The following is a 54,702-nucleotide window of genomic DNA, read 5'->3' as shown; positions in this document are numbered from 1 at the left end:
AGGGAGTCGCCGAACATCTTGACGCCGGCTTTCGCGGCGTTGTAGTGCGAGCTGTTCGCCTGGAGGAAGCGCCCGACGACGGAGGAGAGGTTGACGATGTGGCCGCTCTCCTGTTCGAGCATCGTCGGGACGACGGCGTGCGTGAGCGTGATGAGCCCGCGGAGGTTCACGTCGATGGTCGTCTGGAGGGTCTCGCGGTCCGCCTCCCCGATGTGCGCGAGCGGCATGAGACCGGCGTTGTTCACGAGGACGTCGATGCGACCGTACTCGTCCAGCGCCGCCTCGACGAGCGCGTCGATGTCGTCGTCTTCGGTGACGTCCGTCGGGACGACGAGCGCCTCACCGTCGGTGTCCTCGATGCGCGCCGCGACGTCTTCGAGTTCGCTCTCGCGTCGGGCGGCGAGGACGACGCTCGCCCCCCGCGACGCGAGCGACGCCGCCGTCGCGCTCCCGATCCCCGAGGACGCGCCGGTAACGATTGCGACCTGTCCGTCGAGCTCGGAGCCGAAGTCTGCTGTCATCGCTCGAACGGAGGGCGCTCGCGGGCTTCGCGGTTGTGCTATACGGAAAGGGTGTTTAACTACTCGGGCGGCCCGCACACCGGGCGCGGCTCACTCCGAGGCCGACTCGGGTCGCGGCCGGGAGCCGAGCGTCGCCGTGAGGAGTTGGCGTTCGGCGCGCCGGAGGAGGCTCGACATCGAGGGCTGGGAGATGCCCATCTCCTCGGCGAGTTCCGCCGTCGAGGTCCGGCGCGGGCTCTCGAAGTACCCGCGGGAGACGGCGAGCGTCAGCGCCTCGTACTGCCGGTCCGTCAGGCCGTACGTCGAGGAGTCGCCGGGGGCGGACGAGTCCTGCGAGATGGAGATGAGCTCGATGTCGATGCCGTACTCCTCACAGCGGTTCGTGAGCCCGTTGAAGGCGTGGTAGTCCTCGAAGAGCTTCTTCTCGTACCACCCCTCGGGCGTGACGATGGTCGGCTCCATCTGCGCGGCCGTGAATCGCTCCGGGGCGAACGCCTCCGAGACGACGTCCGCCAGTTCGACCGTGACCTGATAGACGTCCTTCCCGCTGGAGCGCCCGAGCGACGTCGCCTCGACGATCTCGTCGTACGCGCACAACGCCGTCTCGGTGAGGTCGTCGGCCGGATCGAGGTAGACGACGAAGACGCGGGAGTCGTGTTCGAGACAGAGGCCGTGAACGCACTCGATGCGGTCCGACGACAGCGACTCCGCGAGGCTGACGAGGGGGAGTGACGGGGAGCTGATGAGGAACTCGGTCGTGACCGTCATGGGGGGATATCGGCCGCGGACGCGGTTAACGGCCTAGGGTCCCGCCTCACTCGTCACCCGGACGACGCGCGAGCGCCCGCACGCCCACGACACTCCACCACGCGAGGCGCAGGAGGTCGCCGGGGCGAGAGAGCACCCCCGAGTCGAGATACCGGAGCGCGTCTCGAAAGCGCCCCTCGTGAAGGTAGTGGCCGACGAGGCCCATCCGGTGGACGCGCGCGACGTCGACGCCGCGATCGCGGAGGTCGGCGACGAGGTCGGCGTTGCGTTCGAGGTAGCGCCGGTCGTTGCGCGCGTAGGCGTCCGCGGGCGCGTCGCCGGTGTCGTGGACGACCGCGAGCGGTTCGGCGACGTGCGCGAGCTTCCCGCGCGCGAGGAGTCGCAACACGAGGTCCCAGTCCTCGTAGATGGAGAGCCCTTCGTCGAAGGCGAGGCCGTCGAGGGCGTCGCGCGCGACGAGGAGCGTCGAGCCGGGGCCCATGAACACCCGCATCGTGAGGAGCGATTCGGCGAGTTCGCGTCCGCCCTCGCGGGGCGCGCCGGCGTGGAAGACGCGCTCGGAGACGAGCGCGGCGAGGCGCGCGCCGAGGCCGCCCCCGACGGTCGCGTAGTCGCAGTAGACGCCGACCCAACCCGCGCCCTTCGCGTCGAGCGCGGCGAGCTGGCGTTCGAGCTTCCGGGGGAGCCACTCGTCGTCGGAGTCGAGGAAGGCGACGTACGCCCCGCGGGCGTGCTCGATGCCGGTGTTGCGCGCGGCGCTCACGCCGCGATTCGTCCCGTGGGCGACGTATCGGACGCGCGGGTCGTCGTACGCGCGGACGACCGCTTCGGTGTCGTCGGGCGAGCCGTCGTCGACGACGACCACTTCGAGGTCGCCCACCGTCTGCGCGAGCGCGCTGTCGATGGCGCGCGGGAGGACGTCCGCGCGCCGGTACGCGGGGACGACGACGCTGACGCGCGGCGCGCTCGGTGCGTCCTCCCGCGCGCCGTCGTTCGCTCCTCCACTCTCCGCGTCGTCACTCATTCCTCGATCACCGCGCGGTGAACCTCGCGGAGGCGCTCGGCGTGGCGCTCCCACGTCCAGTCGTTGGCGAGGAGGCGCTCGTGGCCGCGTTCGCCCATCGCGCGCAGGCCCTCGGGGGAGTCGAGGAGCGCGTCGATGGCGTCGGCGAGCGCGTCCGCGTCGCGCGGCGGGACGAGGACCCCCGTCTCGCCGTCGTCGACCATCTCGGGGACGCCGCCCACGGTCGTCCCGAGTATCGGGGTCTTCGCCGCCATCGCCTCGTACATCACCGTCGGGCGGGCCTCGGTGTGGCTCGGGTGGACGAGGAGGTCCGCGGCGACGTGCCAGCGCCGCACCGCGACGGGGTCCAGCCGCCAGAAGGCGTGCGTCCCGTGGCGGAGCTCGCCGAGTTCGTTCACGAACCACCAGCGGAGGTCGCCGTCGTGCCCGATTGCCGCGAGGTAGACGTCGTCGCGTTCCACCTGCTGGAGCGCCGCGACGAGTTCGCGCACGCCCTTCGCCGCCTCGAAGCGCCCGACGTAGAGGAGGACCTTCGTCTCGGGGGCGAGGCCGAGCTCGCGCCGAATCGCCGCGCGGCGGTCGGTCGGGAACTTCGACGGGTCCTCGCCGATGGGGACCGTCTCGACCTTCGCGGCGGGTGCGAAGCGCCGCGCGACGCCCGCGAGCTCGTCCGAGACGGTGAGCACCCGACTCGCGTAATCGATGGTCTCGCGTATCTTCGCCCGCACGTCGTCGGTGAACGAGTCGTAGTTGCGGAGGTCGCCGGCGTGCGTCATCGCCACGAGGGGGACGTCGTGCTCGCGGCAGTAGTCGAGCGCGCCGTAGCCGTCGAGGTAGACGCCGCAGGTGTGGACGACGTCGTGGGGCGTCTCGAAGGTCTCGGGGACGAACGAGGCGAGCCGTCGGCGCATCGAGTTCCCGGAGACGTGGTAGAAGCGCGACTTCGGGAGCGCGTAGAGATAGCGGGGGTAGTGCACTCTGTACCGACCCCAGCGTTCGGTCCGGGGGACGTGTCGGTACTCGGAGTAGGGGCCGACGGGGGGCGCGATGGGGGACGGGGAGACGACGTCGAGGTCGACGCCGGCCTCGCGGAGCGCGTCGAGCGAGCGGTGGTTGAACGGCGTCCGGACCGGGTGGACGTGGCTCGGGTGCTCGGCGGCGACCGCGAGCGCGCGGTAGTCGGGTGCGGCGTCCGCGGACATACGTCTACGTCGCTCACGCGGCGGTTAACCCTTCCGGGGGGGGAGAAAACGATTAATCGCACTGGTTCCTCTCTGGGGGTATGCTCGGGGACCTACTGGGGGCGGCGAAGCGCGCGGGGTGGCGCGCCTGCGCGGAGGCGGACGCGCGGGCGAAGGTCGGGACGCCGGCGACGCAAAACGCGGTGTTGATGTACCACTCCGTCGGGGGGCGAGAGGGGAACGCGGGCGGGCGGCGCCTCGACGAGGCGGCGTTCCGCGCGCAGCTCGCGTGGCTCGACACGCACTACGAGTTCGTCGACCTCCCCGCCGCCCTCGACGCCGGCTCGACGCCGCGCGTCGCGCTCACCTTCGACGACGGCTACCGGGATTTCCGCTCGCGCGCGCTCCCGATACTCCGGGAGTTCGACGCGCCCGCGACGGTGTTCGTCATCGCGGACCGGATCGGCGGCCGGAGCGACAACGGCGTCCCGTACCTCGACGCCGAGGACGTCGCGGCGCTCGCCGCGGACGACCTCGTCACCGTCGGCAACCACACGCGCACGCATCCCCACCTCGACCGTCTCGACCCGGACGCGGTCCGCGCGGAGGTCGTCGACGCGAGAGCCGAGCTGGAGGCCCGCGTCGGCCGTGACGTGACGCGCTTTTGCTACCCGTACGGCGACTGTTCACCCGCCGTCGTCGACGTCGTCCGCGAGTCGCACGACTACGCGACGGCGGGCGACGGCATCCTCGCGGGGCCGACGGACCCACACCTGATACCGCGAGTCGACGGCTCGCACCCACAGGCGGTCGTCCGCTGGGAGCTCACGGGAGCGGCCGAACGCCTCCGGCGCGCCGTCCGGGGCGAAGCGTTATCGGGACAGCCCGAGACGTAGACGGTAGTGTGTCCCGACCGAACCGATGCCGACGGGCCGCGACGCCGCTCGGTCCTCCGCGCCTCGCTCGCCGCCGCGATGGCCGGGTCGACCGCCGGCTGCGTGTCGCTGTTCGACGCCGGCGAGACGGAGAGCGACGCGGACGTCGACGGGGGCGAGGCGGTGGCTGAGGGCGTGCCGATAGACAGCGGGGCGTTCGCGTCGCTGCGCGACGGCGACGTCGTCGCGCTCGCCGTCGGCACCGGGAGCGGGGCGTTCGACCCCGAGACGACGGACACGCCGGTGCAGGACGCCCTCGACGCGGTCGGCTCGGTCGGCGGCGGGCGCGTCTACCTCCCGCCGACGACGGTCACGGAGGCCGGCCCGATACGCCCCCACTCGAACACGGCCCTCTACGGCTTCGGGATGAACGTCTCCGTCGTTCACGTCCGCTCGCCCGGCACGGACGGCGTGCGCTTCGACCGCGACGAGTCCGTCCAGCGCGTCGCGCTCGACGGCTTCGAGCTCCGCGGGCCGGGCGTCCGGAAGGACACGGGCGTCGCCGTCCACTACGTCGACGCGACGGCCGACCCCGCGAACGACCCCGCGGACGTCCACGTCGGCCGGCTCTACTGCCGACAGTGGGGGAACAGCGTCCTCCGGGTCGACGAGGGCGTCGGACCCTTCCAGTGTCGCTACGACTTCCTCCGCGCGGACGACTGCGACGCGGGCGCGGCCGGCGCGCTGCTCGACTGGCGCTCGGACTACGGGCCCGCGAACCACTTCGGGACGGTCGTCGCGTACCCGAACGCCCGCGCGAGCGGCGCGGCGACGACGATACTCCGACAGGCCGGCGGCGAACTCGCGTTCGAGGACGTGACGGTCGGCGGGACGGCGGGCGCGCTCGTCGAGAGCACGGCGGGCCGCCTCCGCCTCGGGCGCGCCCACTGGGAGCCCGAGGGCCAGCCGACGACCCCGGACGCGCTCGTCCGCCTCGCCGGGTCGGGCGTCACGCACGTCGGGGACGTCGTCGTCGACGCCGGGACGGTCCCCCACGTCTACGAGCTGGCGCGGGGCTTCGGAAACAAACACCTCGTGCCGCCGGGCCCCACCCGCGGCACCGTCACGGGGGACGTCGTCCGCGTCACGGGCGCGGGCGCGAGCGGGTCGCGCTCGTGGTACTATGGGACGCGCGACGACGTGACGGTCTCGCTCGGCGTCCCGAACGAGGGGCGACTCCGCGTGCTCGGGTCGGCGGGCGACGGCGTCGCCTAAGCCGGGGCCCGGAACATCCCGATGGCCCAGTGGTGGTCGCCGGTTGCTCGCCAGCCGAACCCCGGGTTGCCGTCCACCGCGCACCACCAGCCCTCGCCGTCGTACCACGGGTCGAACTGGTGGGTGAACCCGGAGAACCAGCCGAAGCGACCGCCGTCCGCCGCGAGCACGGGCGACCCGCTCGCCTCGCGGTCGCGGTACGTCTCCGGGGTGAGCTCGGTGATCTCGTAGGCGCGCACCCGGCCGCCGTAGTGGTCGGTGCCGTCCTGGTAGAAGGCGAGGATTCGGTCGTCGCGGACGACGGGGCGGCCGCCGGGGCGCGCGCCCGCGGGCCGCCCCTCGACAACGGGGTTCGCGGCGTGGGGCGTCCACCCCTCGGCGTCGAGCGACGGGGCGTGGTAGGCGTGGAGGTCGCGGCCGTCGCCGCAGAGCGCCCACCACCGGTCCCCCCAGCGAAAGAGCGTGCAGTCGTGGAGGTCGCCGGGCGGGGTGAACAGCTCCGCGACGGGCGCCCACCCGCGCGGGAAGTCGCGCGCCCGGTAGAGCGTGACGGGCGCGGGGTTCGCGGGGTCCTTCGACCACGCGTCGGGCACCACGTAGTGCTCGCCGCCCCACCGGAAGACGTAGGGGTAGGAGAGGTGGTGTTCGGTTTCGAGGACGACGCCGTCGTACGTCCAGTCGGCCCCGTCGGCGCTCGTCGCGTGCGCGATGACGGCCGTCGGCCGCCGGTAGTGGGCGTACACCTCGAAGAAGAGGTGCCACGTGTCGCCGTCGGGGAGGAGGAAGGGGTCGGCGACGCAGTGCGCGCCCGGGACGTCCGTCACGTCCGCGACCGTCAACACGGGGTTCGCCACGCCGGGCGCGGGCGCGGGATCGAGCGGGTCCACCGGGGGCGCGCCCCGCGGATACGTCGGGGCGTCGGGGCCGTCGTACAGGCCCGCGAACCGGTCGGGGTCGACGCTCCCGGGCCGTCGCTCGACGCCGCGGTGGTGGAGGACCTCGCCGAGTCGCCACGCGGCGTTCCCGACGGCCGGGGACGCGCCCAGGCGCGTGCGGAGAGCGCGCAGGGCGTCGCCGGCGACGCGACGACCACGCGGGTGCGGTGCGGGCGCGCCGGTCGCGGCGTCCGCGTCGCGTCGCTCTCGCCCCGCGTCTCGTCCCGCCCGTCCTGCCCGCTTTCCTCGTCCTCCGCGTCCTCCGCGTCCTGCCCGCTCTCCGCCCCTCTGTTCGTCGCTCATCGCCGGTCGTCGCTGCCGTCGCTCCCCGCCCCCTCACGTCCCTCGCCGCCCCCGTTGCGTTCCCGGCGCGCTCGCTCGCTGTCCGGGTCGAACATGACGACCTCGCCGGGTCGGGTCGCGCCCTCCGTCGGGAGTTTCACGCCGGCGTTCAGGCTCGTGTTGATACCGGTCTTCGCGTCGTCGCCGAGTATCACGCCGAACTTCCGCCGGCCCGTCGAGACGACCTCGCCCTTCACGAGCGTCTTCACGGGCGCGCCGTCGTGCCGGAGGTTCGCCACCTTCGTTCCCGCGCCGAGGTTCGTCCCGCGCCCGAGGACGCTGTCGCCGACGTACGCGAGGTGGCCGGCGTGCGCGTCCGCCATCATGACGCTGTTCTTGACCTCGACGGCGTGGCCGACCTTCGCGTCGGGGCCGACGTAGCTCGCCCCGCGGACGTACGCGTTCGGCCCGACCGTCGCGCCCGCCTTAATGTACGCGGGCCCCTCGACGACGACGCCCGAGCGCACCGTCGCGCCCGCCTCGACGACGACGTCGCCCGTCAGTTCGGCGTCCGGGTGTACCTCGCCGTCCACGCGGCCCGCCATCTCGCCGAGCTTCCACTCGTTCGCTTCGAGGAGCTCCCACGGCCGGCCGACGTCGAGCCAGCGCTCGAAGGCGACGGGGCGCACCTCGTGGGTCTCGCAGGCCCGCGCGAGGACGTCCGTGAACTCCAGTTCGCCGCGCTCGGACTCGCCGACGTCGAGCCACGCCTTCGCCTCGGCGGGCAGGGCGTACGCGCCCGTGTTCACGAGGTCGGAGGGCGGGTCCGCGGGCTTCTCGACGACGCCCGTGACGCGCTCGCCCGCCTCGTCGGTGAGGAGGACGCCGTACTGCGTCGGGTCGTCGACCCGGAACGCGCCGACGGCGGGTGCGCGCTCGTAGAGTGCCGCCAGCGAGTCGTGGTCGTAGAGCGCGTCGCCGTTCAGCACGACGAACGGCGCGTCGTCGAGGTGGGGCGCGGCCGCGCGCACGGCGTCCGCGGTGCCGCGCTGTTCGGTCTGGACGGCGTAGTCGAGGTCGACGCCCGCGTGTTCGTCCCCGAAATGCTCACTCACGGTGTCGTCGTCCGGCTGGATGACGAGGACGACGCGCGACGCGCCCGCGTCGGCCGCCGCCTCGACGGTGTGCGCGACGAGCGGGCGGCCGGCGACGGGGAGCATCGGCTTCAGTCGGCGGTCGGTCAGCGGCCGCATCCGGGTGCCGCGACCCGCGGCGAGGACGACTGTCTGCATGCCTCACCCCTCGGGCGACGGCCCCATTAGTCTACCCGACGACGCCGACGCCGCTCACCCCACGGCGGTGCCGGCCTCGCCGAGCGCGCGCAGGCCGCCCGTCGCGCCGTCGCCGTGCGTGACGTCGACGTCCGCCACCGTCCCCCAGTAGAACGACGGGCGCGCGGCGTCGGGCGCGGACGCGAGGTTCACGACGGACGCACCGAGGCTCCCGCCGAGCCCGAAGTACGGCCCGAGGACCTTCGCCGCGGGCGCGTTGGCGTTGTACGGGTCGTAGCCGAGTTCGTAGACGTACCGCGTCGCGCCCGTAATGTGCTTCACGTTCCCGACCTGGGCGACGCCGTGGCCGAGCAGGCGGACGATGGCGTCCGGCGTCGAGCGGAGTTCGGTGGGCTCCCAGTGGACGCTCTCGACGCGGAGCTGGGCGTCCCACGTCTGGTGGAGCGCCGTCCCCGCCGAGCCGCCCATCGTGAGGTAGTCGATGGTCTGCGTGCCCCCGCGCGTGAAGAACACCGTCGTGTTCTGCCCGCTCGTGTCCGCGACCGGGTAGGCCGCGATGGTGCCGAACCAGTTCGCCGGCCCGTACCACGAGCGGAACTCGAAGAGGCCGTCCTCGGCCCCCGCGTCGCAGTCGTATATCGTCAGCTCCTCGTGGCGACATTGGAACGGCCCCACGCCCTGGTCGACGCGGTAGACGCTGTTCGTCCACCCCCAGAGGACGAGGCGGCCGACGCGGAGGTTCTGCGTGTCGCCGTTCACGTGGTGGATGGCGACGCCGGAGTCGACGCCGGGCCCCGGGCCGTTCAGCGCGAAGCCGTCGAGTTGCGCGTGGTCGACGCCGCCCGCCTCGTCGAAGACGATGCCGTCGACGCCCGCGGGCGTGATGGCGACCTTCGAGACGTCCGGGCCGAACCCGACGATTTCGGCGTTGCTCGGGACGCTGATGGTCCCGGCCTCCGTGATCGTCGTCGGCGGGAGCCTGACGGTGCCGCCGCCGCTCGCCGCGAGGCGGTCGAGCGCGTCCTGCACCGGCGTGTCGGTCGACGCGGGGTCGATGGTCTCGGGTGCGGCGAGTTGGCGCGCGAGCACCACGAGGTTCCCCTTCACGAGGGCCTCGGTGACGCCACCGCCGCCCGCCGCGTCGCCGGAGAGCGACCCGAGGGGGCTCCACGCGGAGCCGTCGCCGAGGTAGACCCGGCCGGTGTCCGTCGCGAGGAACTTCGCGCCGGCCTTCGGCGCGTAGTTCGTCCGGTTCGCGTCCGTATCGCGGACCTCGACGTCGGTGTCGAAGGCCTCGAAGTTCTCGTTCAGCGGTACGTGCCAGTCCGTCGCGCCCGCCGCGGGCGTGTTGTAGCCGTGGTTCTCGGTCATGATTGGGTGGGGACGCCGCCGTAGCCGCCGGCGCCGTACCCCTGGTTACCGTACTCGTCGTCGGCCGTCGACGTCGTCGTGGTCGGCTCCGCAGCCGTCGTAGTCGTGGTCGTCGGCGTCGTAGTCGTGGTCGTCGGCGTCGTAGTCGGCGTAGTCGTGGTCGACGTCGTGGTAGTGGTGGGCGTCGTGGTGGTGGGCGTCGTGGTGGTGGGCGTCGACGTCGTGGTCGTAGTCGTTGTCGTAGTCGTCGTCGACTCACCGCCGTCGTCGACCGTCGACGTCCCCTCGTAGAGCGCCCGGACGGCCTCGGCGTCGAGGGCGACGTCGTAGAGCCGCACGTCGTCGACGGAGCCCGCGATGTCGTAGACCGTCGTCCACGCGTTGTGGCCGTGGCCGATGTGGAGCGGGCTGTCGTCGCCGACGACCGAACCAGACTGGCTCTCGTCGCGCCCGACCTCCGCGCCGTCGTAGTAGAGGACGAGCGCGTCCCCGTCCCAGGTGACGAGAAGGTGGTGCCACGCGCCGTCGTGCGCGTCGAAGTCCCGCCAGGGGTTGACGAACGCCCGCCCGGACTCGACGCCGAGTTTCGCGCGGAACGCCCGGTTCGCCTGGACGTCGAGGACGTACCCCGAGCCCCGCACGTGGTCCGTGGCCTTCTGGACGAGCGTCTGCTCGGTGTCGTCCGCGCTCGTGCGGAACCACGCCGAGAGCGTCAGCGCCTCGCGCGGCACGAGCGCCGGGTCGTGGGGCACCGTCGCGTAGTGCCCGTCGCGCCGCCGGCAGTTCAGCGCGCCCGCACCCCGCGGGCCGGCGACGCCGAGCACGGGGTTGCCGACGAGCGTCCCGTCGGTGTCGCCCGCGGCGTCGCGGACGACGCGCCCGCGCTCCTCGTCGAGCGTCCAGTGCGCGACCGGCGCGGGGAGCGAGACGGCCGCCGTCGCGTCCCCGAGACCGGCGAGGAGCGCGGGCGAAATCCGGACCGCACCGCCGCCGTAGCCGTACGCGACCGCCTCGGCGTCGAGCGGCGCGGCGCTCGCGCTCCCCGTCGCGGGGCCCGCGAGCGGCGTCACGGCCGCGACGCCGGCGAGTTTCAGCCAGTCGCGTCTGGTGAGTCCGTCGACCGGTTCACGATCTCCGTTCATCACCACTCTATTCGACGTCCGTCGATATATAGGTGCGCTAGAGGGACGTGAGCGCTCTCCGCACGGTCGTGTCTATTCCGCTCGGAACGCCATTTTCGATGGGGAGAAGAGAGAAAACGCTCGTTTTGGGGTCGTTCTGCCGGTCCGAACGACTCCCGTACCGCCGTACGGCACGCCGTCGTCGCCGAAATGTGTTCGACACCTGTCGTTCTCACGACGTCCCGCACAGTTATTCCGGCGAGCGACGTAGCGCGGTGCGATGACGGAACGCGACCCGGGGGCGGCCGCACCGACCGTGAGCGCCATCGTCGTGACGTACGACTCGGCCGACACCGTCGCGGAGACGCTGGCGTCGCTCGCCCGGCAGACCTACCCCGACGAGCGCTACGAGGTCGTCGTCGTCGACGGCGGGTCGACGGACGGCACGCGCGACGTCGTCGAGGAGTTCGACGCCCGCCTCGTGACCGCGGACGGCGCGGGAATCGGCGCGTGTCGCAACCGCGGCGTCGAGGCGACCGAGAGCGACTACGTCGCGTTCACCGACTCGGACTGCCGGGTGCCCCCGACGTGGCTCGCCGACCACGTCGCGCGCCTCGACGCGTACGCGGACGACCCCGACGTCGTCGGCGTCGGCGGGCCGAACGTCGCCTTCGAGGACGACCCGGCGTTCGCGCGCGTCGTCGGGAGCCTCCAGCGCACTGCCTTCGGCTCCGGCGGCAGCCCCCAATCGCGCGCCATCGACGACGTCCGCCTCGTGCGCTCCGTCGCCGCCTGCAACGTCTGCTACCGGCGCGACGTCTTCGACGACTACCGCTACGACGACGCCGTCAACGTCGGCGAGGACGCCGAGTTCCACTACCGCCTCGCCCGCGACGGCCATCGGTTCTGCTACGACCCCGCCATCGTCGTTCGTCACCACCTCACGCCGACGCTCCGCGAGTTCGCGCGCAAGAGCCGGTCGTACGGGAACGCGATGGCGCGCATCCAGTGTCGCCACCGCCGGCTCGTCCGGTGGTACTCGCCGCTCCCGACGCTCGCGCTCCTCGGCGGTAGCGCGGCCGCGCTCCGCGATCTCGCTCGCGGGCCGCGTTACGTCCCCGCGCTCTGCCTCGCCTTCCTCCCCGTCGCCGCGCTCGTGACACGGGCCGTCTCAGGTGAGGAGCGCTCGCCGCTCGCGCTGCTCGCGCCGCTGCTCCTCGTCGTCCAGTACGTCGCGTACGGCGTTGGGTTCGCGGAGGGTCTCGCGGCGTCGATACGGCCGTGAGAACGCGCGTGTGGCGGGAGGTGACCCGCCGCCGGTTCAGCCGTCGGCGGAGCCAGGCGTACCCGCGCCGGGTTCCGCGCCGCCGTCGAGTTCGCGGAAGAGCGCGTCGAGTTGGTCGGGGTCCATCCGGCCCATCAGTTCGTTCATCCGCTCCTCCTGCTCGTCGAGTTGGTCGAGGAGCGACGCGTACTCGTCGCTCGCGTCGAGTTCGGAGCGGGTCTTCTCGGACTCCAGGGTCGCGCGTTTCTCCGAGAGCGCGAAGTACGTCCGGATGGCCTCGTCGTAGTCGCTCACCGAGAGCAGCCGGTCCACCGTCTCTCGGAGTTGTTCGCGCCCGACGGGCTTCTTGAGGTAGTCGTCGAACGGCATGTCGACGATGTCGAAGTCGGGGTCGACGCCGGTCACCATCGCCACGCGACAGCCGTACTCTTCCTCGCGGATGCGTTCGAGCACCTCGTCGCCGGAGAGCCCCGGCATCTGGCGGTCGAGGAGGACGACGTCGACGGATTCGTCGAGGCGCTCGAAGGCCTCCTCGCCGCTGTTGGCGGTGCGGACCGCGTAGTCGTCGCCGAGCCAGAGCGCGAACGCCTGCGGGATGCGCTCCTCGTCGTCGACGACGAGGACGACCGGCTTTTCGGTATCGTCCTCGTCCGCTGCGTCGGGACCTCCGTCGGTGCGGAGGCGAGCGGTACCGAACGGGAGCGAAGGGTCTGCGGTGTTCATGGGCGTATCAGGACATCACCACGTCGTGGAACTCGAAGCGAGCGCCGCGCTCGCCGTTCGTCGCCGTGACCGACCAGCCGTGGGCGTCGGCTATCTGTTCGACGATGGAGAGCCCGAACCCGGTCCCCGAGTCACTCGTCGTGAAGCCGTACTCGAAGAGGTCGTCTATCGTGTCCTCGGGGAACCCCGGGCCGTCGTCCTCGACGTAGAAGCCGTCTTCGAGCAGGCCGACGCGGACCGTCACGTCGTCTCCCCCGTGCTCGATGGCGTTCCGGAAGAGGTTCTGGAGCAGCGTCTCGAAACGCTCGCGGTCGGCCTTCACCGCGAGCAGGTCGCCGTCGACGTCGAGCGTCGCCGCGTCCGTCCCGGCGTTCCCCCACGCGTCCTCGACGACGCGTTCGAGCGGGACGCGCGCCGTGTCGCCGATGCTCTTGCCCTGCTTGGCGAGCGTCAGGACGTCCTCGATGAGGTCGTCCATGCGGTCGAGCGTGTCGTCGAGGTCCGCGAGCAACTCGTCGCCCTCGTCGTACTGGGCCTCGAGGATGGCGACGTCCGCCTTCGCCGCCTGCAGCGGGTCGCGCAGGTCGTGGCTGACGATGGAGGCGAAGCGCTCCAGCTGCTCGTTCTGCCGCTGGAGTTCGTTCTCGCGTTCGACGCGCTCCGTGATGTCGCGCATGATGCCCGAGAAGACCCGATCCCCCTCGTAGCGGTGCTCCTCGAACGTTATCGAGAGTTGGACCTCGTGGCCGTCCTTGTGCTCGGCGGGCAGTTCGATGTTCTGCCAGTCGAGCGTCCGCTCGCCCGTCTGGATGTACTCCTCGATGGCCGCGTGGTGGGCGTCGCGGAAGCGCTCGGGCATGATCTTCGTCAGCGGCTCGCCGACGAGCTCGTCGGGTTCGTAGCCGAAGACCCGCTCGACCGACCGGTTGGCGAAGAGGATTCGGCTCTGCTCGTCGATGGAGACTATCGCGTCCGAGCCGTTCTCGACCAACACTTCGAAGAAATCCTTGTCGAGGACACCGGGCTCGACGTTCCCGCTCTCGTCGAACACGGGTGACTCGACGCTTTCGTCGGCGTCGGACGACGGTCCTGATGATGACATGGGGGGCTAGTTACCGACAGGTTTCACCCGCCACGCGGATAGCTATTGTGGTCCCCCAACGAGGCCGCTCACACCTTCACGAGGACCTTCACGGCGTCGCGCTCGTCCATCGCCCGGTACCCCTCCGGGACGCCGTCGAGGTCGACGGTCTTCGTGAATATCGGCGACGGGTCGAGCGTCCCCTGCAGGACGTCCGCGAGCAGGTCGTCGACGTACTGCCGCACGGGCGCGACGCCGCCGCGGAGCGCGACGTTCTTCCCGAACGCGTCGCCGAGGAACGCCGCCTCCTCGACGCCCGCGGGGACGCCGACGAACCCGACCGTCCCGCCCGGGCGCGCGACGTCGAACGCCGTGTCCATCGAGGACTCCGCGCCGACGCATTCGAGGACGTGGTTCGCGCCGCCGTACGTCAGCTCCTTCGCCCGCTCGACGGCCTCCTCGCCCCGCGCCGCGACCGTCTCCGTCGCGCCGAACTGCTCCGCGATCTCCAGTCTGTTCTCGTGGTGCCCCATGGCTATCACGCGCTCCGCGCCGAGGCGTTTGGCCGCGAGCACGCCACAGAGGCCGACCGCGCCGTCGCCGACCACGACCGCCGTATCGCCCGCCTCCACACCCGCGCTCACCGCCGCGTGGTGGCCCGTGCACATGACGTCCGTGAGCGGGAGAACCGCCTCCAGGACGTCCTCGTCGTCCGCGTAGCGCTCCGGAATCCGAACGAGCGTCCCGTCCGCGTAGGGCGCGCGGACCTTCTCGCCCTGCGCGCCGTCGTGCTCGCCGCCCCAGCCCTCGTCCTCGACGCAGGACGTGTAGAGCCCCTTCCGGCAGAACTCGCACTCGCCACAGGAGATGGCGAACGGCGCGAGCACCCGGTCGCCCGGTCGGAGATGCGTCACGTCGTCACCCACCGCCTCGACGACGCCCATCGGCTCGTGGCCGACGCGCCCCGGCGTCGGGTAGTCGCGTTGGCCCCGGTAGAACCAGAGGTCCGACCCGCAGACCGCCGTGTGCGTGATACGCACGACCGCGTCCGTCGGCTCCTCTATCTCCGGGTCCGGCACTTCCTCCACGCGGATGTCGCCCTCGCCGTGGTAGACGGCTGCGTCCATGGTCGTGAGTCACCCGGCCGGGGGAAAAAGCCACCCACCGCGGCGGACGACGCCGCGACGCCGCTCGCGTGTCGCTATCGCTCGCCGTTTTGCGGTGACTCGCTAGCGCCGCTCACGGGTCGCTCCCGCTCCCCGTTCGCTCGTCCCGTGACGGCTCGCTATTGCTCGCCGCCACGTGCGCCTCCGCGCCGCTCGCGTGTCGTTCGCGCCCGCTCACTCCCGCTCGCCATTCCGCGGAGACTCGCTAGCGCTACTCACGGGTCGCTCCCGCTCCCCGTTCGCTCGTTTCGGGGGCCCTCACTACCGTTCGGCCCCCCGCTCGTCTCCGCGTCCGCCTCCCGAACCCGCGCGCCCTTCTCCGCGAGGTGGCGCGTCTGGTTCCGCGCGAAGTCCTCCTCCTCGGTGCCGCGCGTGGCGAGCACGTAGACGAGCGCGCGCCCCGCCGGCCGCATCGTCCGCCCCGCGCGCTGTGCGCCCTGCCGGCGCGACCCTCCGAGCCCCGAGGCGACGATGGCGAGCTCGGCGTCCGGAAGGTCGATGCCCTCGTCGGCGACGCGTGAGACGAGCAGCGTGTCGCGTTCGCCCGCGCGGAACTCGTGGAAGAGCCGTTCGCGGTGCGAGTGGGGCGTATCGCCGCTGACGAACGGAATCGAGAGCGCGTCGCTCAGCGCCTCGCCCTGGTCGAGGTAGTCGACGAAGAGCAGCGTCTTCGCGTCCGGGTGCGCGTCGAGGATCGCGCGCACCTCGTCTACCTTCGCGGGGTTCGACGCCGCGAGCATCCGGCGCTCGTGGCCGTCCGCGCTCGCGTACTCGTAGCGGTGCTCGTCGTCCGCCCACGGGACGAACCGTATCTCGACTTCGGGCTCCTGAACGAACCCCGCCTCGAAGAGCGCCTCCCAGTCCGTCCCGATGGGCGGCCCGATGAGCGTGTAGATATCCGCCTCGCGGTCGTCCCCCCGGACTGGTGTAGCGGAGTTGTGACAGAAGAGGTGGTTCCCGAGGAAGTTCTCGTGTTCCGTCGAGACGTCGTAGACGTACTCCTCGCCGTCGACTTCCGTCACGGACTCGACGTCGAGCATCGCAACGTCAGTCTCGGCGAGCCAGTCGGCGTCGATACCGCTACGCGCGGAGATCGTTCGAAGCTCGTCGTCGTTCAACCGCACCCGGTCCGAGAGCCCGGAAGTGAGCTGTCCGCCGTCAGCCGCCCGAGACGGGTCGCGCGGGAGTCCCTCGTACGCATCCGAGAGCGTCTCCGTGAACGGCGTGAGTGAGAGCCGTCCACCGTTTTGCACGTTCTTGGGGTTGAACCGGACGAGGTTGTTCGTCACCGTGTCGTGCTCTCCCTCTCGGACGCCGACGTCGCAGTCACGGCGGTAGACGCCGCCCACGTACCCGAGCTCCGCGAGGATCAGGTTCAATCCCTGCGCGAGGCGGTCACTCGACGTCGAAATCGTGACCATCTCACGGCCCCGTTCGCGCGTCGCGCGGTGTCCGTCACCGAGCACGACGCCCTCGAGGAACGGCTCGTACGCGTCCGGGTTCGAGAGAACCATCGGTGGCACGTGCTTCTCGCGCGCGCCGTTCGAGAGCCCGATCCTCTCGAGGATTCGTAGGAGGACGCCGGAGACGCGTAGCGTCGTACAGTTCTCACCGTTCGCCACCGAGTTGATGTCGGCTTCGGGGCAGACCGCGCGGATGACGTCGCGGAACGCGTCTACCTCCGAGGTCTGCGCAGAGTCCTCCGCATAGAATTCGACGCGATGGTCGTCGATGGCGCCGTCCGCGACGAAGAGCCCGACGAGACGGGCGAACGCCTCGGTCGAGACCACCGGCGGAACGTACGTCCGACGGCCGTGCACGTAGACGCCCTTCACGAACTCGCGCTCGAAGTCGATCTCCCGTGCGACGTCGAGCGGGAGGTAGCGTCGTGACTTCCAGCGATAGCGTGCCTTGTTGTCGCCGACGTTGCGCTCGTACAGCGCGTCGAACGCCGACGTCGGCGCGTCCTCGTTCACGAGCACGTACCCCTCATCGAGCAGTCCCATGATGTCCACGGTACTGGTGTCGGTATCGTCGGTCGACTCCGCGGACGCGACCGCGTCGGGGAGAGTAGACGGTTGGAGGAGAAAGTCGTCGTCGCCAAGGTCGCCCGGGAGCTTACTCGTGATCGCCATCTCGTCGCCGTCGAAGACGATGAGCGAGTGATCCTCGGTGACGGTGACCTCCCGCCCGTTCCGCGCGCGGACGCGATAGAGCGGTCCATCGTGCGCGTGGCGCATTACCGACGTCAGCGGCGTCCACTCGACTGCGCCGTCCTCGGTGACGGCCAGCGTTTCGAGGTCCGAGACGGACGCGACGCCGACGTCGTCACCGAGATATTCGGACGCGAGGGACTCGATACGCCGCATCTCGACGCCCGTCTCGGAGCGTATCGGAACGACAGTGTCCCCATCGACCGATAATCCGAGTCGAGCCGACGCCTGCAAGTCCGCCGTACGGCGGAAGACGTCGCCCGGGATGTGGTGGGCCTCGTCGTAGACGACGAGCCCCCAGCGCTTCTCGTCGAAGAGCCGACGGTGACGCTCCATCCCCGCCGAGGAGTAGGTGGCGACGGTGACGGGGCCGATCTCCTTCACGCCGCCGTGGTACTCGGCGACGTCGCCCTGCCCGAGCGTGGTGTATTCGAGGAGGCTGTCGCGCCACTGGCCGACGAGTTCGCGCCCGGGGACGAGTATCAGCGTCTCGCGGCCGATCTCGTCCATCACGCCGAGGGCGGCGACGGTCTTGCCGCTCCCCGGCGGACCGACGAGCACGCCGGAGCCCGACTCGACGAAGCGTTTGACCCAGCCGCGCTGGTAGTCGCGCAGGGAGAGCCGGAGGTCGATGTCGATTTCGGCCCCCTCGTCGAGCGTCCGGTCGTCCTGCACGGGGTAGCCCGCCTCGTAGAGGTCGCGCTTGACGGTGGCGACGGCCTCCGCGGCCACCCACGCCTCCGTGTCGGTGATCGGCGCGCGAATCGTCCCCTCCGAGAGGTGTTGCTCCGCGACGTTCCCCATCATCTCCGGCGATGAGGCCTCCAGGACGACGTACCCCTCCTCGTGCGTGTAGAGGCGGAACTGGCGGGCGCGACGCCACTGGTCGGTGACGAACTCCTCCAAGGTGGGATAGCGGTCGCCGAGCGCCTGCCGGAGCGTGCGCCGGAGGGACTCGACGTCGTCGTGGGGCGCGCCCCAGACGTCTTCCTCGCGCACGCGGTAGCGGTAGGCGTTCTCGCCCGTCGTGTCGGTGAGCGTGGCGAACTGCGCGAGCTGCGCGCGCGTGAACTGCGTGGGCTGGTCGACGACGACCTCGCGGTGCTCCGGGAAGACGACGACGCGCTCGCGCTCCGTCGTCCGCGCCCAGTCCGTCGGGAACCACACGACGGGGTCGTTCGAGACGTCGACGCGCTGGACGGCCGCGTCGTCGTCCGCGAGACGGTCGAGCGCGTCGCTCGCCTCCGCCTGCGTCCAGTCGAGGACGCCCGCGAGGCGACCGGCGGTCACGACCGGGCGGCCGACGGACTCCAGGGCGTCGTAGAAGGCGTCGAGGGAGAGCGTCGGGTCGGCTTCGTCGTCTGTCACTGGGGGACGGTAGGCGACTCGGCTTGAAACGGTTTGCGTCGTCGACCAATCGACGCTCAGTCCCGGCGGCGCACCCGGACGTACCAGAGCGCGAGGGCGACGCAGAGGACGCAGAGGCCGCCGAGGAAGAACGCGACGCCGGGTTCGGCGAGGAGCGCGAGCGGGCCGTGGCCGCCGTCGGCGCCGGCCGCGGTCGTCGTCGTGCGTTCGGCGCTCATCGTGCTGAAGCCGCCGCCGCCGTCGCTCGGCGTCGCGGCCCCGCCGGATTCGCCGGCCGAGCCGAACGTCGGGAGGAGCGAGCCGGGCGCGAGGAGGGCTTGGACGACGAGCGCGCCGAGGCCGACGGCGACGACGCCGCCCAAGAACCGCTTGAGGGCGGCGAACGCGCCGGTCTTCTGGTCGTCGTTGCCGGCGAAGACGACGACGGCGTCGTTCGCGGGCGCGTACACCTTCATCTCGGTGCCACGCTCCGAGTACCAGGTGTCGGCCACGGTGACGAGGCCGGCGTCGCCGAGGTTGTCGAGGTGATACCGCGCGTTCTGGAGGGACGTGTCGACGTCGTCCGCGAGGTCGGAGGCGGGGCGGGGGTCGTCGTAGACCGCGGCGAGGATGCGCCGAGCGGTGCGCGAACCGAGGGCGTCGAAGACCTCGTCCGCGGCGTCCTCGTCGATCCCGACGAGTCGGGGGCTCCCCGCGTCCGCCTCGACGTCGGTGCGGAACGGGAACAGGCTACCCATCGTCAGGAAGGAGGGGGTGCGGGGGACAAATACGTTCGCGTCGGCGCGCGACGGCACGCGACGGCGCGGCGGCCGCGACGCGCCGGCACGCCCGGTGGACGAGGCTATATAGGCCTACGGTCCGGTCATAGCAACCCGTTTCTACCCGTAGCCGACCCGCTCACGTATGGTGGGAGATCACGTCGAGGGCGACGCCGGCACCGACACCGACGCCGACCTCGCCGACGCCGTGTCGGCGTTCTGTGAGGGGGTCCGCGACTGCACCGCACACCTGCCGGTCGCCGTCGCGGCCTACGGCGACGGGGAAACCGGGACGTTCCACGAGAGCGCCGCGGCGGCGGCCGCGACCGAATCCGCGTGCGACGACCGGGCGCGCGACGTCCGCGACGGCCTCGTGGCGCTCGACCCGGCGCTCACCGGCGTCTACCTCCGGGCGCGCGACCTGCTCGAACTCCTCAGCCGAATCGACGCCGTGGCGAACGCCGTCGAGGACGCCCTCGCCGCGCTGGCCGCGATGGAGCCGGACGTCGAGGGCGTCGCCGAGACCCTCGTCTCGCTCGCGGACCGCGCGGCCGAGTGCGCCGCGCGGCTCTGCGACGCCGTCGAGGGGTACGTCGCGGCGCTCTGCGACGACCGCCGCCCGAGCGTCGAACACGGCGACCTCGACGCGGTCCGCGACCTCGAGGACCGCTGCGACGACCTGAAGCGGCCGGCGCTCGCCGCGGCGTTCGCCCCCGGGCTCTCCGTCAACGGGCTCGCGCTCCGCGAGGTCGTGCTCGCGCTCGACGCGGTGCCGAACGCCGTCGAGGACGCCGCCGACCACTTCTCGTTCGTCGTCGCCGCGACGGTCTGAGTGGACGAGAGCGCGGCGCTCGCGCTCGACGCGGCGGGTGACGAGACGGCGAGAAGCGACGAGAGGACCGGGGTTCCGTCGCGTCGGTGGAGGGCCGAAGCGGACCGGCGGTCGGCGTCGCGGGGTCGGGGGCGTCCGTGGATGCGACGTGGAGCCAGTTAGCGTTACGGCGTGCACGACCGTGCACGGCGTGCACACCCCGCCGTCCGCTTGCGACTTCGCGTCGCCGCGGATGGCGAGGATTGATAGCGGCCACTCGCCTTACGGTCGCCCATGGACGCGACCGAGGCCGCGCGGTTCGTCTTCGGGTCGCCGAACCGCCTCGCCGTTCTGCGCGCGCTCCGCGAGACGCCGGGGCGACCGGGGGACGTCGCCGAGCGCGTGGACGTCTCGCGGGCGACGGCACAGCGCTGTCTCCGCGACTGCGCCGAGCGGGGGTGGGTCGAGCGCGCCGACGGCGACTACCGGCCCACGGCGACCGGCGCGCGCGTCGTCCGGGTCTGCGACGCCCTGCTCACGGACCTCGACGCCATCGACGCGGCGGCGGCGCTGCTCGACGACCTCCCGTGCTTCGACTCGCCGCTCCCGCTCGGGCCGCTCGCCGACGCCGAGCTGGTGGTCTCGACGCCCGAGCAACCGCATCGGGCCGCTCGCGCGTTCGCCGAGCGCATCGACGAGAGCGACGCGGACCACTACGACTGCCTCTCGCCGATGATGACGCGCCTCCACATCGACGCCTTCGACGCGCGACTCGACGACGGCGCGAGCGTCGAGCTCGTCTGTCCGGCGTCGGTCGTCGACGCCGAGCGCGAGGTGCGACCGGAGAACGTCGCGCGCTCGCTCGCCCTCCCCTCGTTCGACCTCTACGTCCATCCGGAGCGCTTCGAGTACGCGCTCACCGTGACGGACGAGGAGGTGTTCGTCGCCACCGTCGGGCGCTCGCGGGCGATGCGGGCGGTCGCGTGGACGGCCGACGACGACCTCCGCGAGTGGGCGCGCGAGCGCTACGCGGCCGAGAAGCGCGCGGCCGAGCGCGTCGAGGCGGAGTGAGGACGCTCCGGTTGCGCCGGGCTCGTCCCCGGCCGCGAACGCGCCGGCGAGACGCCCCCACCAGCGTGCGCTCGGGGACGTCCGGCGGGTCGAAGCGGGACGGAACCCTCAAGGGCCGCCTCCGTGAGTGGGCGAGTATGGATCGGGTAGCCGTCATCGGCGCGTCGATGACCCAGTTCGGGCAGCGCGACGCCTGGGTCCGCGAGCTGCTCGCGGAGGCCGGCGAGGACTGCCTCGCCGACGCGGGCGTCGCCGCGGACGAGTTGGACCACCTCTACGTCTCGAACATGGCGAGCGGCGAGTTCGAGGGCCAGACCGGCGTCCCGAACGCCCTCGCGCACGACCTCGGGGCGCTCGGCGCGTACACGCAGCGCGTCGACCAGACGAGCGCCTCGGGCGGCGCGGGCGTCTACGCCGCCTGGCAGTCCGTGGCGTCGGGCGCGAGCAACCTCACGATGCTCGTCGGCGGCGAGAAGATGACCCACCGCTCGACGGCCGAGGCGACGGACGTCATCGCCTCGCTGACGCACCCCGCCGAGTACAAACACGGCGTCACGCTCCCGAGTTTCGCGGGGATGACCGCGCGACACTACTTGGAGACGTACGACGCGCCCCGCGAGTCGCTCGCGGACGTGGCGGTGAAGAACCACCGCAACGGCGTCGACAACCCCCACGCGCAGTTCCGCACGGAGGTCGACCGGGAGACCGTCCTCGAATCGCCGGTCGTCGCCGACCCGCTTCGCCTCTACGACTTCTGTCCCATCACCGACGGGAGCGCCGCGCTCCTCCTCTGCCCGGAGTCCGTCGCGAGCGAGTACACGGACGACTACTCCGTCGTCTCCGGTATCGGCGGCGCGACGGACACCCACGTCGTCCACGAGCGCGACGACCCGACCGTGATGGGCGGCGTCGTCGACTCCTCGGAGACCGCGTACGAGATGAGCGGCCGCGGCCCCGACGACGTGGACGTCGCCGAACTCCACGACATGTTCACCATCCTCGAAGTCCTCCAGCTGGAGGACCTCGGCTTCTTCGAGAAGGGCGAGGGGTGGCACGCGGCCCGCGAGGGCGTCACGGCGCGCGACGGCGACCTCCCCATCAACACCTCGGGGGGGCTCAAGTCGAAGGGCCACCCGCTCGGCGCGAGCGGCGTCGCGCAGGTGTACGAGGTCCACCGGCAGGTCACCGACGACGCCGGGGACCGGCAGGTCGATGCGGACGTCGGCCTCGCCTGCAACGTCGGCGGCTTCGGGAACTGCGTCACGACCACCATCGTGGAGGGCGCAAAATGAGCTTCGACGCCTATCGCTGCGAGAACGGCCACGTCACGTACCCCGGCCACACCGTCTGCCCGGAGTGCGGCGCGGCGCAGACGGAGACCGTCGACCTCACGGACGCGACGGGGACGCTCGTCACGTGGACGACGAGCACGGCGACGCCGCCGGGCGTCCGCGAACCCAACCACCTCGGCATCGTCGAGTTCGACGTCGCGGGCGGGACGGTGCGCGCGCTCGGCCAACTCACCACGGGCGACGTCGAGAGCGGCGACCCGATGACGCCCGTCTACTGCGAGGAGCTCCGCGACCCCGACGCCGGCATCCGCGAGCCCGAGAGTCAGTCGTGGGACGGCTATCGGTTCGCGCCCGCGGAGGAGTAGCGCGAACGGCACCGACCGCGACGTCCCGGCCGTCGCCTCAGACGCCGTCGCCCTCGTCGTCAGTGTCGTCCGCAGTCTCGTCGCTATCGCCCTCGTCAGTACCGTCGTCGTACTCGTCGCGCAACTGATCGAGTTCGTCCTCGACGCGCTCGGCGCGACGCTCGCGCTCGTCTTCTTCCTCGTTCTCGCCGTCACGTTCGGACCCGTCGGTGACCGGAATCCCGGTTCGTGAACGCTCCGCCTCGTCGCCAGGCTCGCCGGTCGCACGCGCGTCCCGTCCCTCCCGTGCCTCGCGCGCCGCGTCGACTTCGGATTCGAGGTCGGCGGTGAGCGCGCGAGCGTCCTCCAGCAGGTCGCGGGCCGCGGCGTCCGCGGGGAGCGCGTCGCCCGAGACGGCGGCGCGGAGGTCGGTGAGCGCGGCGTCGAGCCTGTCGAGGGTCTCGCGGCCGGGGGCCGACGGGGCGTCGGCGCTCTCGCCGGCCGTCCGTCCGGGCTCGACGAGGCGGAGCGCGGCGCGGAGCGCTTCGAGCGCGCGCTTCTGGGCGTCGAGGAACGCGACGGTCGCCGGGATGGCGTCGTCGACGGCGAAGCGGAGGAGGTCGCGCGGCGTCGGCGGGCGCGGGACGACGGTACCGCGGTGGGCGTCGCGGGCGCGGCGCCGCGACGAGTGCGAGCGCGCGGCCGCTCGCGCCGCGCGGAGGTCCGCGACGGCGGCTTCGAGGGCGTCGACGCGCGCCGCGAGGTCGTCGTCGGCCGTGTCGTCGGGCATACGCGTAGGGAGGGACGGCCGAACGGATAGGGCTACCGCCGCCGCAGCCTCAGAGGCGCTCGGTGAAGCCGCGCGCGTACTGGACCGGCACGTCGACCTCGTCCGCGTAGCCGAGCTCGTGGGCGGCGTGGAGGCCGAAGTAGGGGTCGCGGAGGAACTCGCGGCCGACGATGACGAGGTCCGCGCGGTCGTTGCGCACGATGGCCTCGCCCTGCTCGGGCGTGGTGACGCCGCCGACGGTCCCCACGGCGATGTCGCTCTCCGCGTTCTCGCGGACGTGCTCGGCGAGCGCGAGCTGGTAGTTCGGGCCCGCCCAGTCGGGGAAGGCGTCGGGGCTGATTCCGCCGGAGGAGACGTCGATGAGGTCCGCACCGGCCTCGTGGAGGAGGTCGGCGAGGCGCGCGGACTGCTCGACCGTCCACGACTCCGTGTCTTCGCGCCAGTCCGTCCCGGAGAGGCGAACGAGCACGGGCTTCTCGTCCGGCCAGACCTCGCGGACGGCCTCGGTGACCTCGCGGACGAGGCGCGCGCGGTTCTCGAAGCTCCCGCCGTACTCGTCGTCGCGGTCGTTCGTGACGGGCGAGAGGAACTCGTGGAGGAGGTAGCCGTGCGCGCCGTGGACCTCCGCGACCTCGAAGCCGGCGTCGAGGGCGTGCTCGGCCCCCTCGCGGAAGGCGTCGATCACGTCCGCGATGTCGTCGGCGTCCATCGCGCGCGTCGGCGGGGCCTCCTCGTCGTAGGGCCACGGCTCGTCGCTCGGTGCGACGACCTCCCAGCCGCCCTCGTCGGGCTGGAGGGGCTCGCTCCCCTCCCACGGCCGGGTCTTCGAGGCCTTCCGGCCGGCGTGGGCGAGCTGGATGCCGGGGACCGCGCCCTGGCTCTTGACGAACTCTGTCGTCTCCTTCAGCGCCTCTGCGTGCTCCTCGCTCCAGATGCCGAGGTCCTCGGGCGTGATGCGCCCGCGGGGCTCGACCGCCGTCGCCTCACTCAACACGAGGCCCGCGCCGCCGACGGCGCGCGACCCGAGGTGGACGTGGTGCCACGGCGTGGCGAGGCCGTCGCGGTCCTCGACGGAGTACTGGCACATCGGGGAGACGGTGAGCCGGTTCGGAATCTCCGTCTCGCGGAGCGTGAGGGAATCGAAGAGATGCGTCATCGCACGAGGCTAGTCGCGGACCGCGAAAAGGGTCGGCGGACGCGGGGGCGATTGCCGCCATCCGCCCGACGCCGCGTTACTCGTCGTCGAGGTGGGCCTCGACGGGGTCCGTCCCGTCTCCGGCGTCATCGTCCCCGTCGTCGCCGTCACCGTCTGCGTCGGCGGCGTCGCTTCCCTCGACGTCGTCTCCCCCGTCGTCGCCGTCGCCGTCGGGCGCGCCGTGGCGTTCGACCTCGATCTCGACTTCGACCGTCGCGCCCCCGACCTCCAGTTCGGCCTCGGCCTCGCTGGACGATCCGAGTTCGACTTCGAGTTCGTCCCGGTCGACTTCCACTTCGACTTCCACCTCGACGTCGACGTCGTCGCTCATACCCGGACGCACGGACCGGCCTCACTACGTGCTTACGGCCGCGCCTCACCGCTCTCGTTGCGCGACGCTTCCGACGAGGGCGCGCTGATCCGCGAGGACCGCCGGGTCGAGCGGGGCGACGAGGTCGCGTTCGTCCCACCCGAGGCGCGCGCGGACCGCCCCGTCGGGGCGCACGACGGCCGAACGACCCGCGTACACGCCGGGGTCGCCGAGCGTCCGCTCGCCCGTCCGGCCGCAGCCGACGACCCAGCGGACGCCGTCGAGGGCGCGGGCGCGCAGGAGGAGGTCCCAGTTCGCCGCGTGCGGGGCCGGCCACGCGCCCGGGACGAACAGGGCGTCGGTGTCGGCGTCGACGAGCGCCGCGCTCTCGTGGACGAAGTTGAGGTCGTAGCAGGTGAGGAGCCCCGTCCGGCCGACCGGCGTCTCGACGACGGTCCGCTCGTCGCCCGCGTCGAGGACGGCGCGCTCGTCCGCCCACAGGTGGCGTTTGCGGTAGTGCGTCCGCTCGCCGTCGGGCGCGAGGTACGCGAGCGTGTTGTAGCGCGCGTCGCCGGCGTCCTCGACGAACCCGACGAGGGCGGCGACGTCGGCGCTCGCCGCGGCGTCGGCGACGGCGGCGAGTTCGGGGCCGTCGCGTGCGAGCGCCGCGTCCGCGAGGCGGTCGTCCGCGACGAACCCCGTGAGGGCGTACTCGGGGAAGACGGCGACGTCGGCGCGCTCGTCGAGACCGGCGAGGCGCGCGCGGACGGTGGCGACGTTCGCCGCGGGGTCGCAGTCGGCGAGCGCGCACTGGCAGGCGGCGACGGTGGGGTCGGACACGTCGGGGCGGAGGCGGCGCGCCGACAAAGCCCTGACCCACGAACCGACACAACACGCTTAAGCGGCGGCGCGGGCACCGATGTGGTGGTACGCATGGCAGGAGACACGAACCCGGAGACGCCCCCCGAAGGGTTGGCGGGCGAACCCGGGACCGAGTCGGTCGAACGGTCCGACGACGTCGAGTACGGCGTCGACGAGCGGCCGCCGACGGGGGAGTCGGTGCTGCTCGGCCTCCAGCACTATCTCACGATGGTCGGCGCGAACATCGCCGTCCCGCTCGCCCTCGCGGGCGCGATGGGGATGCCCTCGGAGTATCAGCCGCTCTATATCGGGACGTTCTTCGTCGTCTCCGGGGTCGGCACGCTCCTCCAGACGGTGGTCGGGAACCGCTACCCGATCGTGCAGGGGGCGACGTTCTCGATGCTCGCGCCCGCCATCGCCATCATCGGCTTCGTCGGCACCGGCCCGGGGCAGTGGCAACAGGCCATCGTGGCCCTCCAGGGCGCGATAATCGTCGGCGGTATCGTCGAGATGGCCTTCGGCTACTTCGGCGTCATGGGGTGGCTCAAGCAGTACCTCTCCCCGGTCGTCATCGCGCCCACCATCGCGCTCATCGGCCTCTCGCTGTTCAGCGCCCCGCAGGTCACGATGGCGGGACAGGCGTGGTGGCTCGTCGGCCTCACCGTCGTCCTCATCGTCCTCTTCAGCCAGTATCTCGACACCTCCCACCGCGTCTTCCGGCTCTACCCCGTCCTCCTCGGAATCGTCGCCGCGTGGGCAATCGCCACCGCCCTCTCGGTCGTCGGCATCATCCCGAGCGGCTCCGCCGCGTTCGTCGACCTCTCGACCGTGGCGAACGCGAGTCTCGTGCAGGTCCCGATGCCGCTCCAGTGGGGGACGCCGACCTTCCAGACGTCCTTCATCATCGGGATGTTCGCGGGCGTCCTCGCCTCCATGATCGAGTCCTTCGGCGACTACCACGCCGTCGCGCGTCTCGCCGGCGAGCGCGCGCCCTCCGCGCGCCGCATCAACCACGGCATCGGCACCGAGGGGCTCGCCACCCTCTTCGCGGGCATCATGGGCACCGGGAACGGCTCGACGTCCTACTCCGAGAACATCGGCGCGATCGGTCTCACCGGCGTCGCCTCCCGCTACGTCATCCAGATCGGCGCCGTCCTGATGCTCCTCGTCGGCTTCGTCGGCTACTTCGGCGCGCTCGTCACCACCATCCCCGACCCGATCATCGGCGGCCTCTACATCGCCATGTTCGGCCAGATAGCCGCCGTCGGGCTCTCGAACCTCAAACACGTCGACCTCGACAGTTCGCGGAACGCCTTCATCGTCGGGCTCGCGCTCTTCTGCGGGCTCGCCATCCCCGCCTACATGGGCAACGTCGAGAGCGCGAGCGCCTTCCAGGCCGGCATGGCGAGTACGCCGGTCCTCGGGCCGCTCCTCGGCGCCCAGGCCGTCTCCGACACCGTCTACGTCGTCGGCGGGACGGGGATGGCCGTCGGCGGCCTCATCGCGTTCGTCCTCGACAACACCGTCGCGGGTACCCGCGAGGAGCGCGGCCTCGACGAGTGGGACCAGCTCACCGAAGAGGACGAGGCGTTCGACTCCGCCGCCGACCGCTACCTGAAGGGCGACTGACCGGCAGGCGACGCGCGGCCCCGTTCTCTTCTGCGTCGCGCGCTCGTCGACGCCGGCCGCACCGCCTCAGACGAAGAGCAACGGGAGCATGACGGCGACGCCGGCCGCGACGCCGGCCGCGAGCTCCCGGTAGCCGTTCCCGTCGAGGTCCCGGCCGGCTTCCAGGGCTTCGGGGACGAACTCGGTGAGGACGAGGTAGACCATCGCCCCGGCGGCGAAGCCGTAGCCGAACGGGAGGAAGTCGTACGCCCACGTGACGAACCCGAAGGCGACGACGGCGCCGATGGGCTGCGGGAGACTGGAGAAGACCGCCGCGCCGACCATCCGCCACTTCGAGACGCCCATCGCCTTGAGCGGGATGGAGACGGCCAGGCCCTCCGGGACGTTGTGGACGCTGATGGCGACCGTCATCACGACCGCGAGGAGCGGGACGGAGAGGCCGAAGAGGGGGACGCCGCCCCGGAGCCCCATCTCGGCGAAGGAGACGCCGACGGCGACGCCCTCGGGGAAGGAGTGGACGGTGAGGACGCCGAGGATGAGCGCGAGTTTCTTCGCGTCGCCCTCGGCGACGGCCTCGGGGTCGAGGTGCGCGTCGTGGTCGTGGTCGCCGACGTCGACGCGCTCCAGGACGGCGTTCGAGACGACGACGAGGGCGACGCCGACGACGACGCCGACGGCGAGGACCGTCGGGAGGCCGGTCGTGAGGGCGAGCCCCTCGCGGAGGAGCCCGAAGCCGGACGCGGAGAGCATGATGCCCGAGGCGAGCCCCCAGAGGGCGACGGTCCACCGCTCGGGGACGTCCGCGACGACGAAAAACGGGAACGCCCCGAGTCCCGTGGCGAAACAGGTGACGAGACCGGCGACGAAGACGAACGCGTAGGCCGCGAGGACGTCCATACCTACGCGGTGCTTGCACTCGCGCCCACTTACGTTTGGCCGTATAGAAACATATCTTTCGGTTCACCTAAATCGGAGTGCGCCGACGTCCCCGGTCCCGCCGCGCCGTCGCCCGCCCCGGTGGTCGTCGTCTTTTTCCCCCGTCGCATCCAGGTCCGGGTATGTCGTGGTACGCCGTCGAGACGCTCCGCCGCGCGGCCGTCGAGACGCGCGAACTCCTCCGGCCCGTCCGCGCGGGCGTCTGGCTCCGCCTCGCCCTCCTCGCCGTCCTCGCCGGCGGGACGTCCGTCCGGCCGCCCGGCGTCGGTCTCGTGACGCTCCCGTTGAACGCCCTCGGCCTCCCGAGCGTGCCCGACCCGACGCTGGCACCCCGGACGCTCGCGTTCCTCGCGGTCGCCCTCGCTCTCGGGTTCGTCGCCTCCGTCTTCGAGTTCCTCCTCGTCGACTTCGTCGAGACGGACGGTGGGCTGCGCCGGTCGCTCGGCGCGCACGCCCGCGACGGGCTCCGGCTCTTCTGCTTCCGGTGCTGTCTCGTGGTGCTCGTCGTCGTGCCGCTCGGGGCGTTCGTCGCCGGCATCCTCGCCGCGGCGCGCGACGGCTCCGCGGTCGCCCTCGTGCTCACGGTCGTCTGCGTCCCCGTCGTGGGCGCGCTCGTCGTGGGCGCGCTCGCCGCCTCCGCGCTCACCACGTCGTTCGTCGTCCCGCTGATGGCCCACGGCGAGGCCGGCATCAGGTCGGGGTGGCGCACCCTCCGCCCCGCGCTCGCCGCCGCCCCCGACGAGTTCGGCGCCTATCTCGTCGTCCGGGCCTGCCTCGGCGTCGCGTACGTCGTCGCCGGGAGCATCGTCGCCGGCGCGTTCGCCCTCCCGTTCGCCCTCGCGTACGGCGCGACCGCTCTCGGCGGGCAGGCGGGCGCGCTCGCGGGCGTCGTCGCGCTCGCCATCGGGGCCGTCGGGGCCGCCTGCTACCTCGTCTGCCTCCGTGGGCCCGCGACCGCCTACCTCCGCTCGCACTCGCTGCTCGTCCTCGACCGCCTCGACGTCCCCTACGACTACCCGGCGTAGCGAGCGACAACGGCTTTGGGCGGCGGGCGTGAAGTCCCACGTATGTTCCCCCACATCGAGTATCTCGAGTGGCTCCAGGGTCGCCCCGACGTCGCCATGTACGACCTCGGTTCGAGCGACCTGCGCGGCGTCACGGAGACCCAAGAGCGCCCGGCGACCGTCCCGCCGGCCCTGGAGGGACGCTCGGACCCGCCCGTCGGCGCGACGCTCGAGATGCAGATCGCGGCCGAGTACGGCGTCGACCCCGAGTGCGTCCTCGTGACCGCGGGGGCGAGCCACGCGAACTTCCTCGCCATCGCCACCGCGCTCGACGCCGACCCGACGAGCGAGCGCGCGGACGAGCGCCAGCGCGCGCTCGTCGAGAAACCCGGCTACGAACCCCACCGACGGACGCCCGCGGCCTTCGACGCCGCCGTCGACCGGTTCCTCCGCGAGGACGACTATCGGCTCGTCCCCGAGCGCGTCGAGAAGGCGCTCACGGACGACACGAGCCTCGTCACCGTCACGAACCGCCACAACCCCAGCGGGCGACTCGCCGACCGCGAGACGCTCGCCGACGTCGCCGAACACGCGGGCGACTACGGCGCACGCCTGCTCGTCGACGAGGTGTACGCGCCGTTCGTCACCGACGACCAAGCGCGTACGGACGGCGCGCTCGGCGGCCCGACCGCCGCCGGCCTCAACGACACCGTCGTCACGGGGTCGCTCACGAAGTTCCTCGGCCTCGGCGACCTCCGCATCGGGTGGCTCGTCGCCGACGCCGACTTCGTCGAGCGCGCCCGCGAGGTCTCACACCACGTCCCCGGCGTCGCGGACGTCTCGCGGGCGTACGGGATGCGCGCGCTCCACCACGCCGACGACCTGCTCGCCGAACAGCGCGCCCTCCTCGCGGAGAACTCGGCGCTGCTCGCGGAGTTCCTCGCGGCGCGCGACGACGTCGAGGGGTTCGTCGCCGACGGCAGCACGTTCGCGTTCCTCGAACCGACGGGCGTCGACACCGACGACCTCGTCGAGCGCGCGTGGGAGAACGGCCTCCTACTCGCGCCCGGGCGGTTCTTCGACGACGACGCACGGGTCCGCATCAGCCTCGGGCGCGCCCCGACGGACATGGACGCCGCGCTCCGCGCGCTCGCGAGCCTGCTCGACGCGCCCGATAGCTCCAAGAGTTAAGAGGCGGCGTACCCACCAGCAGGTATGGACGACACACCGCAGGAGATAACGTCGCTCGTCGGCCGCGAGGTCTACTCGAACAACGGCGTCTTCGTCGGCGAAATCGAGGACATCCGTCTCGACCTCGACGCCGAGGTCGTCAACGGCCTCGCGCTCGGCGAACTCAACCCCGACCTGTTCGCGGACTACGACACCGGCCGACGCGGCGTCATCGTCCCCTACCGGTGGGTCCGGGCCGTCGGCGACGTCGTGCTCATCAACGACATCGTCGAGCGCCTCAAGTCGGACGACGAGGCCGAGCACGCGCTCGCTTAACTGCCGCCGTTCTGCGTCGCGGACGTCGCCTCCTGGTCGACGCCCATCGCGTCGAAGAGTTTGCGCTTCACCGCCTCCTCGGTCAACCCGAGGAGCGTCTCGCGGTTCTCCTCGGACGTCTCGATTCCCGTGAAGATTCCGAGCGGAATCTCCGCCGACCCCTGCGTCGAGTGTCCGCCCGCCTCGCCGATGTCGTGGAAGGCGTCCTGCAGGACTTTGCCGATGTTCATGCGGATGTCCTTCGAACGCGCCGCGAGGTAGATGGTGTCGTCGACGATGCCGAACACCGCGGTCGTCGTGATTCCCTCGAGGTTGAGGAGCTGTTGGGCGGCCTGCGCGAGCGCGTCCCGGTCCCGGATGAACCCCGCGTCGCTGACGAGGTGGCTCCCCTGCACGTCGCGGTTCGTGATGGCCTCCGCGAGCACGTCGAGCGTCTCCGGGCTCATGTTCGGCGACTCGACTTGCTCCAGGACGTCGTGGTCCGCGAACGGGTAGAGATACGCGGCGGCCGTCAGGTCCGCGGGCGTCGTCTCCCGGCGGAAGTCCAGCGTCTCCGCGCGGATGCCGTAGAGGAGCGCCGTCGCCACCTCCTGGGAGACCGAGAGGTCGAACTCCTGGATGTACTTCGTGAGTATCGTGGAGGTCGCCGAAACGTTCGGGCGGACGTCGACGAACTCCGCGTCCACCTCGTCGTCGGCCTCGTAGTGGTCGATGAAGACGTCGATGGAGCCCTCGACCTGCATCTCGCCGGCCTTCGCGGGGTCGACGAGCGCGACGGTGTCGTAGTCGTCGATGTCCACGTCGTCGTACGGCGTCAACTCGATGTCGAGGAGATTGACGAACGCCCGGTTCTCCTGGTGGCCGATCTCGCCGAAGTAGAGGATGTCCGCGGCGACCCCGAGGTGGTCCGCGATGGACTGGAGCGCCGCCGCCGCCGCGATGGAGTCCGGGTCGGGGTTGTCGTGGGTGACGATGGCGAGTCGGTCCGTCGTCCCCTCGATGACCTCCGCGAGCTGGCGGGCCTTGTACTCCAGCTCGCCCGATTCGAGGGCGTGGAGCGCGGCGTCCGCGATGACCGAGGAGGGGTTGATGACGACGTCCGCGCCGAGCCCCGTGAGTTCGTCGCTCGACACGGGGTCGCTCGCGCGGACGACGAGGAACTGCTCGTCGTCGCGCCCGCGGATGTTCCGCACCGCGGCCTCGTTGGCCTCGACGTCCGAGGCCATCACGAGGACGACGTCGCGGTCGGCGACGAGCTCCGCGACCTCCTCGTCGCGGATGTCCGCGGCCTGCGCGTTCAGGTCCTGGTCGCGCAGCGCCTCGACCCGGGACTCGTCCCGGTCGACGATGAGCACGTCCTTCCCGCGCTCGACGAGTTCCTCGGCGACCGCGTGCCCGACGCTCCCGCATCCGAGGATCGCGTACGTCGACATGGACGAGATCGTAGCCCGGCTACTCATGACCGAACGCTACCGCGCGGCGTCACTTAACGCTCCCGACAGCGCGTGTGAACGCGTCGCAGGCCGACGTGCCAGCGCCACCCACGTCGCCCCCGGAAAGAAACTTATTTGACTACCCCGCGGTAAGTCGTGAATGCGTTGGGCCGGTAGCTCAGTTAGGCAGAGCGTCTGACTCTTAATCAGACGGTCGGGGGTTCAATTCCCTCCCGGCCCGTTTTCCTGCGAACAACGTGAGAAGTGAAGACGCCAAGAGGAGTTGAGCGAGCGAGTTACAGCCGAGCGACGCGAGGAGCGACGCGTCGCGTGTCGTCGAATCTGGTTCCGATGGCGTGTGCGCGACGCCGTCGCTCCCCGTGCTCGAAACGAGTCTCCGACGAGGTTCCGATGGCGACCCCTCCCCCCGAAGGGGCCACCGTCTGTCGGAGACGCCCGGCGGTAGTAGCCGGGGGTAAATAATTGTTACTCCACGGGCCGCCGCAAGGTCCAACTGTCCCGCGGCCCCACGGCCCCCTGTATGTCGGACTTCGAGACCTACGAGTGCGTGCACTGCGGTACGGCGTTCAAGGCGTACGAGGACTCGAACGCGGCGACGTCGGGCTACTGCTCCCCGGCGTGTCAGACGAGCGGCTAGGGTCGGTCGCTCGTCCGGAGCGCCGCGGCGTCGAGCTCGCCGCTGTCGAGGTCGGCCTCGACGTTGCGGGCGGCGCGGACCATGTTCTCGAGTTTCGCGTAGGCGGCCTCGCGCGGGAGTATCTTGAGCCCGCAGTCCGGGCTGACGGTGAGTTTCTCGGGCGGGACGACCGTCAGGCCCTCGCGGATGTTCGCCTCTATCTCCGCGACGGGTTCGACGGTCGGGGTGTGGGCGTCGACGACGCCGAGCGCGAGGTCGGGGGCGAAGTCGCCGTCCGCGAAGACGTCTATCTGCTCGTAGTCGCCGTTGGCGAGTTCGACGTCGAACTCGTCGATGGGGTAGTCGTTGATCGCGGGGTATATCTCGCCGTAGTCGCCGTAGCAGACGTGGAGGCAGACGCGGACGTCGTCGGGGATGCCGTCGACGATCCGTTCGAGGCACTCGCCGACGACGGCGTGGTCCTCCGGGGCGGTGGCGAGTGCGGGTTCGTCGAGCTGGACGTAGCGCGCGCCGGCCTCGACGAGGCGCGAGACCTCCTCGTTGATGAGGTCCGCGAGGGCGTACGTGAGCGCGGCGTCGTCGTCGTAGACCTCGTCGAAACTCCACGTGGCGAGGGTGTAGGGGCCGGTTATCGGCACCTTGACCGGCCGGTCGGCGACGCCGGCGGTGAACTCGTACTCCTCGCGGAGCCACGGTTCCTCGTACGTGACCTCGGAGACGACGCTGGGTTTGTCGAAGTAGTTGTGCCCCCACACCTTCACGGGGCCCTTGAACTCGTAGCCGCCGATGCGTCGGGCGAAGAACTCGACCATCTCCTCGCGGCGCATCTCGCCGTCGCAGACCGCGTCGAGGCCCGCGCGCTCGTGTTCGTCCGTGATGAGCCGGCTCGCGTCGTCGATGGCCTCTTGCCACTCGTCGTCGCCGACGGCGTCGCCGTCCGCCTCGTGGCGCTCGCGGACGTCCGTCAGCCACGCGGGCTTCGGGTAGGAGCCGACGACCGTCGTGAGGAGGAAGTGGTCGTGCGGGTGGTCGGCCGGCCGGAAGCGCTCGCGGCCGGCGACGCCGTCGCTCATTCGGCCACCTCCGCGCGCGCCGCCTCGACGCCCGCGGCGAGCGCGTCGAGTTTGTCCCCGAAGGCGTTCACGGGCAGGTAGAAGAGTTCGGTGTTCGGGGTCGCGTAGACGGTCTCGAAGTCGCTGACGGGGACGTTCTCGCGGAACCACGAGAGTCGGTCGGCGACGGTCCCGGGGCTCTCGATGCGTGTGTTCTGGCCGTCGACGACGCCGAGGGCGACCGAGTCGGCGGTGCCGTACTCCTGGACGAGGTAGACGCACTCCTCGTGGGCGTTCACGAGGTCGTAGCCGAGCGCGTCGACACCCGTGTCGAGGAGGTAGGCGTGGAGTCGCTCGCCGAGCGCGCCCCAGTAGGTGTGGAGGACGACGTCGGCGTCGACGGCGTCGTTCACGGCGTCGACGGCGTCCCGGACGCGCTCGTGGACGTCGTCGTCCGGCGGGTCCGTGACGAGGCTCGGGTCGAGGACGAAGACGGTCTCGACGGCGTCGGGGAAGGCGGCGACCTCGCCCGCGAGGAAGTCGGCGACGCCGTCGAGGAAGGACTCGAACGAGCCGTAGTGGTCGTCGCGCGCGAGGTCGCACAGCGTGTAGGGGCCGGGGACGACCGCCTGGAGGGGGTCGGTGAGGCGGGCGGCCGCCGAGAGGTCGGCGGCGAGGTCGCCGTCCTCGGTGAGCGGGCCGGTGACGACGGGTTCGCGGTAGAAGTTGTTGTTGTCGTAGTAGCGTACGACGTCGCCCGTGCGGACGTTCTCGTGGACGCAGAGCGGGTGGGCGAGCATGTCGTCCCAGCGGGCCTGGCCCTCGACGACGCGGTCGAGGCCGGCCTCGCGCTGGACGGCGACGAGGCGCTCGCGGGCGGCGTCGTAGGCCGCGGTCACGTCGGCGGACTCGTCCCCGTCGACGAGGCCGCCCTTCCCGCGGCCCTTGAGGTCGGCGAGACGCTCGCGCTGGGCGTCCGGCAGCGGGTAGAGCCCGGCCGTCGTCGCGGCGTGTTCCATCGACGCGGCGCTACGGTATCGTCGCGGTTAATATTTTCTTTACCGCCGGATGAACGCCGGTAATCAGCCCTGGTCGTCGAGGGCGCGCGAGCGCAGCGTCAGGTAGACGACGGCGAGCAGGGAGTCGAGGACGGGGACGAATATCAGGCCGAGCCCGAGGAACCCCCAGTTCGCCGGGTCGGGCTCCCACGCGACGTCGGCGTCGCGAACCGCCGTCGCGTCCTTGTAGAGCGCGAGGGGGAGGAGGGCGCGCACGAGAAGCGCGATGGCGAGGAAGGGCGCGGCGGGGACGAGCAGCGCCACGAACCCGTTCGCGCCCGTCGAGGCCGAGACGAAGCCGACGAGGAGGAAGGCGAGGCAGGCCTCGGCGAGCGTCACGACGGGCATCGCCAGGACGAGCAACCACCAGCGCGAGTCCACCGACGCATCGCTCATACGCCGAGGTGGGGCGCGCCCGGACAAACACCTACCGGACGAGCGCGGAGGAAGGGCGAACGAGCGAGGACCGGGGAGGAGCGGCCGAGCGCGCGTGGGCTACCGGACGAGCTTGAGGACGGTGAGCGTCTCGAAGGGGAAGGAGTGGTCGGCGAGCGCGGCCGCGGAGAAACCGCGTTCGCCCGCGTACGCCGTCACCTCCTCGACGCCGGTGAGCGTGCTCACGAGCAGGAGGACGGAGCCGTCCGGCGCGAGGACGCGCGCGACGTCGTCGAGGAACGCCTCCACGACCTCGCGGCCCGTCTCGCCGCCCGTGAGCGCCACCTCCATCCAGTCGTCGCGCGCCGCCGCGGCGTCCGCCGGGAGATAGGGCGGGTTGAACGTCACGACGTCGAACGCGCCGTCGCAGAAGGGCGCGACGAGGTCCGCGCGCACCGCCTCGACGCCGGCGTCGCGGGCGCGCCGACACGCGTGCGGGTTCAGGTCCGCGCCGAGGACGCGCGCGTCGGTCCCGTCCGCGACGGTCGCCGCGACGTATCCCGAACCCGTCCCGACGTCGAGTACCAGGTCGTCCGCGCTCACTTCGTCGCACGCGACGTCGGCGAGCAGGCGGGAGTCCTCCGCGGGGTCGTAGACGTCCGTCTCGACGCCGCGGCGCGACGCGAGGTCCTCACCGGTGCCCGTCATCGCTCGGCCCCCGTCTCGGCGTCGCCGTTCGGGTCGGTTCCGTCGCCTCCGTCGGGTTCGCCCCCGCCGCTCTCGGCTCCATCGCTTCCAGCGTCGGCTTCATCACTCCCGTCTCCGTCGCTCTCGGCCTCGCCGTCGGCCCGTTCCGCTCCGTCGTCGTCGGCTCGCCTCTCGGCGTCGTCGCTCTCCGTCCCGGCGGTCGCTTCGTCAGTACCGTCGCGCACCCGGAAGCCGTCCGTCTCGGGGCGCGCGGAGAGCTCGCGCTGCGGGTAGGGAATCTTGACACCGTGCTCGGCGAACGCCTCGTGGACGGCCGAGATGACCGCGGTGTGTGCGCGCCACTTCCGGCGCGCGCTCGGCTTGTCGATCCAGAACCGGAGGTCGATGGTGACGGCGGAGTCGCCGAACTCGGTGAGGACGGCCTGCGGGCGCGGGACGGAGAGCACCTCCTCGAGGTCGCCCATCGTCTCCTCCGCGATTTCGACGGCGCGCTCGACGTCCGCGTCGTAGTCGACGCCGACCGCGACGTGCAGACGCAGGCGGCCCTTTCGCGAGCGATTGACGACCTCCTCGGAGCCGACGTAGTCGTTCGGGAGCATCACGTATTCGCCGTCGAACGTCTGGATGCGGGTGTTCACGATGCTGATTTCGGTGACGATTCCCTCGTTGTCCCCGACCTGCACCCAGTCGCCGATCTCGAAGGGGCGCGCGAACATCAGGACGAACCCCGCAAGGACGGCACCGAGGGTCTGTCTGGCGGCCATCCCGAGCACGATACCGAGGAACCCCGCACCGATGAGCAGCCCGGAGAGGTCGATCTCCCAGAGCCCGAGAAGCGCGAGCAGCCCCGCGAGGTAGATGCCCAACTGGGCGATCCGGAAGGCGATCTCGGCCTCGTGGTCGCTCACGCCGTCGCGGCGCTTCGCCGCGTTCTCGACGGCGCGCTTCACGACACCCGTCCCGACGTAGCCGAGCACGACGACCGCGAGCGAGACGAACGCCTTCGCGCCGAGCGTCAGCGGGTCGCCGAAGCGCTCGATGACGGTGACGAGCATCGACTGGAGTTCCCAGACGTAGATGAGCGTCCCGAGCTCGGTGACGGCGAGACAGAGCAACAACAGCCCGAGGAGGAGGTCGATGAGGCGCAGGTCGAACTCGTCGCGCAGCGACTCGCCGACGCGGCCGATGGCCCACCAGAGCGCGACGAACGCGACGAGCGAGCCGACGGAGAGCGCGAGCTGGTCCGCGTGCGCGGCGAGCGACACCCCGGCGACGAGCGGGAGCGCCATCAGGCGGGGTCACCGTGTTCGGCGGCGAGCGCCGCCAGCTCGGCGAACGTCGCGGGCGCGAGGTTCCCCGGGCGCTTCCGGAGGAGGTCCTCGTCGGCCGCCGCGACGACCGCCTCGGGGTCGTCGAGCCCCGAGATGTGCGCGGTGTTCCGGATCGCGTTCCGCACCGTCTTGCGTCGCTGCGTGAACAGCGCCTTCACGAAGTCGAGGAAGAACGCCTCGTCGTCGACCTCGTAGTCGGGGTCGCGCGGCGTCGTCCGGACGACCGCCGAGCGGACGCGGGGCTGGGGGTCGAAGGCCTCCTTCGGAATCTCCTCGACGACCTCGACGTCCGCGTAGTGCTGGGCGCTCACGCTCAGCCGACCGTACGCGTCGTCGTCGACGGACGCCGCCATCCGCTCGGCGAACTCCCGCTGGAACATCAGGACGGTCGGCTTCGCGTCGGGGAGGAGGCGGAAGGCCAGTTCGCTCGACGCCGAGTATGGGAGGTTCGAGATACAGCAGGTGTAGTCGGGGAACTCGACGTCGAGGGCGTCCCCCTCGACGACGGTGAGCGTCCCGTCGGCGACGGCGTCCGCGAACTCCTCGCGGAGGTGCGCGGCGAGGGCCGGGTCGCGCTCGACGGCCGTCACGCGGTCCGCGACGTCGAGGAGGCGCTCGGTGAGCGCGCCGGGCCCGGGGCCGATCTCCAGGACGTGCGAGCGGTCGAACGACTCCGCGTACGTCGGGATACGGTCGAGGACGCGGTCGTCGACGAGGAAGTGCTGGTCGAAATCCGGGTTCCCGCGGCCCGCGCGCCGAATGAGCGCGTCGGGGTCCCGTCGCTCGGTCATTGGCGGGGATAGACGCCCGGGTCGTGTAAACCCTACTCTCCGCGACCGCTCGGCGTGAACGCGTGGTACTTCACGTCCTCGCCCTCGAGTTCCTGGAGGACGCGCTCGACGACGATCTCCTTCGGGTCGTGGAGCCCGTCGACGCGCTCGGCGAGGTCCTCGAAGCTCTCGAAGGGCCCGCGCTTGCGTTCGTCGAGAATCTTGTCGCGGAGGGTGTCGCCGATTCCGGGGAGGAGGTTGAGCTGGTGGAGGCGCAGCGAGACCGCGCCGGCCTCGTTGTAGAAGTCGAGGAAGGGCTCCGGGTCGGCCTCGATCAGCTCCTCGACGACGTACTCCAGTTCGGATTGGGCGCCCGGGGAGAGGTCGTCGTAGTCGACCGCGTTCACCCGGCTGATGTCTGCCTCGGGGTCGGGGGCGAGGCGCACCCGGTCGCCGATGGAGACGTCCGAGTCGTCGGCCATCAGGAACTCGTAGAGCGCGAAGTCCTCGGTTCCGACGGCGAGTCCGACCTGTTCGCGCCGGAACGCCGCGCGGTCGTCGCCCGAACGGCCGTGCCGGAGCACGTCGAGGACGACGGCCTCCGTCTCGGTGCCGTCGGCTGAATCGTCGCTCATGCGCAGCAGTAGGACGAGGGGCGTCTTAAAGGGTCGGCCGACGGAACGCGGGTCGCCGCGCCGTCAGGCGTATTTGACGACGACGTCCAGCACGTCGTCGAGTTCGTCGCCGGAGAGCGCGTAGCGCTCCTGGGCGAAGACGGCACGGAGCTCGTCGCGGTTGCGCGGGAGGAGGTCCGCTATCTTCACGGCGGTCGCGGTCTCCTCGATGCCCTCCAGTTCGAGGAGCTCCTCGACGAGCTCGCGGGACTCCTCGCCTTCGAGGACGGCGAACCGGTTGACGTGTTCGACGGCGCGCGCGAGCTCGTAGCGCAGTTCGCGCTCCTCGTCGGCGGCGCGCTCGGCCTCGACGTCGGCGAGGAGCTCACGCGCCTCCGAGACGGTGAGGAACTCCTCGTCGACGGTCTCCTTGAAGATGGTCACGCTTACTCCTGCGCGCGGAGGTGCGCGGGCTTGGCGATGATCGTCTTCTCCTTGCCGCCGTCGGTGATCTGGACCTTGAACGCGCGGCCCTGTTTGCCAACGACGGTCCCGGTGTGACCGGAGAAGCGCGGGTGGAAGCGACCCTCGTTCACCGAGGGGTCGATCTTCAGGTGGACCTTCTGTCCCTCGTCGAACTCGGCGACGGCGCGCTGGGGCGGGGAGGTACCGCGCTCTCGGGGCTTGTTGGCGAGCTTGTTCCGCGTGCTGTTGAGAGGACCGTTGGAGCTCGGCATAGTCGTATGCCGACTCGTACTGGCGTCGCGGTTATAAAACGCACGTTCCCGTCTCGACCGCCGCCACCTCAACTGTTTTCCGCGCGCCGCGGCCACCGACTCGTATGGAACTCGCGCCCGGCGTCTACAGTTTCCCCGTCACCGTCTCGTATCCGAATCGCACGCTCACCATCAACCCCGCGGGCGTCGAGACGCCCGACGGCGGTCTCGTCCTCCTCGACGCGGGCTTCCCCGACACCGTCGACCTCCTCGAGGACGCACTCGCAGAGGAGGGCTTCGACTACGACGACGTCGAGTATCTCCTGCTCACTCACCAGGACGGCGACCACGCGGGCGGTGCGGTCGAGGTCGCCGAGCGCGCCGACGCTCCCGTCTTCGCGCACCGCGACGACGCGCCCGCCATCGAGGGCGCCGCGGACCCCATAAAGGGCGACCCGAGCGACCGCTACGACCCCGTCCCGGTCGACGTGCAGGTCGTCGACGGCGTCGAGATACGGACGGCCGCCGGCCCCCTCCAGGTCGTCGCCACGCCCGGACACACGCCCGGGCACATCTCCTGTTACCTGCCGGACGCCGGCGTCCTGCTCGCCGCGGACGCCTCCGTCGCGGAGGACGGCGAGCTCCTCGGGCCGAACGAGCGCTTCACGCCAGATATGGAGCGCGCCCTCGACTCCCTCGATACGCTCGCGGACCTCGCGTTCACGGACGTCCTCTGCTTCCACGGGGGGCACGCGGAGGCCGGCCCGGAGGACGTCGCGGCGCTGGCCGAGTAGGGTGGTCGTCCACGTCAACGCCGCGACGAGCGTCGACGGCAAACTCGCCTCGCGGCGACGCGAGCAACTGGCGATCAGCGGCCCCGCGGACTTCGCGCGCGTCGAGCGCGTTCGAGCCGCGAACGACGCCGTGATGGTCGGCGTCGGCACCGTGCTCGCCGACGACCCCTCGCTCACGGTCGACGACGCGGAGCTCGTCGCGGAGCGCGAGGAGCGCGGCGCGCCCCCGCAGCCGACCCGGGTCGTCGCGGACTCGACCGCCCGGACGCCCCCGGACGCCCGCGTCCTCGACGGGTCGGCCCCGACGGTCGTGCTCGTCGCGTCGAGCGCCCCCGCGGAGCGCGTCGCCGCCATCGAGGACGCGGGTGCGACGGTCGTGAGCGCGGGCGCGGAGCGCGTCGACCTCCCCGCGGCCGTCGACGAGCTGGCGGCGCGCGGCCTCGTCGACGTGATGGTCGAGGGCGGCGGCGAGCTCATCTTCTCGCTGTTCGAGGCGAGCCTCGTCGACGAGCTCAGCGTCTACGTCGGGAGCACACTCATCGGCGGCCGGGACGCGCCGACGCTCGCCGACGGCGAGGGGTTCGTCGCGGACTACCCGGACCTCGACCTCGTCGGCGTCGAGCGGATCGACGACGGCGTGCTGTTGCGCTACGACTGCTGAGCCGCGGTGGGAGAAGGGGAGTTCGCGTTAGTGCGAGTGGCCGGTCGCCTCGCCGTACGTGACGCCGAAGCGCTCCTCGAAGGCGTCGAGCGTCGCGCCCTCGATAGCTTCGAGTTCGTCGCTGGCGTCGCCCTCGCCGTGGTGGGCGAGCGTGTGCGCGCGGTTGGCGAAGCCCATCAGGGCGATGTCGGCGACGACCTGCGCCATCGACTCGTCGTCCTCCTCGCTGAGTAGATCGACGAGTCCCGCGGGAATCTCGACCTCGTCGCTACCGTCCGGACCGTCGACGCTGAACGTCACGTTCTCGACTGCATCGGTCATGGGTTCGCGCTTCGCGGGTGTGACGCAAAAGCCTGCCGAAGCCCCGGACGCGCCGACGGAGCGAGAAGGAAGAGTTAAAACCGCTCGCGCGGCTACCCTGTTCGTATGAGCGAAGCACGACAGGCGCGCAAGTGCGTCTCCTGTGGGATCAACATCTCCGGCACGAACGCCGCGTCGTTCAAGTGCCCGGACTGCGGCCAGCAGATATACCGCTGCGCGAAGTGCCGCAAGCAGAGCAACCTCTACGAGTGTCCCGACTGCGGGTTCCGGGGGCCGTAACGATGGGGAAGGTCGCCGCCGTCCTCAAGGTCATGCCGCAGAGCCCCGACATCGACCTCGACGAGCTGAAGGAGGACCTCGAAGACTCGCTCCCCGAGGGCGCGAAGCTCCGCGGGTTCGAGCAGGAGGAGGTCGCCTTCGGTCTCGTCGCGCTCCTCTCCACGGTCGTCGTCCCCGACGACGCCGGCGGCACCGAGGCCGTCGAGGACGCCTTCACGAACGTCGAGGGCGTCGAGTCCGTCCAGGTCCAGGAAACCGGCCGCCTGTAAGACGCGCTTCGCTTTCTCGGACGGCGCAGCCGTCCCTTCGTTTTCACCCCCGTGGAGCGACGCGGCCGTCCCGCGTCGTCCGCACCGCGATTCGGTCACTCCCGGAGCCACGCGCGCTCCGTGTGGCGGTAGATGCCGTCGACGTGACCGGGTTCGGCGATCGGGTAGTCGCCGTTCAGCCGCTCGGGCGTCTCCGGCGCGGCCGGGAGCCCGCCCGGCGGCGCGAACTCGCCGAACGGGCGCTCGGGCGTGCAGCCGTGGCGCTCGAAGAAGTCGCGGTACTTCTCGTAGTAGGCCTCTCGTTCCTCCGGCGGGAACTCCAGCAGTTCGCCCCAGCCGTGCGCGTAGAAGTCGAGTGCGCCCTGGATGTGCGTGATTTCGCGGGCGTGACTCTCCGGGTAGCCCTCGGCGAGCGCGCACTCGTAGACGTCGACGGAGGCGTCGAAGAGCGCCCGAAAGTGCGCCTCGCGGGCGTCGGCGTCACGCTCGCTCGCGTCGGTGAAGAAGTCCGTGTGGAGGTCGACGAGCCAGTCGCGGACGAACCCCCGGACGACGGGGACGTCGAGGGCGAGCTGCGCGACGTAGTTGCGCCACGTCTGGTAGAGTCGCATATCGGTGCCTGCGGCGGCGCTCACAAGGGCGTTCGGGCCGCGGCGTCGGCGGGCGACCGGGTCCCGTTCACGTCCGAGCGGCGTCGGTCCCGCCTTCAGCGTCCGACCTCGTCGCGGACGACGTAGTAGAGGACCCAGACGACGAGGTTTCCGAAGAACGCGCCGAGCGCCCACGCGAGGGCGTGACGGCTGTGCCGGCGCTTCGCGTCCCGGTAGACGAGGTACGCGATTGCGAGCTGGACGACCAGAAGGAGAAGCGGGAGGAGCGAGCCCGCGCCGACGGCGGCGAGCGGGAGGGCAATGAGCGTCACGCCGGCACCGAGGGTGGACGCCCCCTTGAACGTTCGCTTCCCGCTACACGCGCGCCCGCGCGAGGAACGCTTTTACGGCGGCCGGTCCAACGGACACGTGATGGAAATCGACCGACACGCCGAGGAGCTCGCCTCCGACCTCGGTGTCGACAAAGAGGAGGTCGCAGAGGGACTCCGCAATCTCGTGGAGTACAGCGTACCGATGGAGGAGGCCAAGCAGAGCCTCCGCCGGAAGTACGGCGGCGACACCGGGTCCTCGTCCGCGCCGACGTCCGCGGACCTCGCGGACGTGACGCCCGACTCGGGCAACGTCACCGTGACCGCGGTGGTCCTGACCGTCGGCAAGCGCTCGATCCGGTACAACGGCGACGACCACGTCATCTTCGAGGGCGAACTCGCCGACGAGAGCGGGAAGCTCTCCTACACCGCGTGGGAGGACTTCGGCCTCGAGGCCGGCGACGTCGTCCGCATCGGGAACGCGAGCGTCCGGGAGTACGAGGGGCACCCCGAGGTGAACTTCGGGGAGTCCGCGACGGTGAGCGTCGTCGACGAACCGCTCGACGTCCCCTACGAGGTCGGCGGCGAGGCCGACCTCACAGACCTCGAAGCCGGCGACCGCGGCGTGACGCTGGACGTCCGCGTCGTCGAAGTCGAGCGCAAGACCATCGACGGGCGCGACGGCGAGACGGAAATCCTCTCCGGCGTCCTCGGTGACGAGACGGCGCGCCTCCCCTTCACGGCGTGGGAGGTCGTCCCCGCCCTCACCGAGGAGGGCGCGAGCGTGCACGTCGAGAACGCGTACGTCCGGGAGTTCCGCGGCGTCCCCTCGGTGAACGTCTCCGAGTTCTCCGTCGTGACGGAGCGCGAACCCGTCGAGGTCGGCGGGCCAACGCGACTGTCGATACGCGAGGCCGTCTCCGGCGGCGGCGCGTACGACGTCGAACTCGTCGGGAACGTCATCGAGGTCCGGGACGGCTCCGGGCTGATCGAGCGCTGCCCGGAGTGCGGGCGCGTCATCCAGAAGGGCCAATGTCGCACCCACGGCGAGGTCGAGGGCGAGGACGACCTGCGCGTGAAGGCGATCCTCGACGACGGGACGGGGACCGCGACCGCGATTCTCGACCGCGAGCTGACCGAGGACGTCTACGGCGGCACCCTCGAAGACGCCCTCGACGCCGCGCGGGACGCGATGGACCGCGAGGTCGTCGCGGACGACATCCGCGAGTCCGTCGTCGGGAAGGAGTACGCGGTGCGCGGACACCTCTCCGTGGACGAGTACGGCGCGAACCTCGAAACGATTCGGTTCCGCGAGAGCGCGGACGAGCCGGCCGAGCGGGCGCACGAGCTGCTCGCGGAGGTGGGCGCGTGAGTCAGTCCGACGGGGACGACGGCGAGGAGCGCCCGAGCCGCGAGGTCGCGTGGCGGCTGTTCGCCGCGGAGTTCGACGACGCGGACTACCAGTACGCGGAGAGCGACGAGGAGCGCGCCCCGAACTACGTCGTGACGCCGACGGGCGCGCGCGTCAACCGGCTGTTCGCGGTCGGCGTCCTCACCTCGGTCGAGCAGGTGAACGAGGACGTCGTGCGGGCGCGCGTCGTCGACCCGACGGGCGCGTTCGTCGTCTACGCCGGCCAGTACCAGCCGGACGCGCTCGCGTCGCTGGAGAACGCGGACGTGCCGTCGTTCGTCGCGGTGACGGGGAAGGCACGGACGTTCTCCCCGGAGGACTCCGAGCAGGTGTACACCTCGATCCGCCCGGAGAGCGTGAACGCCGTCACGCCCGAGACGCGCGACCGCTGGGTCGTCTCGACGGCCGAGCGGACGCTCGCACGAATCAGCACGTTCGCGGACGCCCTCGACATGCCGGAGCGCGGCGACGACCTGACGGACGCGCTCGTCGACCGCGGCGCGCCGTACGGCCTCGCCTCCGGGATTTCGCACGCCGTCGACCACTACGGGACGACGCCGGCGTACCTCGCGGCGGTCCGCGAGCTCGCGCTCGACGCGACGCGCGTCGTCGCGGGGGACCTGGACGAAGTCGAGGACCTCGCGCTCGCGCCGAGCGAGGGCGACGGGACGGACGTCGACCTCTCCTACGCCGACGCGGCGCTCGCGGACGTCGAGGCGAGCGCGGAGAGCGCGGCGGACGAGGCCGACGCGACGCCCGGCGAGCGCGTCGAGGCGACGCCGGAGGGCGAGACGGTCACGGACGACACCGAGCCCTCGCCGGACGACGTCGCGGTCGAGGCAGGCGCGGAGCCCGAGCCGTCGGATGAGTCGGCGGAGGCCGAGGCGACCGAGTCGGAATCCCCCGACGCGGAGCCTGTCGAAGCGACGACCGAGTCGGAACCCGTCGAAACGGGGTCGGGGGAGGCCGAGCCCACGGACGAGAGCGACGCGACGGCCGATGTCGCGGCCGCGCGCACCGAGGCGACGCCGGAAGGTGAGACGGCCACGACCGAGGCCGAGCCCTCGCCGGACGACTTCGACGGCTCGCCCGACGACGCGGAACCGGAGGCCGAGTCCGACGCGGAGGCGGGCCTCGACACCGGTATGGAGTCCGGCGACGTGTCGAGCGGGGCCGACGCCGCGGCGAGCGACGACGCGGCCGAGGGCGAGGACGAACAGTGGGAGATGGACGAGGAGACCCGCGCGGAGGTCGAAGAGGAGTTCGACGTCGGCTTCTCGACCGGCGGCGACATCCCCGAGGGCGGCGAATCCGACCTCGCGGCGGACGAGGAGCCCGCGGCCGCGACCGGGGCGGAGTCGGCGTCCGAGCCCGAACCCGAGAGCGCGGGGTCGGAGTCGGGCAGCGACGGCGACCTCGGCGACTTCGAGTCCGGCGGCGGCTTCGGCGACGAGGCCGACGAGCCGGACACGAACGCGGACGCGGATGACCTCGACGACTTCACCGAGGCCGAGTACGACGAGCCGGAGAGCGACGCCGAGGACGCCGAGTCCGCGCCGCCGGACGTCGACCTCGAGGACCTCGTGGTGGACTACATGGACGTCCTCGACGACGGCGACGGCGCGGAGCGCGACGAGCTCGTGCGCACCGTGCTGGAGGAGACGGAGGCCGACGAGGACGCCATCGCCGAGGCGATACAGTCGGCGCTGATGAGCGGGCGGTGTTACGAGTCCGGCGACGACCACCTGAAGGCCATCTAGATGGCGCGGGTCGAGCCCGTCCCGGGGCGGCCCGCGGCGGTCGCGGACTGCGGCGACGAGTCGGCACTCGTGGTCGCGGACTACCACGCGGGCATCGAGGCGTCGCTGCGCCGCGAGGGTCTCGAAGCCCCCTCGCGGGCCGACGAGCGCCGCGAGCGCGTGCTGTCGCTCGTCGTCGAGACCGGCGCGGAGCGCGTCGTCTTCCTCGGCGACCTCGGCCACCGTATCGGCGCGCCGCGGGGCGCGGAGCTGGACGAGCTCGAAACGCTCGTCGCCGAGCTCCCGGTGCCGGTCACGCTCGTCCGCGGGAACCACGACGGCGGGCTCGCCGACGTCCTCGACGTCGAGGTGACGCCCGCCGAGGGCGTCCGGCTCGGCGACGTGGGGTTCTGCCACGGCCACACGTGGCCGAGTCGGGCGGTCCTCGACGCCGGCGTGGTCTGCGTGGGCCACGAGCACCCCGCGGTGAAGCTGTCGGACGAGGTGGGCGGCGGCCGCGTCGAGCGCGTCTGGCTCCGCGGGCCGCTCGTCGCCGACCCGTTCGTCGCGCGGGAGGTCGAGACGAACGGCGACCTCTCGGGCGAGCTCGTCGTCTGCCCGGCGTTCAACGACTACAGCGGCGGGACGTGGGTGAACGTCGAGGGCCAGGGGTTCCTCGCGCCGTTCCTCCCGGAGGCGTGCCCGGACGCGCAGGCCTACTTGCTGGACGGCACGCGTCTCGGGCCGTACCGCGGCCTCTGAGTGCCGGGGACTATCCGTTCGCGGGCCGTCCCGTGCGTATGGCTCGCTCGACGCTCGGCTGGTCGCTCCTCTCGTCCGGTGTCGTCACGCTCCTGTTGCTCGTCCTGCCCGGCGATTCGCTCTGGTGGGGGCTCGCGCTCCTAATCGCGGGGGTCGTCCTCCTGTGGCGACGCGGACGCGAGCGCCGGTACTGATAGTTCTCCCGCGCGCTTCGGGCGACGCTCGCGGCCGCCGAGTGGCTTAACTCGCCCGCGGCCCTTCGTCCGGTGATGAGCGAGACCGGCGTCGTGGACGCGTTCGCCCGCCTCGGCGACGACGTGCGCGCGGCGCTCTCAGAACGCGGCTTCGACACGCCGACGGAGCCACAGCGCCGCGCGATTCCGCCGCTCGTCGCCGGCCACAACGCGCTCGTCGTCGCGCCGACGGGCACCGGGAAGACGGAGACGGCGATGCTACCCGTGCTCGACGCCATCGTCCAGCGCAAGGCCGAGGGGCACGTCCACGGTATCAGCGCGCTCTACGTCACGCCCTTGCGGGCGCTGAACCGCGACATGCGCGAGCGCCTCGACTGGTGGGGGGAGGCCCTCGATATCGAGGTGGACGTCCGACACGGCGACACCTCGGACTACCGGCGCTCGCAGCAGGCGGACGACCCGCCGGACGTGCTCGTGACGACGCCCGAGACCCTGCAGGCGATGTTGACGGGCGAGAAACTGCGGACCGCGCTGAGCGACGTCGAGCACGTCGTGATCGACGAGGTGCACGAGCTCGCGGGCGCGAAGCGCGGCGCGCAACTGACAATCGGCCTCGAACGACTGCGCGAGCTCTCGGGGGCGTTCCAGCGCGTCGGCCTGTCGGCGACGGTCGGCGACCCCGAGGAGGTCGGAAAGTTCCTCACGGGCGGGCGCGACTGCGACGTTATCGAGGTGGACGTCACCTCGCTGGTCGAGTTCGACGTCGTCGCGCCCGAAATCCGGGAGTCGGACGAGCGCCTCGGGAACGAGCTCGTGACGAGCGCGGAGATGGCGAGTCACGTGCGCGCGATACGCGAGCTCGTCGAGCGCCACGACTCGACGCTCGTCTTCGTGAACACGCGCCAGACGGCGGAAGCGCTCGGCTCGCGCTTCAAGGAGCTCGACGACGGCATCGATATCGGCGTCCACCACGGGAGCCTGGCGAAGGAGGCGCGCATCGAGGTCGAGGACGCGTTCAAGGCCGGGGAGCTGGACGCGATGCTCTGTACGTCCTCGATGGAGCTCGGCATCGACGTCGGGCACATCGACCACGTCGTCCAGTACAACAGCCCGCGGGAGGTCGCGCGCCTCCTCCAGCGCGTCGGGCGCGCCGGCCACCGCCGCGACGCGGTCTCGACGGGGACGATAGTCGCCACGCATCCCGATGAGGTCGCGGAAGCGCTCGCCATCGCGCGCCGCGCGAGCGCGGGGCACGTCGAGACCGTCGACATCCACCACGGGAGCCTCGACACGGTGGCGAACCAGATTGCGGGGATAGCCATGGGCTTCGGCGACGTCGCCGCGCGCCGCGCGTATCGGGTCGTCACGCGCGCCTACCCCTTTTGCGACCTCGACGAGGCGACGTTCCGCGAGGTGGTGCGCGAACTCCACACGAACCGGGTGCTCTACTTGAACGAAGAGGCGGACGAACTCTCCTCCTCGGGGACGTGGCAGTACGTCTACGCGAACCTCTCGATGATCCCCGACGAGGAGACCTACGAGGTGTACGACATGGCGGCGGGCCGGCAGGTCGGGACGCTCGACGAGCGCTTCGTCGTGAACTTCGCGGAGCCCGGCGAGACGTTCGTCCAGCGCGGCGAGATGTGGCGCATCGCGGAGATCGACGAGGAGGAGTCGCGGGTGAACGTCTCCCCCATCGCCGACCCGAGCGGCGAGGTGCCGTCGTGGACTGGCTCGGAGATTCCGGTGCCGTCCGGCGTCGCCCAGGAGGTCGGCGAACTCCGCGCGGCCGCGGGCGCGCAGTTCGAGCGCGGCGCCGACACCGAGAGCGTCGCGCGCGACGTCGCCGGGCGCTACCCCGCGGACGCCGACACCGTCGCCGCGGCGCTCGACCCCCTCGCGCGACAGGTCGAGGCCGAGGCCCCGCTCCCGACCGACGACCGAATCCTCATCGAGGCGCAGGGCCGCGCCATCACGCTGAACGCCGCGTTCGGCCACGAGATAAACGAGACGCTCGGCCGACTGCTCTCCGCGCTCGTCGGTCAGCGCACCGGCTCGTCGGTCGGCCTCGACGCCGGCCCGTACCGGATCGAGCTCGAAGTCCCGCAGGGCGTCCGCGCGAGCGAGGTCGAGGCCGTGCTCCGCGAGACCGACCCCGCGCACGTCGCCGCGCTCCTCGAGCTCTCCCTGAAGGGCTCGGACACGCTGAAGTTCACGCTCGCGCAGGTCGCCGCGAAGTTCGGCGCGCTCGACCGCTCGAAGGGCCGCGGCGTCGGCTTCTCGCGCATCCTGAGCGCCCTGGAGGACACCCCGGTCTACGACGAGGCGCTCCGCGAGGTGTTCCACACCGACCTCGACGTCGAGGGCGCGAGCGACGTCCTCGAACGCATCCAGTCCGACGACCTCGCCGTCGTCCGCCACGGCGAACGCACCCCCATCGGCGTCGGCGGGCGCTCCTCCGGACAGGAGCTCCTCACGCCCGAGAACGCCGACGCGAGCGTCGTGAAGGCCGTAAAGGAGCGGCTCATGGACGACCGCGTGAACCTCGTCTGTCTCCACTGCGACGACTGGGAGCAGGAGACGAAGGTCCGACGCGTCCGCGAGCAACCTGAGTGTCCGCGCTGTGGCTCCACGCGAGTCGCCGCGCTCTCCCCGTGGGCGGACGACGTCGTCGCGGCCCTGAACGCCGCCCCCGACGACCGCGACGACGAGCAGGAGAAGATGGTCCGGCGCGCCTACCGGAACGCGAGCATCGTCCAGAGCCACGGGAAGAAGGCCGTCGTCGCGCTCGCCGCCCGCGGCGTCGGCCCCCAGAACGCCGCCCGCGTCATCAACAACCACCGCGAGGACGACGCCGACTTCTACCGCGACATCCTCGAACGCGAACGCGAGTACGCCCGGACCAAGGCCTTCTGGTGAACTTTTTTGCCGCTCGGGTCGCGCAGAACGCGACCCCTCGCGGCAAAAACCTTCACTAAAAACTCCCGCGAGCGCCGCCGGCGCTCGCGGTGCGGCCCGCGGGGTCGGTCCGCACCCTACACCCGCCACCGCGACGCACCCACCGACACGCGCCACACCTCCGCGACGCACCCGCCACCGCGGCGCTCCCCCACACCCCACTCCGCACCCTACACCCCGCACCGCGCCGCCACGCACCGCGTCCGTTCGTCGCGCGCGACGCCCCGCCGCGTCCGGGTCCCCGAGCCGAGCGACGCCACACCCCGGTGATACCGGGCGTAGATGAGCAATTCTTTATCAGCCAGCGCGCCGATGGGCCGACGAACACCATGAAACCCCTCCGGTTCGCGGCGACGGCGTCGCTCTCCCTCACGGGCGTCGTCCTCCTCGTCCCGATCCTCGACCACCTGCTCACCGGGCCGCCGGCGCTCGGCATCGTCCTCGGCGTCGCGGGTGTGCTCGTCTCGCTCGGCCTCGTGGCCGTGGGCGCGGTCGTCTACCGTCTGGACGTCTCGCAGACGAACGCCGTCCGGATCGCGGGCTGGAACTTCCTCGGTATCGTCGTCCTCGGCGCCGTCTTCACCCTGTTGTTTACCTACCGGCCGGTCGAGGACGCCGGCTTCCTCTTCGCGGTCGCGCTCTCCGCTGGCGCCGTCGCGCACGTCATCATCGGCGTCTACGACGTCCGACGCATCCGCGCGGAGGAACTCGCCACCGAACGCGAGCGCCTCGCCGTCCTCAACACGCTCGTCCGGCACAACCTCCGCCACGAGGCCCAGCGCCTCCTCTTCGCGGTCGAGCGGGTCCGTGAGACCGACCCGGAGACCGCGGCGGCGGTCGAGGCCGTCGCGGACGACCTCTCCGAGATGAACGAGAACGTCCACGCGGTCGAGGAGGCCTTCGACACGGAACCGACGGAGGTCGACGTCGCCGAGACCTGTCGCGGGGTCGTCGCGGACGCCCGCGAGGAGTACGGCGTCGAGGTATCGCTCGACGCGCCCGAATCGGCGAGCGTCCGCGCGAGCGAGTACCTGCGCAACGCCGTCGGCGAACTCGTCGAGAACGCCGCGGAGCACGCCGGGGACGACCCGGCGGTCGAAATCGACGTGACGCGCGAGGGCCGGACGGTCGAACTCACCGTCGCGGACGACGGGCCGGGTATCCCCGAGTCCGAGCGCGAACTCGTCGCGGGCGACCGGGAGATAACGCAACTCGAACACGGGAGCGGCCTCGGCCTCTGGCTCGTCCGCTGGATCATCGAGGAGTACGGCGGGGAGGTCGAGTTCGGCGAGTCCGACCTCGGCGGCGCGGCCGTCACGCTCTCGCTCCCGCGAGCGTAGTCCCGAACCGGGCTCTCGGTTCGTCGCAGGTCGTACGGCCAGCTCCGTCGTTCTCGTCGCTCTCGTCGTTCTCGTTGCTCTCGTTGTTCTCGTCGTTCTCGCCGTTCACAGCGCGTCGAGGATACGCGCGCGAAACGCCCCCGGGTCGGTGGCGACGACGTCCGCCCCGTCGTGCGCCATGCCCGCGCTCGCGCCGTGCTGGTAGCCGACGACGTACGCGCCGGCGGCGTCCGCGGCGGCGACGCCGTGTTCGGAGTCCTCGACGACGAGCAGGTCGCCCGGGGCGACGCCGAGGCGCGCCGCGGCGAGCTCGTAGAGGTCGGGTTCGGGTTTTCCGGGGACGTCCTCCTCGGCGGCGGTGACGACGACGTCGAAGGCGTCGCGGAGGTCGAAGCGCTCGAAGACCATGTCGACCCAGTTCGGGAAGGAGGAGGTGACGAGCGCGACCGGGAGGTCGCGGGCGCGGAGCTCCGCGAGGAGGTCGTGGAAGCCGTCCGTGAGCGCCGCGCGCTCCGTGTAGACGGTCGCGGCGTGCTGGTCGAAGAGGTCGAAGTACTCCTCGCGCGTCACGGCGACGTCGTGTTCGTCGGCGAGCAGGTCGTACTGGTCGTAGACGTTGATGCCAACGACGGATTCGGGTTCGACGTCGGCGTCCGGGACGGCGGTGGCGAGGATGTCGGAGAGCTCCTCGACCCAGTAGCGCTCGGAGTCGACGACGACGCCGTCCATGTCGAAGACGACGGCTTCGATTGCCATGGGCGGGCTTCGACGTCGGGACGTGTGTAGCTGTCGGGACGGCGTCGGATGGGGACTCGCAGCCCGTGGGCCGGCGACGCGCGGGGGCCGGCGTCAGCGCGAGGCGTCGTAGCGTTCGCGCGCGGCGGTGAAGTGCGCGCGGCGCAGGCGCACGTCGTCGGGGTGCGAGGCGGCGTCGTCGGGGTGGGCGTCGACGGTGTCGCGGATGGCGTCGAGGGCGGCCGCGCGGACGAGCGCGGCGAGGTCCGCGCCCGTGTACCCCTCGGTGCGTTCGGCGACGGCGTCGAGGTCGACGTCGTCGGCGAGGGGTTTCTCGGCCGTGTGGACGGCGAGGATGGCGCGGCGCGCGGCCGCGTCGGGCCGGGGGACGTGGACGTGCGTCTCGAAGCGCCCCGGACGCAGCAGGGCGGGGTCGAGGGCGTCGCGGCGGTTCGTCGCGCCGACGACGACGAGGTTCGGGTTCTCCGCGGCGGCGTCGAGTTCGGTGAGGAGTTGGCTGACGACGCGCTCCGTCGCCTCGCTCGTCTCGGGGCCGCGCGCGCTCCCGACGGCGTCGATCTCGTCGAAGAAGACGACGCAGGGCGCGGTGCGGCGCGCGCGCTCGAAGACCTCCCGGACCGCCTTCTCGGACTCCCCGACGTACTTATCGACGAGCTCGGGGCCGGCGACGCGGACGACGTTCACGCCCGCCTCGTGGCCGGCGGCGCGCGCGAGCATCGTCTTCCCGGTGCCGGGCGGGCCGTGGAGGAGGATGCCGGTCGGCGGGTCGGTGTTCGCGGCCTCGAAGAGCGGGCCGTACCGGAGCGGCCACTCGACGGCCTCGCGGAGGGTGGCCTTCGCCTCGTCGAGACCGCCGACGTCGGCGAAGGAGACGTCGGGTGATTCGGCGACGACCTCGCGCATCGCGGAGGGGTCGGTGGCGGCGAACGCCGTCTCGAGGTCCGCGCGCGTCACGGTGTCGCGGTCGTCGCGTATCGCCGCCATCGCGGCCTCGGTGACGAGCGCGCGGAGGTCCGCGCCGACGTATCCATGCGTTCGGTCCGCGAACGTCCCGAGGTCGACGTCGTCGGCCAGCGGCATCCCGCGCGTGAGGACGTCGAGTATCTCCGCGCGCCCGCCACGGGAGGGGACGCCGATCTCGATTTCGCGGTCGAAGCGCCCCGGCCGCCGCAGCGCGGGGTCGATGGCGTTCACGCGGTTCGTCGCGCCGATGACGACGACCTCCCCCCTGCCCTCGAGGCCGTCCATGAGGCTCAACAGCTGACCGACGATTCGGTTCTCCATGTCGCCGGCGTCCTCGCGCTCGCCGGCGATGGCGTCGAACTCGTCGAAGAAGACGACGCTCGGGGCGTGCTCGCGCGCTTCGGCGAACACCTCGCGGAGCTGTTCTTCAGATTCGCCCTTGTACTTCGAGGTGATTTCGGGCCCGGAGACGCTGACGAAGTGCGCGTCCACCTCGTTCGCGACGGCGCGCGCGATGAGGGTCTTGCCGGTGCCGGGCGGGCCGTAGAGGAGGACGCCCTTCGGGGGGTCGACGCCGAAGCGCCGGAAGCGCCCGGGGTCGGTGAGGGGGAGTTCGACGAGTTCTCGGACGGCCGCGAGCTCCTCGCCGAGGCCGCCGACGTCCTCGTAGGTGACGCCGACGCGCTCGTCGCTCGCCGACTCGCGTCCCTCCTCGCCGGGTGCGGGGTCGCGCACGTCGATGGTCGTCGCGTCGGTCACGACGACGTCGCCGTCGGGCGTCGTGTCGCCCACCTCGAACTCGCCGAGGTCGCCGAGGGCCTCGACGCGGACGGTCTCGCCGGCACGCACGGGCCGGTCGAAGAGCGCGGTGCGGACGGCGTCGACGACCGCGTCGCGCTCGCGCTCGGGGGGGACGCTCGGGGTGACGACGACGCGCTCGGCGTCGCTGACGGACGCGCGCTCGACGCGGACGGTGTCGCCGACGCGGACGCCGGCGTTCGAGCGCGTCGCGCCGTCGATCCGGAGTTCGTCGGGGGCGAGCGCGGCGTCCGGCCACACCTTGGCGACGGTCGCGCGCTCGCCGACGAGACGGACGGTGTCGCCGCTGAGGACGCCGAGCTCGCGGCGGGCGGCGTCGGGGAGGCGGACGATTCCGCGGCCGGCGTCGCGCGCGGCGGCCTCGCGGACGACGAGTCGGGGGGCGCTGTCCTCGCTCATGTCCCCGTGTTGGCGAGCGGGGGATAAATGGCTACGGTGGGGAAAACGCCTAACAGGGCGGGCGTCGAGAGTGCGTGTATGGTCGAGGAAACCCAGCGGGACGACATGACGTGGTACCGCTGTGAGAAGTGCGGACTGATGTTCGACTCGAAGGACGACGCGACCCAACACGAGGAGACCTGCGACGCAGAAGACCCCTCCTACTTGCAGTAACCGCGCTCACTCGGCGGCGTCGCCACCGTCGCCATCGTCGTCGCCGGCGAACAGCTCGAAACTGTACTCCCTGGTCTCGTCCTCCTCGAAGACGAAGACGCGACCGCGCGCGACCTCGGGGTCGGCGGTGACCTCCGCGGCGTAGCCGTCCATCTCGACGGTGACGCCCGGGAATATCTCCGCCGTCTCGCCGGGATCGAGC

55 protein-coding genes, 1 tRNA gene and 2 pseudogenes (2 of these 58 cut by a window edge) are annotated in these 54,702 nt (G+C 71.6%); 23 read left to right on the top strand and 35 right to left on the bottom strand.

Going from position 1 to position 54,702, the window contains the following annotated elements; all coding sequences use genetic code 11:
- The 4 genes from IEX84_RS07055 to IEX84_RS07040 all read right to left on the bottom strand — a co-directional run.
- On the bottom strand, positions 1–521 hold the 5' portion of the coding sequence (locus IEX84_RS07055; RefSeq protein ID WP_188871295.1) for an SDR family oxidoreductase. It extends 244 nt beyond the left edge of the window; only the first 521 of its 765 coding nucleotides appear in the window; its start codon is at positions 519–521; its stop codon lies off the left edge, out of view.
- Positions 522–611: 90 nt separating this feature from the next.
- Entirely contained in the window at positions 612–1,289 is a 678-nt protein-coding gene (locus IEX84_RS07050) for a helix-turn-helix domain-containing protein (RefSeq protein WP_188871293.1), read from the bottom strand.
- Positions 1,290–1,335: 46 nt separating this feature from the next.
- The gene (locus IEX84_RS07045) at positions 1,336–2,313 is read right to left on the bottom strand and encodes a glycosyltransferase family 2 protein (protein WP_188871291.1); all 978 of its coding nucleotides are present in this window, start codon (positions 2,311–2,313) and stop codon (positions 1,336–1,338) included.
- Entirely contained in the window at positions 2,310–3,515 is a 1,206-nt protein-coding gene (locus IEX84_RS07040) for a glycosyltransferase (protein ID WP_188871289.1), read from the bottom strand. The genes IEX84_RS07045 and IEX84_RS07040 overlap by 4 nt, the downstream gene beginning before the upstream one ends.
- A gap of 80 nt (positions 3,516–3,595) precedes the next feature.
- On the opposite strand from IEX84_RS07040, the gene IEX84_RS07035 reads away from it, so the two are divergent.
- Positions 3,596–4,390, top strand: coding sequence for a polysaccharide deacetylase family protein (locus IEX84_RS07035; protein WP_188871288.1), 795 nt, complete (start codon positions 3,596–3,598; stop codon positions 4,388–4,390).
- Positions 4,391–4,396: 6 nt separating this feature from the next.
- Entirely contained in the window at positions 4,397–5,644 is a 1,248-nt protein-coding gene (locus IEX84_RS07030) for a pectate lyase family protein (protein WP_188871286.1), read from the top strand.
- On the opposite strand, the gene IEX84_RS07025 is transcribed toward IEX84_RS07030, so the two are convergent.
- From IEX84_RS07025 to IEX84_RS07010, 4 genes are read right to left on the bottom strand one after another with little or no spacing between them, the layout of a single operon-like run.
- Positions 5,641–6,882 carry a glucosamine inositolphosphorylceramide transferase family protein gene (locus tag IEX84_RS07025; RefSeq protein ID WP_188871284.1) on the bottom strand — a complete coding sequence of 414 codons (1,242 nt, stop codon included), beginning with the start codon at positions 6,880–6,882 and terminating at the stop codon, positions 5,641–5,643. The two genes, IEX84_RS07030 and IEX84_RS07025, sit on opposite strands and share 4 nt — an antisense overlap.
- Positions 6,879–8,153 (bottom strand): bifunctional sugar-1-phosphate nucleotidylyltransferase/acetyltransferase, encoded by a 1,275-nt coding sequence (gene glmU, locus IEX84_RS07020; protein ID WP_188871282.1) that lies wholly within the window; start codon positions 8,151–8,153, stop codon positions 6,879–6,881. Before glmU ends, IEX84_RS07025 begins: the two co-directional genes overlap by 4 nt.
- 54 nt (positions 8,154–8,207) lie before the next feature.
- Positions 8,208–9,524: a hypothetical protein gene (locus IEX84_RS07015; protein ID WP_188871281.1), complete on the bottom strand. Its 1,317-nt coding sequence runs from the start codon at positions 9,522–9,524 to the stop codon at positions 8,208–8,210.
- Complete coding sequence (locus IEX84_RS07010; RefSeq protein WP_188871279.1) at positions 9,521–10,666, bottom strand: LamG domain-containing protein; 1,146 nt, start codon at positions 10,664–10,666, stop codon at positions 9,521–9,523. The genes IEX84_RS07015 and IEX84_RS07010 overlap by 4 nt, the downstream gene beginning before the upstream one ends.
- Before the next feature lie 259 nt (positions 10,667–10,925).
- On the opposite strand from IEX84_RS07010, the gene IEX84_RS07005 reads away from it, so the two are divergent.
- Complete coding sequence (locus IEX84_RS07005; RefSeq protein ID WP_209590250.1) at positions 10,926–11,930, top strand: glycosyltransferase; 1,005 nt, start codon at positions 10,926–10,928, stop codon at positions 11,928–11,930.
- A gap of 36 nt (positions 11,931–11,966) precedes the next feature.
- On the opposite strand, the gene IEX84_RS07000 is transcribed toward IEX84_RS07005, so the two are convergent.
- The 6 genes and pseudogenes from IEX84_RS07000 to IEX84_RS06975 form a co-directional block, all read right to left on the bottom strand.
- Positions 11,967–12,653, bottom strand: coding sequence for a response regulator (locus IEX84_RS07000; RefSeq protein ID WP_188871276.1), 687 nt, complete (start codon positions 12,651–12,653; stop codon positions 11,967–11,969).
- Between the two features lie 7 nt (positions 12,654–12,660).
- Positions 12,661–13,704, bottom strand: coding sequence for a two-component system sensor histidine kinase NtrB (locus IEX84_RS06995; protein WP_229732330.1), 1,044 nt, complete (start codon positions 13,702–13,704; stop codon positions 12,661–12,663).
- A 119-nt stretch (positions 13,705–13,823) separates the two neighbouring features.
- Complete coding sequence (locus IEX84_RS06990; RefSeq protein WP_188871272.1) at positions 13,824–14,861, bottom strand: zinc-dependent alcohol dehydrogenase family protein; 1,038 nt, start codon at positions 14,859–14,861, stop codon at positions 13,824–13,826.
- Between the two features lie 254 nt (positions 14,862–15,115).
- Positions 15,116–15,835: pseudogene (locus IEX84_RS06985) on the bottom strand (helicase-related protein); the annotation flags it as partial.
- A 12-nt stretch (positions 15,836–15,847) separates the two neighbouring features.
- Positions 15,848–17,917, bottom strand: a pseudogene (locus IEX84_RS14570) (DEAD/DEAH box helicase family protein); the annotation flags it as partial.
- Between the two features lie 620 nt (positions 17,918–18,537).
- Positions 18,538–19,218 (bottom strand): ArsR/SmtB family transcription factor, encoded by a 681-nt coding sequence (locus IEX84_RS06975; protein ID WP_188871270.1) that lies wholly within the window; start codon positions 19,216–19,218, stop codon positions 18,538–18,540.
- Between the two features lie 166 nt (positions 19,219–19,384).
- Here IEX84_RS06975 and IEX84_RS06970 point away from each other — a divergent pair, with 166 nt between their 5' ends.
- The 4 genes from IEX84_RS06970 (at position 19,385) to IEX84_RS06955 (ending at position 22,778) form a co-directional block, all read left to right on the top strand.
- Positions 19,385–20,071, top strand: coding sequence for a DUF47 family protein (locus IEX84_RS06970; RefSeq protein WP_188871268.1), 687 nt, complete (start codon positions 19,385–19,387; stop codon positions 20,069–20,071).
- 273 nt (positions 20,072–20,344) lie between these two features.
- Positions 20,345–21,121 (top strand): helix-turn-helix transcriptional regulator, encoded by a 777-nt coding sequence (locus IEX84_RS06965; protein WP_188871266.1) that lies wholly within the window; start codon positions 20,345–20,347, stop codon positions 21,119–21,121.
- A gap of 137 nt (positions 21,122–21,258) precedes the next feature.
- Positions 21,259–22,413, top strand: a complete 1,155-nt coding sequence (locus tag IEX84_RS06960) for a thiolase family protein (RefSeq protein ID WP_188871264.1) — start codon at positions 21,259–21,261, stop codon at positions 22,411–22,413.
- Positions 22,410–22,778, top strand: coding sequence for a Zn-ribbon domain-containing OB-fold protein (locus tag IEX84_RS06955; RefSeq protein WP_188871262.1), 369 nt, complete (start codon positions 22,410–22,412; stop codon positions 22,776–22,778). Before IEX84_RS06960 ends, IEX84_RS06955 begins: the two co-directional genes overlap by 4 nt.
- A 37-nt stretch (positions 22,779–22,815) precedes the next feature.
- On the opposite strand, the gene IEX84_RS06950 is transcribed toward IEX84_RS06955, so the two are convergent.
- From IEX84_RS06950 to IEX84_RS06935, 4 genes are all read right to left on the bottom strand, one after another.
- On the bottom strand, positions 22,816–23,547 hold the full coding sequence (locus IEX84_RS06950; protein ID WP_188871260.1) for a DUF7547 family protein: 732 nt from the start codon (positions 23,545–23,547) through the stop codon (positions 22,816–22,818).
- A 49-nt stretch (positions 23,548–23,596) separates the two neighbouring features.
- Complete coding sequence (locus tag IEX84_RS06945) at positions 23,597–24,703, bottom strand: NADH:flavin oxidoreductase/NADH oxidase (protein WP_188871259.1); 1,107 nt, start codon at positions 24,701–24,703, stop codon at positions 23,597–23,599.
- A gap of 76 nt (positions 24,704–24,779) precedes the next feature.
- A complete protein-coding gene (locus tag IEX84_RS06940; protein ID WP_188871256.1) occupies positions 24,780–25,073 on the bottom strand; it encodes a hypothetical protein in 294 nt (97 codons plus the stop codon).
- 45 nt (positions 25,074–25,118) lie between these two features.
- The gene (locus IEX84_RS06935; RefSeq protein ID WP_188871254.1) at positions 25,119–25,892 is read right to left on the bottom strand and encodes a carbon-nitrogen hydrolase family protein; all 774 of its coding nucleotides are present in this window, start codon (positions 25,890–25,892) and stop codon (positions 25,119–25,121) included.
- 93 nt (positions 25,893–25,985) lie between these two features.
- On the opposite strand from IEX84_RS06935, the gene IEX84_RS06930 reads away from it, so the two are divergent.
- Entirely contained in the window at positions 25,986–27,542 is a 1,557-nt protein-coding gene (locus IEX84_RS06930) for a uracil-xanthine permease family protein (protein WP_188871252.1), read from the top strand.
- A gap of 66 nt (positions 27,543–27,608) precedes the next feature.
- Here IEX84_RS06930 and IEX84_RS06925 read toward each other — a convergent pair whose 3' ends face one another.
- Positions 27,609–28,439, bottom strand: a complete 831-nt coding sequence (locus IEX84_RS06925) for a ZIP family metal transporter (protein WP_188871250.1) — start codon at positions 28,437–28,439, stop codon at positions 27,609–27,611.
- 161 nt (positions 28,440–28,600) lie between these two features.
- On the opposite strand from IEX84_RS06925, the gene IEX84_RS06920 reads away from it, so the two are divergent.
- From IEX84_RS06920 to IEX84_RS06910, 3 genes are read left to right on the top strand one after another with little or no spacing between them, the layout of a single operon-like run.
- A complete protein-coding gene (locus IEX84_RS06920; protein WP_188871247.1) occupies positions 28,601–29,503 on the top strand; it encodes a DUF7544 domain-containing protein in 903 nt (300 codons plus the stop codon).
- A 42-nt stretch (positions 29,504–29,545) separates the two neighbouring features.
- Positions 29,546–30,673 (top strand): pyridoxal phosphate-dependent aminotransferase, encoded by a 1,128-nt coding sequence (locus tag IEX84_RS06915; RefSeq protein ID WP_188871245.1) that lies wholly within the window; start codon positions 29,546–29,548, stop codon positions 30,671–30,673.
- Positions 30,674–30,697: 24 nt separating this feature from the next.
- On the top strand, positions 30,698–30,988 hold the full coding sequence (locus tag IEX84_RS06910; RefSeq protein ID WP_188871243.1) for a PRC-barrel domain-containing protein: 291 nt from the start codon (positions 30,698–30,700) through the stop codon (positions 30,986–30,988).
- Here the strand turns inward: IEX84_RS06910 and IEX84_RS06905 are convergent.
- On the bottom strand, positions 30,985–32,448 hold the full coding sequence (locus IEX84_RS06905) for a DHH family phosphoesterase (protein WP_188871241.1): 1,464 nt from the start codon (positions 32,446–32,448) through the stop codon (positions 30,985–30,987). The genes IEX84_RS06910 and IEX84_RS06905 overlap by 4 nt on opposite strands.
- Positions 32,449–32,588: 140 nt before the next feature.
- Between IEX84_RS06905 and IEX84_RS06900 the strand changes: the two genes are divergently transcribed.
- Positions 32,589–32,662 (top strand) — tRNA-Lys (locus tag IEX84_RS06900).
- Positions 32,663–33,075: 413 nt separating this feature from the next.
- On the opposite strand, the gene IEX84_RS06895 is transcribed toward IEX84_RS06900, so the two are convergent.
- From IEX84_RS06895 to IEX84_RS06855, 9 genes are all read right to left on the bottom strand, one after another.
- On the bottom strand, positions 33,076–34,152 hold the full coding sequence (locus IEX84_RS06895) for a methionine synthase (protein WP_188871239.1): 1,077 nt from the start codon (positions 34,150–34,152) through the stop codon (positions 33,076–33,078).
- Positions 34,149–35,150: a 5-methyltetrahydropteroyltriglutamate--homocysteine methyltransferase gene (locus IEX84_RS06890; protein WP_188871237.1), complete on the bottom strand. Its 1,002-nt coding sequence runs from the start codon at positions 35,148–35,150 to the stop codon at positions 34,149–34,151. Before IEX84_RS06890 ends, IEX84_RS06895 begins: the two co-directional genes overlap by 4 nt.
- A gap of 63 nt (positions 35,151–35,213) precedes the next feature.
- On the bottom strand, positions 35,214–35,585 hold the full coding sequence (locus IEX84_RS06885; protein ID WP_188871234.1) for a hypothetical protein: 372 nt from the start codon (positions 35,583–35,585) through the stop codon (positions 35,214–35,216).
- 99 nt (positions 35,586–35,684) lie between these two features.
- Positions 35,685–36,272: a HemK2/MTQ2 family protein methyltransferase gene (locus IEX84_RS06880; RefSeq protein WP_188871232.1), complete on the bottom strand. Its 588-nt coding sequence runs from the start codon at positions 36,270–36,272 to the stop codon at positions 35,685–35,687.
- Positions 36,269–37,561 (bottom strand): mechanosensitive ion channel family protein, encoded by a 1,293-nt coding sequence (locus IEX84_RS06875; RefSeq protein WP_188871230.1) that lies wholly within the window; start codon positions 37,559–37,561, stop codon positions 36,269–36,271. The genes IEX84_RS06880 and IEX84_RS06875 overlap by 4 nt, the downstream gene beginning before the upstream one ends.
- Positions 37,561–38,394, bottom strand: a complete 834-nt coding sequence (locus IEX84_RS06870) for a 16S ribosomal RNA methyltransferase A (protein ID WP_188871228.1) — start codon at positions 38,392–38,394, stop codon at positions 37,561–37,563. Before IEX84_RS06870 ends, IEX84_RS06875 begins: the two co-directional genes overlap by 1 nt.
- A gap of 32 nt (positions 38,395–38,426) precedes the next feature.
- Positions 38,427–39,008, bottom strand: coding sequence for a DUF655 domain-containing protein (locus IEX84_RS06865; RefSeq protein WP_188871225.1), 582 nt, complete (start codon positions 39,006–39,008; stop codon positions 38,427–38,429).
- A gap of 63 nt (positions 39,009–39,071) precedes the next feature.
- On the bottom strand, positions 39,072–39,431 hold the full coding sequence (locus IEX84_RS06860; RefSeq protein WP_188871223.1) for an RNA polymerase Rpb4 family protein: 360 nt from the start codon (positions 39,429–39,431) through the stop codon (positions 39,072–39,074).
- A 2-nt stretch (positions 39,432–39,433) separates the two neighbouring features.
- Positions 39,434–39,724 (bottom strand): 50S ribosomal protein L21e, encoded by a 291-nt coding sequence (locus tag IEX84_RS06855; protein WP_188871221.1) that lies wholly within the window; start codon positions 39,722–39,724, stop codon positions 39,434–39,436.
- Positions 39,725–39,828: 104 nt separating this feature from the next.
- Between IEX84_RS06855 and IEX84_RS06850 the strand changes: the two genes are divergently transcribed.
- Positions 39,829–40,497: an MBL fold metallo-hydrolase gene (locus tag IEX84_RS06850; RefSeq protein ID WP_188871219.1), complete on the top strand. Its 669-nt coding sequence runs from the start codon at positions 39,829–39,831 to the stop codon at positions 40,495–40,497.
- Between the two features lies 1 nt (position 40,498).
- Positions 40,499–41,158: a 2,5-diamino-6-(ribosylamino)-4(3H)-pyrimidinone 5'-phosphate reductase gene (locus tag IEX84_RS06845; RefSeq protein WP_188871217.1), complete on the top strand. Its 660-nt coding sequence runs from the start codon at positions 40,499–40,501 to the stop codon at positions 41,156–41,158.
- A gap of 27 nt (positions 41,159–41,185) precedes the next feature.
- Here the strand turns inward: IEX84_RS06845 and IEX84_RS06840 are convergent, their stop codons facing one another.
- Positions 41,186–41,479 carry a DUF7545 family protein gene (locus tag IEX84_RS06840; RefSeq protein ID WP_188871215.1) on the bottom strand — a complete coding sequence of 98 codons (294 nt, stop codon included), beginning with the start codon at positions 41,477–41,479 and terminating at the stop codon, positions 41,186–41,188.
- Between the two features lie 105 nt (positions 41,480–41,584).
- Here IEX84_RS06840 and IEX84_RS06835 point away from each other — a divergent pair, with 105 nt between their 5' ends.
- Together IEX84_RS06835 and IEX84_RS06830 are read left to right on the top strand one after the other, a co-directional pair.
- Positions 41,585–41,758: an HVO_2753 family zinc finger protein gene (locus tag IEX84_RS06835; RefSeq protein ID WP_188871213.1), complete on the top strand. Its 174-nt coding sequence runs from the start codon at positions 41,585–41,587 to the stop codon at positions 41,756–41,758.
- A 2-nt stretch (positions 41,759–41,760) separates the two neighbouring features.
- A complete protein-coding gene (locus IEX84_RS06830; protein WP_188871211.1) occupies positions 41,761–42,027 on the top strand; it encodes an elongation factor 1-beta in 267 nt (88 codons plus the stop codon).
- A gap of 95 nt (positions 42,028–42,122) precedes the next feature.
- Here the strand turns inward: IEX84_RS06830 and IEX84_RS06825 are convergent, their stop codons facing one another.
- Together IEX84_RS06825 and IEX84_RS06820 are read right to left on the bottom strand one after the other, a co-directional pair.
- Positions 42,123–42,638 (bottom strand): DUF6149 family protein, encoded by a 516-nt coding sequence (locus tag IEX84_RS06825; RefSeq protein ID WP_188871208.1) that lies wholly within the window; start codon positions 42,636–42,638, stop codon positions 42,123–42,125.
- Positions 42,639–42,733: 95 nt separating this feature from the next.
- On the bottom strand, positions 42,734–42,949 hold the full coding sequence (locus IEX84_RS06820; protein WP_209590251.1) for a hypothetical protein: 216 nt from the start codon (positions 42,947–42,949) through the stop codon (positions 42,734–42,736).
- Between the two features lie 100 nt (positions 42,950–43,049).
- Here IEX84_RS06820 and IEX84_RS06815 point away from each other — a divergent pair, with 100 nt between their 5' ends.
- From IEX84_RS06815 to IEX84_RS06790, 6 genes are all read left to right on the top strand, one after another.
- Complete coding sequence (locus IEX84_RS06815; RefSeq protein WP_188871206.1) at positions 43,050–44,318, top strand: Single-stranded DNA binding protein; 1,269 nt, start codon at positions 43,050–43,052, stop codon at positions 44,316–44,318.
- On the top strand, positions 44,315–46,117 hold the full coding sequence (locus tag IEX84_RS06810; protein WP_188871204.1) for a hypothetical protein: 1,803 nt from the start codon (positions 44,315–44,317) through the stop codon (positions 46,115–46,117). Before IEX84_RS06815 ends, IEX84_RS06810 begins: the two co-directional genes overlap by 4 nt.
- Positions 46,118–46,858, top strand: coding sequence for a metallophosphoesterase (locus IEX84_RS06805; protein ID WP_188871202.1), 741 nt, complete (start codon positions 46,118–46,120; stop codon positions 46,856–46,858).
- Positions 46,859–46,896: 38 nt separating this feature from the next.
- Positions 46,897–47,052: a hypothetical protein gene (locus IEX84_RS06800; protein WP_188871200.1), complete on the top strand. Its 156-nt coding sequence runs from the start codon at positions 46,897–46,899 to the stop codon at positions 47,050–47,052.
- A 75-nt stretch (positions 47,053–47,127) separates the two neighbouring features.
- A complete protein-coding gene (locus IEX84_RS06795) occupies positions 47,128–49,971 on the top strand; it encodes a DEAD/DEAH box helicase (RefSeq protein ID WP_188871198.1) in 2,844 nt (947 codons plus the stop codon).
- Between the two features lie 368 nt (positions 49,972–50,339).
- Entirely contained in the window at positions 50,340–51,350 is a 1,011-nt protein-coding gene (locus IEX84_RS06790; protein ID WP_188871196.1) for an ATP-binding protein, read from the top strand.
- A 105-nt stretch (positions 51,351–51,455) separates the two neighbouring features.
- On the opposite strand, the gene IEX84_RS06785 is transcribed toward IEX84_RS06790, so the two are convergent.
- Positions 51,456–52,106, bottom strand: a complete 651-nt coding sequence (locus tag IEX84_RS06785; protein WP_229732329.1) for an HAD family hydrolase — start codon at positions 52,104–52,106, stop codon at positions 51,456–51,458.
- A gap of 93 nt (positions 52,107–52,199) precedes the next feature.
- Complete coding sequence (locus tag IEX84_RS06780) at positions 52,200–54,287, bottom strand: AAA family ATPase (RefSeq protein ID WP_188871193.1); 2,088 nt, start codon at positions 54,285–54,287, stop codon at positions 52,200–52,202.
- Between the two features lie 78 nt (positions 54,288–54,365).
- Between IEX84_RS06780 and IEX84_RS14710 the strand changes: the two genes are divergently transcribed.
- The gene (locus IEX84_RS14710; RefSeq protein WP_268237638.1) at positions 54,366–54,500 is read left to right on the top strand and encodes a DUF7128 family protein; all 135 of its coding nucleotides are present in this window, start codon (positions 54,366–54,368) and stop codon (positions 54,498–54,500) included.
- A 6-nt stretch (positions 54,501–54,506) separates the two neighbouring features.
- Here IEX84_RS14710 and IEX84_RS06775 read toward each other — a convergent pair whose 3' ends face one another.
- On the bottom strand, positions 54,507–54,702 hold the 3' portion of the coding sequence (locus IEX84_RS06775) for a DUF5796 family protein (RefSeq protein WP_188871191.1). It continues 263 nt past the right edge of the window; 196 of the gene's 459 nt are visible here — the last part of the coding sequence; its start codon lies off the right edge, out of view; the stop codon is at positions 54,507–54,509.

This window comes from Halarchaeum rubridurum (genome assembly GCF_014647115.1).
Classification (GTDB): Archaea; Halobacteriota; Halobacteria; order Halobacteriales; family Halobacteriaceae; genus Halarchaeum; species Halarchaeum rubridurum.
This window is presented reverse-complemented; position numbering and strand designations above follow the sequence as displayed.

Bases quoted from the DNA above. Each gene is read 5' to 3' on its own strand.
- IEX84_RS06875 (WP_188871230.1), bottom strand. From the start codon at position 37,561: ATGGCGCTCCCGCTCGTCGCCGGGGTGTCGCTCGCCGCGCACGCGGAC.
- IEX84_RS06855 (WP_188871221.1), bottom strand. From the start codon at position 39,724: ATGCCGAGCTCCAACGGTCCTCTCAACAGCACGCGGAACAAGCTCGCC.
- IEX84_RS06800 (WP_188871200.1), top strand. From the start codon at position 46,897: ATGGCTCGCTCGACGCTCGGCTGGTCGCTCCTCTCGTCCGGTGTCGTC.
- IEX84_RS06785 (WP_229732329.1), bottom strand. From the start codon at position 52,106: ATGGCAATCGAAGCCGTCGTCTTCGACATGGACGGCGTCGTCGTCGAC.
- IEX84_RS06945 (WP_188871259.1), bottom strand. From the start codon at position 24,703: ATGACGCATCTCTTCGATTCCCTCACGCTCCGCGAGACGGAGATTCCG.
- IEX84_RS06795 (WP_188871198.1), top strand. From the start codon at position 47,128: ATGAGCGAGACCGGCGTCGTGGACGCGTTCGCCCGCCTCGGCGACGAC.
- glmU (WP_188871282.1), bottom strand. From the start codon at position 8,153: ATGCAGACAGTCGTCCTCGCCGCGGGTCGCGGCACCCGGATGCGGCCG.
- IEX84_RS07025 (WP_188871284.1), bottom strand. From the start codon at position 6,882: ATGAGCGACGAACAGAGGGGCGGAGAGCGGGCAGGACGCGGAGGACGC.
- IEX84_RS06880 (WP_188871232.1), bottom strand. From the start codon at position 36,272: ATGACGGGCACCGGTGAGGACCTCGCGTCGCGCCGCGGCGTCGAGACG.
- IEX84_RS06940 (WP_188871256.1), bottom strand. From the start codon at position 25,073: ATGAGCGACGACGTCGACGTCGAGGTGGAAGTCGAAGTGGAAGTCGAC.
- IEX84_RS06895 (WP_188871239.1), bottom strand. From the start codon at position 34,152: ATGAGCGACGGCGTCGCCGGCCGCGAGCGCTTCCGGCCGGCCGACCAC.
- IEX84_RS06870 (WP_188871228.1), bottom strand. From the start codon at position 38,394: ATGACCGAGCGACGGGACCCCGACGCGCTCATTCGGCGCGCGGGCCGC.
- IEX84_RS06830 (WP_188871211.1), top strand. From the start codon at position 41,761: ATGGGGAAGGTCGCCGCCGTCCTCAAGGTCATGCCGCAGAGCCCCGAC.
- IEX84_RS06930 (WP_188871252.1), top strand. From the start codon at position 25,986: ATGGCAGGAGACACGAACCCGGAGACGCCCCCCGAAGGGTTGGCGGGC.
- IEX84_RS06865 (WP_188871225.1), bottom strand. From the start codon at position 39,008: ATGAGCGACGATTCAGCCGACGGCACCGAGACGGAGGCCGTCGTCCTC.
- IEX84_RS06960 (WP_188871264.1), top strand. From the start codon at position 21,259: ATGGATCGGGTAGCCGTCATCGGCGCGTCGATGACCCAGTTCGGGCAG.
- IEX84_RS06990 (WP_188871272.1), bottom strand. From the start codon at position 14,861: ATGGACGCAGCCGTCTACCACGGCGAGGGCGACATCCGCGTGGAGGAA.
- IEX84_RS06955 (WP_188871262.1), top strand. From the start codon at position 22,410: ATGAGCTTCGACGCCTATCGCTGCGAGAACGGCCACGTCACGTACCCC.
- IEX84_RS07045 (WP_188871291.1), bottom strand. From the start codon at position 2,313: ATGAGTGACGACGCGGAGAGTGGAGGAGCGAACGACGGCGCGCGGGAG.
- IEX84_RS06910 (WP_188871243.1), top strand. From the start codon at position 30,698: ATGGACGACACACCGCAGGAGATAACGTCGCTCGTCGGCCGCGAGGTC.
- IEX84_RS06965 (WP_188871266.1), top strand. From the start codon at position 20,345: ATGGACGCGACCGAGGCCGCGCGGTTCGTCTTCGGGTCGCCGAACCGC.
- IEX84_RS14710 (WP_268237638.1), top strand. From the start codon at position 54,366: ATGGTCGAGGAAACCCAGCGGGACGACATGACGTGGTACCGCTGTGAG.
- IEX84_RS06815 (WP_188871206.1), top strand. From the start codon at position 43,050: ATGGAAATCGACCGACACGCCGAGGAGCTCGCCTCCGACCTCGGTGTC.
- IEX84_RS07005 (WP_209590250.1), top strand. From the start codon at position 10,926: ATGACGGAACGCGACCCGGGGGCGGCCGCACCGACCGTGAGCGCCATC.
- IEX84_RS06925 (WP_188871250.1), bottom strand. From the start codon at position 28,439: ATGGACGTCCTCGCGGCCTACGCGTTCGTCTTCGTCGCCGGTCTCGTC.
- IEX84_RS06805 (WP_188871202.1), top strand. From the start codon at position 46,118: ATGGCGCGGGTCGAGCCCGTCCCGGGGCGGCCCGCGGCGGTCGCGGAC.
- IEX84_RS06885 (WP_188871234.1), bottom strand. From the start codon at position 35,585: ATGAGCGATGCGTCGGTGGACTCGCGCTGGTGGTTGCTCGTCCTGGCG.
- IEX84_RS06920 (WP_188871247.1), top strand. From the start codon at position 28,601: ATGTCGTGGTACGCCGTCGAGACGCTCCGCCGCGCGGCCGTCGAGACG.
- IEX84_RS07050 (WP_188871293.1), bottom strand. From the start codon at position 1,289: ATGACGGTCACGACCGAGTTCCTCATCAGCTCCCCGTCACTCCCCCTC.
- IEX84_RS06890 (WP_188871237.1), bottom strand. From the start codon at position 35,150: ATGGAACACGCCGCGACGACGGCCGGGCTCTACCCGCTGCCGGACGCC.
- IEX84_RS07000 (WP_188871276.1), bottom strand. From the start codon at position 12,653: ATGAACACCGCAGACCCTTCGCTCCCGTTCGGTACCGCTCGCCTCCGC.
- IEX84_RS06975 (WP_188871270.1), bottom strand. From the start codon at position 19,218: ATGGGTAGCCTGTTCCCGTTCCGCACCGACGTCGAGGCGGACGCGGGG.
- IEX84_RS06840 (WP_188871215.1), bottom strand. From the start codon at position 41,479: ATGACCGATGCAGTCGAGAACGTGACGTTCAGCGTCGACGGTCCGGAC.
- IEX84_RS06790 (WP_188871196.1), top strand. From the start codon at position 50,340: ATGAAACCCCTCCGGTTCGCGGCGACGGCGTCGCTCTCCCTCACGGGC.
- IEX84_RS06825 (WP_188871208.1), bottom strand. From the start codon at position 42,638: ATGCGACTCTACCAGACGTGGCGCAACTACGTCGCGCAGCTCGCCCTC.
- IEX84_RS06950 (WP_188871260.1), bottom strand. From the start codon at position 23,547: ATGCCCGACGACACGGCCGACGACGACCTCGCGGCGCGCGTCGACGCC.
- IEX84_RS07040 (WP_188871289.1), bottom strand. From the start codon at position 3,515: ATGTCCGCGGACGCCGCACCCGACTACCGCGCGCTCGCGGTCGCCGCC.
- IEX84_RS06970 (WP_188871268.1), top strand. From the start codon at position 19,385: ATGGTGGGAGATCACGTCGAGGGCGACGCCGGCACCGACACCGACGCC.
- IEX84_RS07035 (WP_188871288.1), top strand. From the start codon at position 3,596: ATGCTCGGGGACCTACTGGGGGCGGCGAAGCGCGCGGGGTGGCGCGCC.
- IEX84_RS06905 (WP_188871241.1), bottom strand. From the start codon at position 32,448: ATGAGTAGCCGGGCTACGATCTCGTCCATGTCGACGTACGCGATCCTC.
- IEX84_RS07015 (WP_188871281.1), bottom strand. From the start codon at position 9,524: ATGACCGAGAACCACGGCTACAACACGCCCGCGGCGGGCGCGACGGAC.
- IEX84_RS07010 (WP_188871279.1), bottom strand. From the start codon at position 10,666: ATGAACGGAGATCGTGAACCGGTCGACGGACTCACCAGACGCGACTGG.
- IEX84_RS06835 (WP_188871213.1), top strand. From the start codon at position 41,585: ATGAGCGAAGCACGACAGGCGCGCAAGTGCGTCTCCTGTGGGATCAAC.
- IEX84_RS06850 (WP_188871219.1), top strand. From the start codon at position 39,829: ATGGAACTCGCGCCCGGCGTCTACAGTTTCCCCGTCACCGTCTCGTAT.
- IEX84_RS06780 (WP_188871193.1), bottom strand. From the start codon at position 54,287: ATGAGCGAGGACAGCGCCCCCCGACTCGTCGTCCGCGAGGCCGCCGCG.
- IEX84_RS06915 (WP_188871245.1), top strand. From the start codon at position 29,546: ATGTTCCCCCACATCGAGTATCTCGAGTGGCTCCAGGGTCGCCCCGAC.